Annotated in this window: 47 protein-coding genes and 1 riboswitch (2 of these 48 cut by a window edge); of the genes, 10 read left to right on the top strand and 37 right to left on the bottom strand. The window is 43.9% G+C overall.

Features of this window, described 5'->3' with window-relative positions; genetic code table 11:
- From C805_RS23605 to C805_RS23535, 15 genes are all read right to left on the bottom strand, one after another.
- On the bottom strand, positions 1-462 hold the 5' portion of the coding sequence (locus C805_RS23605) for a flavoprotein (protein ID WP_242832711.1). The gene continues 387 nt to the left of window position 1, outside the view; 462 of the gene's 849 nt are visible here — the first part of the coding sequence; its start codon is at positions 460-462; the stop codon falls past the left edge of the window.
- Positions 463-466: 4 nt separating this feature from the next.
- Positions 467-1,294: an ethanolamine utilization protein EutJ gene (gene eutJ / locus C805_RS23600; protein ID WP_016216567.1), complete on the bottom strand. Its 828-nt coding sequence runs from the start codon at positions 1,292-1,294 to the stop codon at positions 467-469.
- A 20-nt stretch (positions 1,295-1,314) separates the two neighbouring features.
- Entirely contained in the window at positions 1,315-1,965 is a 651-nt protein-coding gene (gene pduL, locus C805_RS23595; RefSeq protein WP_016216566.1) for a phosphate propanoyltransferase, read from the bottom strand.
- Between the two features lie 15 nt (positions 1,966-1,980).
- Positions 1,981-2,256, bottom strand: a complete 276-nt coding sequence (locus tag C805_RS23590) for a BMC domain-containing protein (protein ID WP_016216565.1) — start codon at positions 2,254-2,256, stop codon at positions 1,981-1,983.
- A 21-nt stretch (positions 2,257-2,277) separates the two neighbouring features.
- Positions 2,278-3,081, bottom strand: coding sequence for a BMC domain-containing protein (locus C805_RS27430; RefSeq protein WP_016216564.1), 804 nt, complete (start codon positions 3,079-3,081; stop codon positions 2,278-2,280).
- Between the two features lie 4 nt (positions 3,082-3,085).
- Positions 3,086-3,448, bottom strand: a complete 363-nt coding sequence (locus C805_RS23580) for a glycerol dehydratase reactivase beta/small subunit family protein (RefSeq protein ID WP_016216563.1) — start codon at positions 3,446-3,448, stop codon at positions 3,086-3,088.
- On the bottom strand, positions 3,445-5,271 hold the full coding sequence (locus C805_RS23575) for a diol dehydratase reactivase subunit alpha (RefSeq protein ID WP_016216562.1): 1,827 nt from the start codon (positions 5,269-5,271) through the stop codon (positions 3,445-3,447). Before C805_RS23575 ends, C805_RS23580 begins: the two co-directional genes overlap by 4 nt.
- A gap of 27 nt (positions 5,272-5,298) precedes the next feature.
- Positions 5,299-5,808 (bottom strand): diol dehydratase small subunit, encoded by a 510-nt coding sequence (locus C805_RS23570; protein ID WP_016216561.1) that lies wholly within the window; start codon positions 5,806-5,808, stop codon positions 5,299-5,301.
- Between the two features lie 14 nt (positions 5,809-5,822).
- On the bottom strand, positions 5,823-6,494 hold the full coding sequence (locus tag C805_RS23565; protein ID WP_016216560.1) for a propanediol/glycerol family dehydratase medium subunit: 672 nt from the start codon (positions 6,492-6,494) through the stop codon (positions 5,823-5,825).
- Between the two features lie 18 nt (positions 6,495-6,512).
- Positions 6,513-8,174, bottom strand: coding sequence for a propanediol/glycerol family dehydratase large subunit (locus C805_RS23560; RefSeq protein ID WP_016216559.1), 1,662 nt, complete (start codon positions 8,172-8,174; stop codon positions 6,513-6,515).
- Positions 8,175-8,194: 20 nt separating this feature from the next.
- A complete protein-coding gene (gene pduB / locus C805_RS23555) occupies positions 8,195-9,004 on the bottom strand; it encodes a propanediol utilization microcompartment protein PduB (protein WP_016216558.1) in 810 nt (269 codons plus the stop codon).
- A gap of 79 nt (positions 9,005-9,083) precedes the next feature.
- The gene (pduA, locus tag C805_RS23550) at positions 9,084-9,362 is read right to left on the bottom strand and encodes a propanediol utilization microcompartment protein PduA (protein ID WP_016216557.1); all 279 of its coding nucleotides are present in this window, start codon (positions 9,360-9,362) and stop codon (positions 9,084-9,086) included.
- A 595-nt stretch (positions 9,363-9,957) separates the two neighbouring features.
- The gene (locus C805_RS23545; RefSeq protein WP_016216556.1) at positions 9,958-11,097 is read right to left on the bottom strand and encodes a 1-propanol dehydrogenase PduQ; all 1,140 of its coding nucleotides are present in this window, start codon (positions 11,095-11,097) and stop codon (positions 9,958-9,960) included.
- Between the two features lie 146 nt (positions 11,098-11,243).
- Positions 11,244-12,302 (bottom strand): response regulator transcription factor, encoded by a 1,059-nt coding sequence (locus C805_RS23540; protein ID WP_016216555.1) that lies wholly within the window; start codon positions 12,300-12,302, stop codon positions 11,244-11,246.
- Between the two features lie 15 nt (positions 12,303-12,317).
- Positions 12,318-13,532 carry a PocR ligand-binding domain-containing protein gene (locus tag C805_RS23535; RefSeq protein ID WP_016216554.1) on the bottom strand — a complete coding sequence of 405 codons (1,215 nt, stop codon included), beginning with the start codon at positions 13,530-13,532 and terminating at the stop codon, positions 12,318-12,320.
- A 425-nt stretch (positions 13,533-13,957) separates the two neighbouring features.
- Positions 13,958-14,100: riboswitch (adenosylcobalamin (AdoCbl) riboswitch) on the top strand.
- A 75-nt stretch (positions 14,101-14,175) separates the two neighbouring features.
- Here C805_RS23535 and C805_RS23530 point away from each other — a divergent pair.
- The 3 genes from C805_RS23530 to C805_RS23520 all read left to right on the top strand — a co-directional run bounded on the left by C805_RS23530 (position 14,176) and on the right by C805_RS23520 (position 16,456).
- Positions 14,176-14,790, top strand: coding sequence for an ABC transporter substrate-binding protein (locus C805_RS23530; protein ID WP_016216553.1), 615 nt, complete (start codon positions 14,176-14,178; stop codon positions 14,788-14,790).
- 14 nt (positions 14,791-14,804) lie between these two features.
- Complete coding sequence (locus C805_RS23525; RefSeq protein WP_242832710.1) at positions 14,805-15,809, top strand: FecCD family ABC transporter permease; 1,005 nt, start codon at positions 14,805-14,807, stop codon at positions 15,807-15,809.
- Positions 15,810-15,934: 125 nt separating this feature from the next.
- Positions 15,935-16,456 carry an ABC transporter ATP-binding protein gene (locus tag C805_RS23520; RefSeq protein WP_016216550.1) on the top strand — a complete coding sequence of 174 codons (522 nt, stop codon included), beginning with the start codon at positions 15,935-15,937 and terminating at the stop codon, positions 16,454-16,456.
- Between the two features lie 169 nt (positions 16,457-16,625).
- On the opposite strand, the gene C805_RS23515 is transcribed toward C805_RS23520, so the two are convergent.
- The 11 genes from C805_RS23515 to C805_RS23470 all read right to left on the bottom strand — a co-directional run bounded on the left by C805_RS23515 (position 16,626) and on the right by C805_RS23470 (position 29,240).
- Positions 16,626-17,294, bottom strand: coding sequence for a hypothetical protein (locus C805_RS23515; protein WP_016216549.1), 669 nt, complete (start codon positions 17,292-17,294; stop codon positions 16,626-16,628).
- A complete protein-coding gene (locus tag C805_RS23510; protein ID WP_016216548.1) occupies positions 17,291-18,859 on the bottom strand; it encodes a COG1361 family protein in 1,569 nt (522 codons plus the stop codon). The genes C805_RS23515 and C805_RS23510 overlap by 4 nt, the downstream gene beginning before the upstream one ends.
- The gene (locus C805_RS23505; protein WP_016216547.1) at positions 18,856-19,494 is read right to left on the bottom strand and encodes an ABC transporter ATP-binding protein; all 639 of its coding nucleotides are present in this window, start codon (positions 19,492-19,494) and stop codon (positions 18,856-18,858) included. Before C805_RS23505 ends, C805_RS23510 begins: the two co-directional genes overlap by 4 nt.
- 77 nt (positions 19,495-19,571) lie before the next feature.
- Complete coding sequence (locus C805_RS23500; protein ID WP_016216546.1) at positions 19,572-20,288, bottom strand: hypothetical protein; 717 nt, start codon at positions 20,286-20,288, stop codon at positions 19,572-19,574.
- 3 nt (positions 20,289-20,291) lie between these two features.
- Positions 20,292-21,185, bottom strand: a complete 894-nt coding sequence (locus C805_RS23495; RefSeq protein WP_016216545.1) for a hypothetical protein — start codon at positions 21,183-21,185, stop codon at positions 20,292-20,294.
- Positions 21,186-21,215: 30 nt separating this feature from the next.
- The gene (locus C805_RS23490) at positions 21,216-22,814 is read right to left on the bottom strand and encodes a DUF6034 family protein (RefSeq protein ID WP_016216544.1); all 1,599 of its coding nucleotides are present in this window, start codon (positions 22,812-22,814) and stop codon (positions 21,216-21,218) included.
- Between the two features lie 35 nt (positions 22,815-22,849).
- The gene (locus C805_RS25565) at positions 22,850-24,340 is read right to left on the bottom strand and encodes a DUF6034 family protein (protein ID WP_016216543.1); all 1,491 of its coding nucleotides are present in this window, start codon (positions 24,338-24,340) and stop codon (positions 22,850-22,852) included.
- Between the two features lie 498 nt (positions 24,341-24,838).
- Positions 24,839-26,092, bottom strand: a complete 1,254-nt coding sequence (locus C805_RS25560) for a sensor histidine kinase (RefSeq protein WP_016216540.1) — start codon at positions 26,090-26,092, stop codon at positions 24,839-24,841.
- Positions 26,092-26,757 (bottom strand): response regulator transcription factor, encoded by a 666-nt coding sequence (locus C805_RS23480; RefSeq protein WP_016216539.1) that lies wholly within the window; start codon positions 26,755-26,757, stop codon positions 26,092-26,094. Before C805_RS23480 ends, C805_RS25560 begins: the two co-directional genes overlap by 1 nt.
- A 57-nt stretch (positions 26,758-26,814) precedes the next feature.
- A complete protein-coding gene (locus tag C805_RS23475) occupies positions 26,815-27,951 on the bottom strand; it encodes a toxic anion resistance protein (protein ID WP_016216538.1) in 1,137 nt (378 codons plus the stop codon).
- Between the two features lie 71 nt (positions 27,952-28,022).
- Entirely contained in the window at positions 28,023-29,240 is a 1,218-nt protein-coding gene (locus tag C805_RS23470; protein WP_016216537.1) for a 5-bromo-4-chloroindolyl phosphate hydrolysis family protein, read from the bottom strand.
- A 142-nt stretch (positions 29,241-29,382) separates the two neighbouring features.
- Between C805_RS23470 and C805_RS23465 the strand changes: the two genes are divergently transcribed.
- Positions 29,383-31,083, top strand: coding sequence for an ABC-ATPase domain-containing protein (locus C805_RS23465; protein WP_016216536.1), 1,701 nt, complete (start codon positions 29,383-29,385; stop codon positions 31,081-31,083).
- Positions 31,084-31,271: 188 nt separating this feature from the next.
- On the opposite strand, the gene C805_RS23460 is transcribed toward C805_RS23465, so the two are convergent.
- From C805_RS23460 to dnaA, 11 genes are all read right to left on the bottom strand, one after another.
- Entirely contained in the window at positions 31,272-33,293 is a 2,022-nt protein-coding gene (locus C805_RS23460; protein WP_016216535.1) for a methyl-accepting chemotaxis protein, read from the bottom strand.
- A gap of 78 nt (positions 33,294-33,371) precedes the next feature.
- Entirely contained in the window at positions 33,372-34,145 is a 774-nt protein-coding gene (gene srtB, locus C805_RS23455) for a class B sortase (RefSeq protein ID WP_016216534.1), read from the bottom strand.
- Positions 34,109-38,992, bottom strand: a complete 4,884-nt coding sequence (locus C805_RS23450; RefSeq protein WP_016216533.1) for an InlB B-repeat-containing protein — start codon at positions 38,990-38,992, stop codon at positions 34,109-34,111. Before C805_RS23450 ends, srtB begins: the two co-directional genes overlap by 37 nt.
- 174 nt (positions 38,993-39,166) lie before the next feature.
- Positions 39,167-44,227, bottom strand: a complete 5,061-nt coding sequence (locus C805_RS23445; protein WP_196811100.1) for an InlB B-repeat-containing protein — start codon at positions 44,225-44,227, stop codon at positions 39,167-39,169.
- A 233-nt stretch (positions 44,228-44,460) separates the two neighbouring features.
- Positions 44,461-45,015, bottom strand: a complete 555-nt coding sequence (locus C805_RS23440) for a Uma2 family endonuclease (RefSeq protein WP_016216531.1) — start codon at positions 45,013-45,015, stop codon at positions 44,461-44,463.
- A gap of 76 nt (positions 45,016-45,091) precedes the next feature.
- Positions 45,092-47,722, bottom strand: a complete 2,631-nt coding sequence (gyrA, locus tag C805_RS23435) for a DNA gyrase subunit A (protein ID WP_016216530.1) — start codon at positions 47,720-47,722, stop codon at positions 45,092-45,094.
- Positions 47,723-47,757: 35 nt separating this feature from the next.
- Complete coding sequence (gene gyrB / locus C805_RS23430; RefSeq protein WP_016216529.1) at positions 47,758-49,692, bottom strand: DNA topoisomerase (ATP-hydrolyzing) subunit B; 1,935 nt, start codon at positions 49,690-49,692, stop codon at positions 47,758-47,760.
- 26 nt (positions 49,693-49,718) lie between these two features.
- Complete coding sequence (gene recF / locus C805_RS23425) at positions 49,719-50,810, bottom strand: DNA replication/repair protein RecF (protein WP_016216528.1); 1,092 nt, start codon at positions 50,808-50,810, stop codon at positions 49,719-49,721.
- A complete protein-coding gene (locus C805_RS23420) occupies positions 50,807-51,016 on the bottom strand; it encodes an RNA-binding S4 domain-containing protein (RefSeq protein WP_016216527.1) in 210 nt (69 codons plus the stop codon). Before C805_RS23420 ends, recF begins: the two co-directional genes overlap by 4 nt.
- Before the next feature lie 13 nt (positions 51,017-51,029).
- Positions 51,030-52,142 (bottom strand): DNA polymerase III subunit beta, encoded by a 1,113-nt coding sequence (gene dnaN / locus C805_RS23415; protein WP_016216526.1) that lies wholly within the window; start codon positions 52,140-52,142, stop codon positions 51,030-51,032.
- A 304-nt stretch (positions 52,143-52,446) separates the two neighbouring features.
- Positions 52,447-53,796 carry a chromosomal replication initiator protein DnaA gene (dnaA, locus tag C805_RS23410; RefSeq protein WP_016216525.1) on the bottom strand — a complete coding sequence of 450 codons (1,350 nt, stop codon included), beginning with the start codon at positions 53,794-53,796 and terminating at the stop codon, positions 52,447-52,449.
- A 609-nt stretch (positions 53,797-54,405) separates the two neighbouring features.
- Between dnaA and rpmH the strand changes: the two genes are divergently transcribed.
- The 6 genes from rpmH to mnmE form a co-directional block, all read left to right on the top strand.
- Positions 54,406-54,540 carry a 50S ribosomal protein L34 gene (gene rpmH / locus C805_RS26105; protein WP_081640377.1) on the top strand — a complete coding sequence of 45 codons (135 nt, stop codon included), beginning with the start codon at positions 54,406-54,408 and terminating at the stop codon, positions 54,538-54,540.
- Between the two features lie 78 nt (positions 54,541-54,618).
- On the top strand, positions 54,619-54,972 hold the full coding sequence (gene rnpA / locus C805_RS23405) for a ribonuclease P protein component (protein WP_016216524.1): 354 nt from the start codon (positions 54,619-54,621) through the stop codon (positions 54,970-54,972).
- On the top strand, positions 54,969-55,178 hold the full coding sequence (yidD, locus tag C805_RS26100) for a membrane protein insertion efficiency factor YidD (protein ID WP_081640376.1): 210 nt from the start codon (positions 54,969-54,971) through the stop codon (positions 55,176-55,178). The genes rnpA and yidD overlap by 4 nt, the downstream gene beginning before the upstream one ends.
- Positions 55,179-55,196: 18 nt before the next feature.
- Entirely contained in the window at positions 55,197-56,459 is a 1,263-nt protein-coding gene (locus C805_RS23400) for a YidC/Oxa1 family membrane protein insertase (RefSeq protein WP_016216523.1), read from the top strand.
- A gap of 20 nt (positions 56,460-56,479) precedes the next feature.
- On the top strand, positions 56,480-57,115 hold the full coding sequence (gene jag, locus C805_RS23395; protein ID WP_016216522.1) for an RNA-binding cell elongation regulator Jag/EloR: 636 nt from the start codon (positions 56,480-56,482) through the stop codon (positions 57,113-57,115).
- Between the two features lie 91 nt (positions 57,116-57,206).
- On the top strand, positions 57,207-57,671 hold the start of the coding sequence (gene mnmE, locus C805_RS23390; RefSeq protein ID WP_016216521.1) for a tRNA uridine-5-carboxymethylaminomethyl(34) synthesis GTPase MnmE. 927 nt of this gene lie beyond the right edge of the window; the window shows 465 of its 1,392 coding nt (coding positions 1-465); it begins with the start codon at positions 57,207-57,209; the stop codon falls past the right edge of the window.

The raw sequence follows: 57,671 nt of genomic DNA, 5'->3' as shown, positions 1-57,671 counted from the left end.
ATCGGGACAGCAGCCGTCTGCAGCCACTATCACATTTTTCCCGCGCATCAGCCCATCCAGAATAATAGCGGCGGCCGGGGTATCCGCCATACATGCAGCCACATGGGCTGCGGTGTTCACCGTCATAGCAGGAACCAGGATCGTATCATATCGGGCAGTCAGAGCCTCCGGCGAATCTCCGGGTTTTTCCACCCAGAATTCCTCCGGTTCCAGAGCGGAGCAGATTGCCGAAGTATCCAGTATTTCGGCTGCACTTCTCGTCAGCAGTACACGGTAGGTAAAGCCTTCCTCCAGGCGCAGCTTCCGCAGACTCTCCAGACCAGGTTCCAGGCCCATATTTGATCCGGTATAGACTACCAGCGCCTGTTTCTGGCGTTCCACAAGTTTTTGTATCACCCGTTCTGCAAGCACCTGGGTTACAATTTCATGGACACGTTGTTCCTGCTCAGTCAACGTCCTCACCCCCTTATCTGGTACAGTTCATGGCAATACCAAGAGGTGTGACCAGCAGCGGCGCCGCCGGTTTCACCACAGGTGTGCCGAGATATTTTTCAAAAACTTCCTCAAACTGAGTAAAGCAGCATGCGCCGCCTGCTACATAGACCGTATCCACAGGATACTTTTCCAGACTCCGTTTGACGATTGCGGCCATTTTTTCCACTACCGGTTTTATTACGGGAAATACGTTTGCCTCCTGAGCTTTGTCACGTTTCATCAGCTCAGCTTCCTGAGTGCTGCATCCGTAAAATCCTGCCAGCACCAGAGTCATGTGAGTGCCTCCCGTAGGCTCATCTGTTGTATAAATGACTTTCCCATTCTCCAGGATGCTGATTCCCGTAGTTCCGCCTCCCACATCCACCACTGCACCGTCCGTAATACCCAGCACAGCTGCGGCTGCCGTAGGCTCATCTACAATTTCAGTCAGCCGAAATCCGGCTGACTCTACCACATTGCCAATGGCTTTTACATTACCTTCCAGAATTCCCGGCGGAATTGCACAGGAGCCTGCATCCAGTGTCTCACCCAGCAGCTCCTCCAGCTGACCTTTCAGTCTGGTCACAGCCTGGACAGCTCCCACATAATCCACTACAATACCGTCCCGAACTACAGTTGATGGGAAAGTGGCACCCGCCACCGGCCGGTTTTCCTCGTCCACAACTGCCAGTACAATATTCGCAGTGCCCAGGTCCACGCCGGTACGCAGAGTGCCCTTCCATTCTTTTTTCTCGCCGTTTTCTATCAGATTCTCAAATTCAAGCAGTGTCTCATTGCACTGCGTTATATCGCAACCCATATGCACTTCCTCCACTGCCTTTAATCCGGAAGAATATATGCCCGGTCACCGTTTTTCACTCCCAGGGCATTGGCCTCCTCCACGTCAATGTGCATTTCAGGGGCAAATTTGTCAGACACGCGAATCAATACATTATTCAGCACTGCGCCGCGCAGACCGCCTATTTCCGCCCGAACAATCTGTTTGTCGTGTACTCCCATACGTTCCGCAGTCGCAGGATCAAGATGGACATGACGAAGAGCGGCGATAACGCCTCTCTTCATCTCCACTTCTCCACATGGGCCGACTACTTTTACGCCCGGTGTCCCCTCAAGCTGTCCGGATTCCCGGACAGGAGGGTGTACACCAAGGGCAAAACCGTCGCCGATGGAAATTTCCACCTGAGATTCTCCGCGCAGAGGGCCAAGTACACGCATACGCTTCAATTCACCTTTTGAACCCTGGCTGGTCACTGTCTCTGCAGCAGCGTACTGACCCGGCTGTCCCAGTTCTTTTACCTGCGTCAGATCACTGCCTTCTCCAAACAGTGTATTCATATCCGTCCGGTTCAGATGAATATGGCGGTTAGAAACGCCGATGGGAACAGAGCGCTCCCATTTGCACAGTTCCTCCACCACAAGCCGCACTAAAAGGCGCAGGAATTCTTCCTGTGCGTATTGGCTTTTCTCCACGGCTTATCCCTCCTCTCAAAGATCCTTCGGAAGGATTCTTTCCACATCTGTATTCGGACGCGGAATAACGTGCTGTGATACAATCTCGCCTACTTTTTCAGCGGCAGCAGCACCTGCATCCACAGACGCTTTTACTGCGCCCACGTCGCCGCGAACCATAACGGTCACAAGACCTGAACCAATCTTTTCATAACCAATCAGCGTTACATTTGCTGACTTTGTCATGGCGTCGGCTGCTTCAATGGCTCCAACAAGACCTTTTGTTTCAATCATGCCAAGAGCTTCACCCATAACGATAACCTCCAATCTGTCTTATTCTGTCGTCTCCTGTTTGCTGCCTCGTTTTCCTCCCTTACGCCCTTTCTGGGCTGCCTTTCTGGTCGGTTTCGGAACTACAGGTTCCTGAGGTTCCGGGGAATCTTCTGTTTCAGAATTTTCTGCGTCCTGAGGTTTCTCCTCCGGTGCGTCTGTGCTCTCCGGCTCTGATTCCTCAGTATTTTCCGCAGGCGCTTCCTGCTCTGACTTTTCTTCCGGTGCGTCTGCACTCTCCGGCTCTGATTCCTCAGTATTTTCCGCAGGCGCTTCCTGCTCTGACTTTTCTTCCGGCATTTCTGTGCTTTCCGGCTTAAATTCCTCAATATTCTCCACAGGTGCATCCTGTACAGGAGTTTCTTCCGGCTCTTTTATTTCTTCTGCCTGATCCGGCACCGGGACTGACTGCTCTGTCTCCTGTTCCTCCGGCTCCTTCGGCAGTTCTTCTTTCACCTTCTTTGAGCCCTTTGGCGGTTTGGGAGGCTTCGGCATATCCGGCCCCTCTGGCCTCTGTGCACCCCCGACCGTATCCGGACTGTATACCAGCATATCAAGTCCGGCAGAGGGACGGGGAATCACACGCGTACTTATTACCTGATTTATTTTAGCGGCTGCCATCCGGGCTGCGTCTACTGCAGCTTTCACTGCACCCACATCACCCTGAACCTTAATGGTCGTCCAGCCTCCGCCTTTTGTCAGCTCATAACCAATCAGCTCCACATTAGCTGATTTCACTGCTGCATCTGCCGCTTCAATACCGGCAGCCAGCCCCTGTGTTTCTATGAGCCCCAAACTTTTCTTCATGCCCTCACCTCCCTTCCAAAGGCTTTAACGGTAACTTCTTTACCAACCGTGCTGCATTTGCTCCCAGGATGCGTACCTGTCCCGCAGATCGAACCGGAATCCTGAACAGCGGCTGGCCGAAATCAAATTTGGATACATGCAGAACTGCATCCTGTCCATCCATTCCGACACCCACGCCCAGACGGGAGGCCTGTGCACCTTCCCATGCCATTGAAAGAGCATCCCCTTCCATTTTCGTCCAGGTTTCACAGGGAATGCCTTCTTCCTCCATTCCATAGAGTAACTGCCAGAAAGCCTTTTCCGGAACATCCGGACTGCACAGCACATGAACGGTAGGTTTTGTCATTGCTATCTGGGAAGCATTCATACAGGCTCCCCCCTCTCCGTCAGGGAAAGTACCAGCCCCGTTGCCACCGCGTTACGGGGGCCTTCTGTCCCACGGATATTACCGCGGCCTGCCACAACCTTATACTGTGACAGGGCATCTGTAACCATTTGCGGCACTTCAAAATCCAATGCAGAACCACCCACCAGTACAACAAACTGAATGTCACGCACATTACCGGTAGGACTGACTCTTGCCAGTGCACGCAGAGCATTTGTTACAAATACCTTTTGTTTGGCCTGGCGGCGAATAAGCCGGATTTTCTCCATGGACCAGTCGCCTTCCAGCGGAATCATCTTACCTTCTTTCAGGATAATTGTCCTGGCAAAAATATCAGGGCTCAACGGTTCCGTAAAGAACTCAACTGTTCCGTTTTCATGCCGGATATGGAAAAAACTTTCCACTTTGGCCAGAGGGTATTTTTTTACATCCTCAGCGGTATCAAAACTGTCCAGTCCCATCTCCGACTGAATCAGAAGTGTTACCATGTTACCTGCGCCTGCCAGATGGATGGAGTGGATTTCTCCTTCTCGATTGATAATTGATGCATCGGTTGAACCTGCACCCATATCCAGAATTGCCAGAGGTTTGTTGGTACCCGGCGTTGTCAGAGCCCCGCGGATAGCCATATCGGCTTCCACGCCTCCAACCTTGACCGGAATGTTAATCTGCTCTGAAAATTCTCTGGCGATTGCCTCCATCTGGAGACGATCCGCCTTAACCATAGCGGCAATACCCACAGCGTTTTCCTGTGAAAACTCATTGGCCAGGCCGCCCTGGACTTTCTGAGGTGTAAATGTATCTACTGCCAGCAAATCCTGAATGTGGATATCCTTTGGATGCTGCTTTGTGAGGTTCGCCATAACCTGACGGACTTTTTCAAGCATGCCGCCTGCGTTCGTTCCCGGTTCTCCCCGGACATCTTCCAGGGCAGGAAGGGATTCCACAGCCTGCATGATTTTTTCGCCTCCTGCATCCACATCCACTTTTACCGTCCGATTCTGACCGTAGAATTCAATGAGGCCTGCCGGGATTTTCCGCTCTCTGACATCACCTGCAGGAGTTTTAATTACCACAGCAGAACGGTTTCCGATTAATGCACGGGCTATGGGAACCACCTGCTGCGTCTCTTCCGAAGACAATCCAAAAAGCGTTGCAATCCCATATGGATTGGAGAGTACCTCCACCACACCGCCCACACCGGAGACTTCCACTGCAGAGCGCATACCCAGGGGAACTTTATCCACCAGAGCCACTTCATCTACAATAGGTATCTTACGGTGCAGACGATTGTGAATCAGCACGCCGTCATCCCGCTGAACAATAGCTGCGGTTACCTGCCGTGTTCCCACAGAGCCTTCGTTAATCAGCCTTGCGGCATCCTCAAAGTCCACACTGGCAGGCACTACCACGATATAATCTTTCCCGCCTGGCGCAGAAGCAAGCTGAGTAAGCAGGATGGTCTCCCCCACACCGACGCCCATACCGCCGGGTGTGGAGGGATTATGTCCAATCATGGTAGATTCTGTAATAATGGTCTCTGTGATGGTTTCCATAGCTACGTCACCGATAACCGGAGCTGCTTCGTTCAGACATACCTCCGAGAGCTCTGTTATCTCAACGCCAGCCTTTTCCATGGCGCTGGTCAGGGAATGGACGACGCCATTGATGTTCTGCCGGGTTCCCTTGATACCTGTTGTGGGTACTGTGCCGCTGGCCAGAAACTCCGTCCGATTTCCGTCAATCCTTGCCAGAGCCGTTTCTGTTGTCGCATTACCAATATCAATGCCTGCAACAATTTTCATAGTGGAACCTCCCAACTTTGCAGAATCTCAGAATTTCTTTAATCTGCCGCGCTGTTCGTAAACATCAGCAGCCTCGCGAACGAGAGAAGCCGCTGTTTTTGCACCATATTTCTGGTCCAGCTCGTTGGCGATATCAATCAAATCCTGTTTACTTGAACGATAAGGACGTAATGCATTATAAATCTCCAGCAGACGGTCATCCGGTACAGCAATCAGTTCAGCCGCGCGACGCAGATTTCCTGCAAATGCTTCGCGGTTTACGGATTCTGCCACCTGTGCCTGCATTTCAAGAGTTTCCGGGGAAATACGCATATCATCTGCTGTAACTTCACCGGAAATTACCTTATCATAACTCAGGGAAGTGAAAGGTTTGCCAGTAGGCGTTTTGATTTTATCGGCCATATTTTCAGCCAGAGGGTAATTCTCAGATGTAATTTTGCCGCCGGCAGAGGCAGCAGGAGCTGATGGGGACCCACCGTTGTTCATGGCCTGCATAACCTGTTCTACAATCTGTTTCATTAAGAGTTCCTGATCCATGATTATGCCTCCTTTCACTGGAATGAAACTGCGACAGCCTGAGGTCGCTTATCGTTGTCAACATGTTCCGTTTCTTTAATATGCAGTAATGCTGCAATCGCCTGATAAGTAGGACGTGCCATCTGGTCATTGCGAACCGGTACCGGCGTAGGAGCCTCACCTTTCGCATATTTGGCAGCATTCTTACCAATCTGGCGGAATGTTTCCATTTCAATCAGAGGAGCCTGTGAAAACAGCTCCAGGTTGCTGAGGGGCGGAAGATCCTTCTGATGGATTACCGTAGTACCCTTGGACTGAATGCCGATACCGATGCCTGAACCTGAATATTCAGCTGCATCGTGAGCGATAAAGGAAACATCAGATGTGCGGTATACGCGAACCACACGCCATTTTAATCCTTCTTCCTCAATTCCGGCAATAATCTCACGAAGCACTTTGTCGTGAGGCTGATGAATAATGGTCTCGGTCTGATAAATACCAAAAGCCGGTGCCAGACCGATAACAACTTCATCGGGAGCCACGCCCTTTGGTGCGTCACCCTGCTCGGTCAGAGTCATCTTGCCGGCTGCGGGCAGACTTACAGGTGCAGATGCTGCAGGCGCTGCTGCTGCAGGTGCTGACGGGCTGGCCATTTCCTTAATTACTTCTTCAATGACGCTACGCAGTGTTTTTTCGTCAAAAGTCATATCTCTCACACCTCCTTCTTAAATGTCTTCCGGCCGAATAGCATTCGGAATATCGCTGATCTGTTTCCATCTCTCTTCGCTGATCTGGTAGCCAGTCATCGGTCCATGATAATCATTCGGCGCATTGACAGCAGACAATACATGGAAATTGTCTCCGAAAATTGAAGCTGTGTGGAGATAATCACCTGCAACCTTCTGACGAAGCATGTTGTAAATATTCTGTGCCACATCCGGGAATCCTGATTTGTCAAGAGCTTTCACAAAATCAACACCCGTTACATTACGTGCCATCATATCTTCAATAGCTTTCAGGTCTTCATTTACATTACGATCCGGCATGTCATTGGAACCATTTGCATAAGTTGCTGCTTCCACTTCCGCATCAGTAATTGGCGGCAGACCCAGTTCACGGAACAGACCCTGAAGTGCACGAGCCGCTTTATTGCGGGCTTTGATAACGTCCTCTTCACGTACAGGCTGTAAACCACCGTCAATCTTCATATCGCGCTGGATAATATTCCAGTCATCATAGTCTTCTGCATCCCAGTTGGAGCCTGCGAACATATTGTCGTAGTTCGGTGTTGCAGAATAACCAGAGCATATGTAATCGGTGCCGGAGAAGAACTGAGGTACGCTGCGGGCCACACGACGCAGATCTGAATGAGTAAAGGTCTGGTCATTGGAAGTGGTGGATTCAAGATCCAAAAGCATTGCAATCAGGTTCTCAGCAGCGATTGCACGGATACCGCCCGGTACGCCTGCCGGTACGCCCACGCATGATACGGAACCATTCTGTGTTCCCTGGACACCTGCGCCCTTGGTAACTGCCAGGCAGCGAGCTTCCAGATACAGCATGGATTTGCCTTCAGCATAACCCATCTGAACTTCGGAACCTGTTCCGGAGGTGAAACGCATTTTCAGGCCGCGGCTTGCATAGCAGCTTGCCAGGAATGCTTTAGAGTAAGGAGTATCGTCACCGTCCATGAATACCGGCTCGGTACCATATACGGAAATTGTTTCAGCATAAGTGGTGAAACCACGCATACCAAGCATTAACTCTGTAGCTTCTTCCAGCGCACACTGTGTCATAACTCCGGGACGTCCTACCTGAGCGCCTACCATAATTGCAATTGCATTAAACGGAGCATAACGTGCAATACCAACTGTTGTTTCCATTTCAGCAAAACCACGTACGCCGGCTTCTGCAGCGTCAGCAGCAATCTGAACAGGATTATCCTTAACGTTGGTAACATGACACTGGTTTGCAGGCATCAGGCGGGCACGCATCTTTGTCATACCCATCATGATTTCCACAATTGTCATTTTTCCTACAACCTCAGTAAGTTTTGCAGGAGTAATGGAAAGTGTAATATCCAGAATTTCCTTACGGGAAACATTAATATCTATAATTTTACGTGCAATTTCAAGTGAATCCAGGGCCATTGCCTTTTCTGCATTCTCCAGACGAATTGCATGGTCTGCAATAAAGGTATCCAACATATCAAAATCAGCGCGGCACTTACCGTCCAGCTCTGTTACGCGCCCGTTTTCAATCTTGATGCTCGGAGTCGGATCGAAGGGGCTGTTCATTGCAATCAGACCAACCTCAGGCCACTCCTTGACGTAACCGTCCTGATTTACCGGGCGGTTCGCCAACACTTCAAAACGTTTTGATTTCATAGCTTACAGCTCCTTCCTGATTAAAGAATGTAAGGGGTAGTGGTTGATTTCAGCTCCTCATCCGGCGCCAGGCTCTTCAGTAACTGAAGTCCTACGTCACGAGCTGCAATAATCGCCTGCTTCACCGCACCGGAATCACCGGAGAAGAAGTAGTTTACTTCGTTGGAGAAGCTGGTTCCGCCATTGCCAGGTGTTGCGATGGTGATAGCATCAATGGTTGCAGCCTTGGAAGCCGCATCTGCCAGAACCACACCGATACCTGCCGGAGCACCTACGGTAATACCAAAAGCCTTGCCAAGAGGTGCACCCCATACTTTATTTAATACATAAGAAGCGCGGGCACTGTACTGGAACTCCAGATGTCCTGCACTGTTACCGTAAACATCGCCCATTGTACGCGGAATCTCGCGCAGGCAGACTTCTACTGCACGACGGGCATCCGATACATCTTCAGCTCCGAAAATAATCAGGGAACCGTGTCCTGCACCGCCTTCTGTGTCACGGGGACACTCTACCAGAAGACATTCACTGTTTGTTGCTTTTACTGCCTCATCAGCTGCAAAAATCTGCGGACCTGCACCTACGCGGTCACTGATGATGCCGATAGCACGATATTTAGGATCAATTTTAAGTGCTTCATGAACCTGATGGTCAACGTTTGCGATAACCAGTCCGATTGTATGGCCCATTGTTGTGCCAACATACTCTGTCAGGTTGCATTCCGGTGAAGCAGCTGCAGGAGCTTCGCAGCATTTCTCCTCTGCAGGAGAAGCAACGGCGCCCAGCCTTTTCATAACTTCTTCTACGATGTTGTTGTTCAGTTCATCCATGTGTTTTCCCTCCAAATTAATTTTTTTGCTTTCACAGCGTTCTCATAAAGGTGGTGGGTTTCTCCGGAAATCCCGAAAATCATTCCATATTCGGAAGGATCTTCTCCACATCTGTATGCGGTCTTGGGATTACGTGACAGGAGACAACCGTTCCGACTTTTTCAGCAGCGATGGAGCCGGCGTCTACGGATGCTTTCACTGCACCTACATCCCCGCGGACCATAACGGTAACCAGACCGGACCCGATTTTCTCATAGCCAACCAGAGCCACATTTGCAGATTTAACCATTGCGTCAGCAGCCTCAATAGCGCCGACCAGACCTTTTGTCTCCACCATACCAAGGGCTTCTCTTTGCATTTTGATTCCTCCTTGTTTTGTAAGTTTTGCGCGTATCCGTCAATTTCCGTATTTCCATGAACTGTCTGTTATAATTCGCGTCCTGGATTCCTGTATTTTTCTGAAATAAATTGCGGCATACCCACATGATTGGTTAATTTGTTGCTATTTCCTATTATACTAAAATCCTGCTTGTACTTTCTTGTCCTAATCAGAGAATTTTTTGTCTGATGTTTTGTTTAATTTGCACAATTAATTTTTCCTTCATCACGAAACAGACGTCAGGCTGCCTTCTTATCTGCACAAAGGCATAATCTCCTGATTTATTTTTATAAAAATGCACATAATTATCTTTCACGCTAAAGCGCGAAAACGTCTTCCTGTAGAAGAAAAAAGAATGCGCTATACGCATTCTCCGCGCGCGAGCGGATTGCGCAGCAATAAACATCACCCCCGCGAGCTGCGCATCATTGTTTTGTTCTTCTATAGGAAATCCAGAGGAATTTCCTATAGAAGAACAAAGCGGGACTGCCTGCTGATTTCTCAGCCTGGCACTCCCGCTTCCAATTTCCTGAATGTCTGTAATTTAATCCGTTAAAATATTTTACTTCTTTGATTAACCTGTAATCTGGTCAATCAGAACTGCTGCTTCTTCTTCAGTTGCCCTGCGCGGATTGGTAGCGTAAGTGGCATCTGCCAGAGCAGCCCTTGCCAGCTCTCCGCGCATTTCTCTGACTTTGGACAGATCAGCGCCCCATGCCCTGAGCGTGGGAGGAATCTGCATCATCTGATTCAGACGCTCTATTTCACTGATCAGATTGGCAACGCCAAGCCGCACCGTGGCAGCCGGAAAATCCATAATCCTTGCAATACGCTGGTATTTTTTTGCTGCCAGAGAATACTCTCCGCCCACCACATGAGATAAATTTGCATTAAAGGCCAGAACTTTCGGCAAAAGCATGGCATTAATACGTCCATGGGCAATATGGAATTTCCCGCCGACTGCATGGGCAAGTCCATGGTTAATGCCCAGTCCGGCGGAATTAAAAGCCAGTCCCGCCATACACGCCGCATTCTGCATCTCTGTCCGGGCAAGTAAATCCTCCCCATCCTGATAAGCAAGAGGCAAAAACCGGAACACCAGAGATACGGCTTTTTCACACATGGCGTCAGAAAAATCATTTGCATTGGTTGAAACATAAGCCTCCAGGGCATGTGTCAGCACATCCATGCCTGCATCGGCTGTCACAGACGCAGGAGCGCTGGCGGTAAGAGACGGCTCAAGGATGGCCACAGGCGGACGCAGCGCCTGGCTGTCCAGAGGATACTTGAGACCTCTGGCATTATCTGTAATTACAGCGTAATCTGTAACTTCGGAACCGGTGCCGCTGGTGGTAGGCACAGCAAAGCATTCCATATGGTCCGCCTCAGCGCAGAGTGTCTGCTTTGCAATGGCCCGGATAGCCTTTGCCGCATCAATGGTGGAACCGCCGCCCACAGCAATCACGATTTCTGCCTGGCAGGCTGCAAGGGCTTTTACTCCCTCAGCCACCACTTCAATGGGCGGATCCGGTATTACGCCGTCAAAAATGCTGACTTCACACCCTGTCAGATAGGTCATTACTTTGTCTATGGTCCCTATCTGCACCATAAAGCGGTCCGTAACAATAAGAACACGCCGGCCTTTCACCCGGCGCAGACGCTCCAGAGCACCTTCTCCAAAAAATATCCTGGTACTGAAACTGAATTCCTGCATCATAACCTCCATTCTGCCGCTGACGCCTGCGGCGCAAATTCCAACGGAAAACTGTATGCCGCAATGTCCATCGGAGCAGGCGCTGCAGACATATACACCCGATTCAAAGCCCCCATTTTACAACCTGTTCTGCCGGAATTACCTGTTCAGACAGTCACTCCGCCGCAGTGAAATTCCCGGTACTCCGTAGGCGTCATTCCCACTTTCCGCTTAAAAGCCTTACTGAAATAATTGGCTTCACTGTAAGAAAGCTCATAGGCAATGCTGATGACAGGCATGTCCGTTTCCACAAGCATTTCCTCAGCAACAGCTATTTTACAGTCTGTAACGTAGGTAATGAAGTTGACCCCGGTAATTTTCTTAAAAACCCTGCTGAAATAATAAGAACTCATATTTGCATATTCTGCAGCCTGATCCAGGCTGATGCCGCCCCTGACGTTGCGGTCAATAAAGTTGATCACCCTCTGCTCACTGTCCACCTGATAACTGCTGTCTTCTTCAAAAACAGTAAAAATCACATCCAGCATCTTTTTCAGTACAAGGTAGGTATCATATTTCTGCACCTGCTGGTCAAATCGAAGCCTGAACTGTTCCATCATACATGCCAGTCTGGTCCGGGCAGCAGAACCCAGAGGATCTCCCAACTGTACAAGTCCTTCGGCAAACCGAAGCACCTGAAACCGAATCATACTTTTATTATGTATATCTTTGTGAAGAGAAGCAAGGTAATCTTTTGCAACATCTGTGCACTTTTTATAACAAAAGGCCCGCATCTGCTCAGCCAGAAGTTTCAGATACTGTTCCCGCCGCTGTTCCTCTCTGTCATTTAATCCGGGGGAAGCCTCCCGTTTCAGGGCTCGAACTGCTGCCAGCAGCCAGGCCGGACGGCAGGGTTTGAGCAAATAATCCTGCAGTCCCAGCCGCCATACATGAGGTGCAATATCAGCACGGACTCCTGCGGAAGTCACCAGAATCGGGGTATCCGGCGATACCTGCCTGGCCTTCGCCATCATGTCGCACCGGCGCAGATCAAATCTGGGTACATCTGCAATCAGCAAATCCACATTTTCTTCTCTCAGCATACGGATTGCCGTTTCTTCTTCCGCTATGGGAACAATTTCTGTGGACTCCAGCCCTTCAGCCAGAATATTTCGGGTAATTTCACGCTCCAGCCGGTTCTCATTCAACACTAAAATCTGGCCCATTCACTGCACACCTCCTTATCCGTCTTTCTTATGAGGCAGCCGGAAGCAAACCATCTGTCCCGGCTTTTCCTCCTTTCCAGGTCCTACGGAAAGGCCATACCGCTTTCCAAACATCCGTTTCAGACTCCTGTCTGAATCATGAAGGGAAAATCCCTCCTCCTGAAAAAATCCCCCGGACCGGTCATCCATCTCTTCCAGCGTCATTCCTTCATTATCGCTGACTACCTGAATTATCACGTCTCCCTGTTCTTCTTTCGCAAGAATTTCAATTTCATGGGTTTCCCCAGCCTCGCATCCCTGAACAGCCAGTCCCACAAGCGGTTCCAGAACCATGTAGGGACAGTTTGCATCCCAGTATTCCTTTGGAACTGAAATATGAAAGCGAAGAGCGTCCCCTACCCAGGCTTTCTGAACACGCAGCAGAGCGCCTATATAGTTCAGTTCTTCTCCCAGTGTGGAAATTTCATGTTCTGATTCCGTTACATAACGCATAATATCCGCAAAATCATATACCATGGCCTCTGTCCTGGCGGCCTTTTCCTGGAGAGCCATCTGTGAAATAATATTCATCACAAAGAAAAAATAACGCAGTTTCCCCTGATTTTTAATACTTGTAAGTTCACGTTTTCGAAAAGAAAACTCTGCACCGGGACAGGTTTTACACTGTTCCCCAGCGTTTATATCCTCAGATTCCGGCAGCCTGCCCGTCTGCCCGTTACTCTGCATCATAAACAGAATCAAATCATGCAGCACTGTCACTGCCGATTTAATCTTCTCATAGGAGACTGTCTGAGTTTCATTATACGCTTTATCCAGGTCCTTATCTTTCCTCCAGTCTGTCTCAACCGGCAGAATCCTGTCCAGTTCCCCTTTTTCATCCCGGTTTAACCGTATCTGGCCTCCCATCAGGGAACCCATATAAATACCGTCGCAGATCAGCGGCAGGGCAAAATCCACCAGTCCTGCATGACAGCGGTAGATATAAGGCTCTCCGGTAATAGCAGCCTGCAGACCTCCATGGGCATCACACTGTTTGCACATTTCAAAAAATCCCTGATGCTTCCGCCCAAGCTGACAGTAAGGGGTAAAACCACTGTAATGCGTAATGGGACATCCGCGATAGTCCACTGTCACAAAAGCCAGTCCCATGGCCCTGGAACAATTATCCTGCAGCATTTGCAGAAAACCGATATCAAGATAATCCGATATATTTTTTGATTCTTTCAACATACAATCCATCTCCCGATATGATTCTGTCTCTCAACACTCCAGACAACTTCTGTCCGTCTTTGTATAAATTGACGACAAAAAAATTCAAATCTGTCTTTTATTTTAATTATTATAACAAAAAAATCCCATCCATACAATTCTTTTTTGTGATTGAAAAATTTTTTACCCTGCCTGTAATATTATTTTTTCTTTCAGAAACTATGAACAAAAAGATTTAAATAGAAATATTATCTTTCTGCCATACTCTATAATACACTGTTTTTATGACTAATCCTGAAAAAAAGTATATCATCTGAAAAATTTTTCTGCCGCAAAAAAATACAGGCAAATTTTTACCGGCAATTTTTTACAGGTTGACATTAATGTGGAACTAATCTACTATAAAATTACATTGTGGAATTCAGAGATTTCCATAAATAAACATCAGTCAGATAAACTTACAGAGAAGTCGGGTGAAAATCCCGCGCGGTCCCGCCACCGTAATATGTACTGAAATATGCAAAATACATTAAGCCGGTTCGCTGTATCTGTCTGGTACAGATTCACGATCGATGGACTTGTACATACACCAACGTTGCGGCATTCTGTTTCCGCAACCTGTATGTTATATAAACGCTCTTTCGAAGTGAAAGGGCGTTTTTCCATGTACAGAAACTTTTCCAATGAAACCTTTTATGACCAGGAATCTCCTTTCCAGTCTCTGATTGATACGGGAACCTGTGTCATCCGCATTCCCAATCGTGACACCATAGCAGGAATCAAAAGCGACATCAAATTTCTGGCTACTGTTCTTGACGCACCTGAAGAAGGAGAAATCCTGCTGGAGGATTTTGACGCACAGCTTCAGGAACTGGCTGATATTGCATCCAAAATCCCACAGGAAGAACACAAACGGGTTTATTTTGAAATTGCTCCGGCTCCCAACATGTACAGCTGCGGCAGCGGTTCTTTCATCAATGAAATGATAGAATGGATTGGTGCTGAAAATGTCCTGGCCGACCAGTCAGGCTGGTTCACAGTAGAAGGAGAAACTATCGTATCTGCCAATCCGGACTTTATCTTCACAAATGCTGATTATATGGATGATCCCGTACAGAAAATTCTGGACAGAGACGGATGGGCAGATATTTCCGCCATCGCCAGTAAAAATGTATACAGCATTGACAGTAATTCTTCCTCCCATTCCAACCATACCATTGTAAAAGCCATGCGCCAGATGGCCGAAATTCTTTATCCGGATTATTACACAACAAAATGAAATATTCCACAAAAATGACTGTACTGTTTATTGCAGCATTGGCCGCACTTCTTTTTGGTATCGGCATTGGCAGTGTATATATGGCCCCTGGAGATATTCTGGCCATTATTTTAAATCACTTTTTTGGCACGTCACTGTCAGAAACTCTGCCTGCCAGCTATCCGGCCATGGTACTGAATATGCGCCTGCCACGGGTGATACTGGCGTTTTTCACCGGGGCTGCACTGGCAATAAGCGGTACTGTAACCCAGTCCATCCTGCAGAACCCGCTGACCTCTCCTTTTGGCCTTGGCATATCTTCAGGCGCCGGACTGGGTGCGGCCACGGTAATCGTATTCGGTCTGACCGTAACAGGACCAGGCACTTTTCTTCTTCCTGGCGTAAGTCTTGGATTTGCCCTGATTACCGTATTTCTGGTGGTATTGATCTCCTCCCGGCTGGACAGCAGTGTTTCAAACGTAACCATTATTCTGGTTGGTACTGTATTTTCTCTGTTCTGTAACGCTGTTATGAATCTTATGGCAACCAGTTCACCGGATTACGGTGAACGAATCCAGATCTGGCTGATGGGCAGTTTTTCCATGAAAGAATGGAACGCCGTATGGGTACTGGCTCTGGCCACTGTTTTTGGACTGATTTTCTTCCTGTTTCATTCCCGCGAGCTGGATGTGATGACTTTCGGTGAAGAATCAGCACAGGCAATGGGCGTCAATTTGCTGAAACTCAAACGTATCCTTCTGGCTGCCATAGCAGCTCTTAGTGGAACCGCAGTAGCTTTTGTGGGTATTATAGGCTTTGTAGACCTTATTGTACCTCATATTATACGCCGCTGGTTTGGCGCAGCTCATAAAAAAATACTGCCTGCCAGCGCTTTGTTTGGTGGTACTTTTCTGGTACTTTGTGATCTGGCGGCCCGGACACTGATTCCTGCCCGTGAAATTTCCATCGGCGCCATCACATCACTGTTGGGCGCACCTTTTTTTCTGTATATCTTTTTTGCAGGACGCAGGAATCGATAATTTGCCGATGAAATAGAAATGGAGGTTATTATGCTTCGAATTGAACATTTAAGCTGCGGCTATGGTGGACCGCCCATTGTAAAGGACGTCTCTTTCCATGTAAAAGAAGGAGAAAAACTGCCCTGATGAGTCAGTTTTCTCCGGCCACTTTCGACTACACTGTCTATGAAACCGTTATGCCGGGTCGTTATGCCCACCAGTCAAAAGGTCTGCTGTCAGGAGAAAGTGCGGCTGATCGTCAGATAGTAGAAGAAAGCCTGCGGCTTACAGGCACTCTGGACCTTCGAGAACATCTGGTCACCAGATTGTCCGGAGGACAGCTTCAGCGTGTATTTCTGGCTCGTACTTTCGCCCAGGAGCCACAGGTCATTCTGCTGGACGAACCCACCAATCATCTGGATTTGCGTTATCAGGTAGAATTGATTGAAAGTTTAAAAACCTGGTCTGTTGCCGGGGGTCATTGTATTGTAGGAGTATTTCATGACATGAATCTGGCCCTGTCCTTTGCAGACACCCTGCTTCTGCTGAACCATGGACAGGTGGAAAGTTACAGCAGCCTGGATAATTTTGATCTTTCTCTGCTGGATAAACTTTACAATATGAATGTAAGAAGCTATATGGTATCTTCTCTTCAGCGATGGGTGTGAAACAGTAAATCTGATTTGCAGCCACAGGGTACTTACCCCAGGCATAAGCCAGTTATCCGCGCAGACGCGGCTGCCTGGTTTATTGTTTCCGGAAAGACAGCATACCATCTCCCGTCCGGAAAACCGTATGCTGTCCTCATCCTTTTACAGTCTGTCTCTGATATTCAGATTAATTCTCCATTTTCTTCTCCACCAGAAATCCTCCCCCTTCCAGTTCATCCCTGGCTTTTTTCATATTCTGAAGCCCATAAACCTCCATATACCCTCCCGTCACCTGACAGGATTCCTTAAAAATTTCCTCCATCTGACCTCTATCCATGTAAATTTCGTTTCCCGGACTTTTCAGAATACCGGCAACATATCCCTTTCTTACATGACCTCCTTCATCCGTTATGGACAGAGAAAGACTCTGATACTCATCCGTCCAGCTTTTTATCTGTTTTTTATCAGGACTGTATCCGTGTTTGTCAGAAAACATCTGAAATGCAACTTCACCGAAAAACAGCGCCGCTGTATTTCCCAGAACAAGATTCCCCTCTGTTTCCTTAAAGTTCAGCGGATACTCTTCCAGACTGACTCCCACCAGGCTGGTTTCCAGGGTATATTCTTCCAGCCCCACTGTCACCATAGTGGAAGCAGATGGTTCAAACCTGCAGAGACCGGAAATATTCTGTAACTGTTCTGCAGTTTTCTCTGTCAGTTCCCGGTCAGACTGGATGTAAAAACCATAGATTTTCTGCTCTTTCTGATAATTTTTCCACAGATTTGAACAGAAAACCATCAGAAAAATAACTGCTGCACCGATAACAATATCTTTATACAGATTACGTCTTTTCATGATTTTTCCTTTCCTGACCAGGAATTTTTATGCATTTCGGAAACTCTCCAATAATGCTTCATCCGCAGATAAAGCCATATGATAATCAAAATCAGCACCAGAAAAATACCTGCCAGAATAGTTATCCACCACTGATTGGTTTTCGGAGCTTCCTTTTCCACTTTCAGTTTCACAACCTGCGGTTTTTTAATGGCGGTGTGAAGTTCCTGACTGGTTTCCACCGGTTCCCCCTGTTCATTTTCATAGGAAAACACCACTGTACCGGTGGTATCGCCATATTTTTTTCCACCTTCATCAATCACATTTCCCTCATTATCCATGGTCAGGTTGCCGGCAAATACGGAAATCTCTCCGTCTGCAGAAGAACCTGCCTCCATGGTTCCAAGAAACAGTTCCTTCTCCGGAAACAGCCCTTTGCCTTCCAGACGTATTCTGACATTATAAATGACCGCAAGACCCGTGTTCTGTATCTGAAAAGTCAGCAAATCCGTATCTGCCTCATAAATACTGTCCGGAAAAGAAAGATTCGTAAGCTCCGCCTGAGGAATCTGCACCACAGACAGAGTCACTGTCTCCGTGGAAGTACAGGCAGTCCCCTGTTTATCCTCATAGTCAAACTGAAACTGTACTGCTACGGACTCTGCCGCCGCTTTTTTTCCCACAGTCACATGCTGAGACAAATCCATGGAACCTCCGGCCCCCGCCCAGTCAAAATACCAGGAAGTCTTTTCAAAGATAATATCTCTGTTTTCACAGGTCATGGTCACCTTTACATTTTCCATGGCATAACTTCGGCTGCAGTTTCTGGCAGAAAGGGACCAGAGTGCCTGTGTTCCGGCTTCCAGAGAAGCCGTCTGCAGACTGTTATCTGTTATCATAACTCTGGGCTGATGGATAATCTGTTCTCCGCTGCCTGAACCTCCTGCTGGCTGGCCTGATTCTTCTCCTGCATCCGGCAAAACAGAATCCGGCACCTGATTTTCCATGGTAAAATCTGAATTTTCCTCCGGCGGATTTTCTTCGGAAACTTTTGGGATTCCGTCTGTAATTTCCACATAAATGTTAAATTCCTGCTGCAGCCGTTCCTCTGACGTCTCAGCCTGCACCCACAGGCGCAGGGGATACTGACCGTTTACCCGGTCTTCCTTTAACTGAATTCTGCACCGGTACAGATAAATTCCATCTTCTGACTTCTTTACTTTTTTCTGATAGTTTTTATAGTAAAAAGGGCTGTTTTCCTCACGCTCAAAAGAAATACCCACAACGATTCTGTCCTGCTCCGTTTCCTGTTTCATCATAAAAGGAACCACCAGCGTCATGGTATTTTTCTTAACAGAAGGTTCATATCCTTTGGAAAAAGGAGCGTTCATACCCTCGTACTTTTTATTGGCGTCAATGGTGATAAATCCGCCTTTTTTCTGACTGTCATCCGAAATTATCAGACCCTCCGCCCTGACCGTGACAGACACAGCCAGAACAAAACACAGAATGATACTTATCAGAAAAAAACCCTGTACCCGATTTTTCCCACACAATTTTCTGCATCTCTTTTTTCTGCATCTCATACTTCCTGTATCCTCCCTCCGTCCATCTCATAAACTCTGTCGCATAAAATTCGGATATCTTCGCTGTTGTGACTGGCCAGAATAATGGTTTTTCCATTCTTTTTCAAATCCAGAAGAAGATTTCGAATATCTTCCACTCCATGTTTATCCAGTCCGTTAAAAGGCTCATCCAGAATCAGAAATTCCGGATCTTCCATAATTGCCTGGGCTATTCCGAGACGCTGGCGCATCCCCAGAGAATATTTTGCCACAGATTTTTTTAATCCTGGATCCAGTCCCGCTTTTCTTATGGTCTGGCGGATTTCCTCTCGGGAAATTTTTCCTTTAAGCCCGGCCAGAATTTCCAGATTCCGCATACCTGTCAGATTTGTCAGAAATCCCGGTGTTTCTATAATTACGCCGATACTTTCCGGAAAATCAATCTCTGTTCCGATGATTTTCCCCCCAACCCGTATAAATCCTGCTGTTACCGGAAGAAATCCACAGATACATTTCATCAGAACCGTTTTTCCGGAACCATTATTACCGGAAATTCCGTAGACTTTTCCCTGTTCCATACTGATATTAATGTCATTTAAAATCACGTCGTCCCCGAATTTTTTCGTCACATGACTGATTTCAATATAAACGTCCATGTTATTTTCTCCATAAATTCCTGTTTCAGGCCAGTACCCCCGTTGCTGCCATATCTGCACATCTCCTGGCTGTGGAACTAAATTTCCCGCAGCCTCCGATATAAAATCAGGCTGTGTATCAGCATTACTGCCAGAGAAATCACCAGGAAAAATATCCAGATTCCCATCTGGTCTGTTCCCCAGTCTTCCTGGCATACAACCCATTCTCCCGGATACCAGGCATACAGTTTCGGCAGATACCTTTCTTTTAATATAATCATCATATAATAAATGACGAAGGGCAGCCCGTAAGCCATATAATAATTCCGAAAAACCACTGCAAAAATACCGGAAAATTCTGCCAGGATTCCTCCTGTAAAGCTGATGCGCAGAAGAATTTCCAGAACACTGCGGATTTCTTTCCAGGAAATACTTCCTTTCAGTTCCAGAGGATAGAGAAAGAAAAAGCAGAGCAGAAATCCTCCGGTCCCCGCCAGAAAAAAGGGCAGAAATCCTCCGGCGTAAATCCTCCAGGTTTTTGTTCTGATATACTCCATCCGGCTGGTTCTGGTAAGATACAGTTTTAAAAATCCACTGGAGGATTCCCGCACATAGGCAGCTCCCGGCGAAAGCACTGCTGCAACAGGTATCAGAAACAACATGGTCTGAGCTTCCAGTGCAGTCTGATAAAATTCAAGAAAACTTCCCGGATTTAACGGAATTTTTGCCTGATAGAAAGGAAATCCCAGCGCCATGGCCAGAAAACTTACCAGCACGGCAGCCTGAAATCCTCTGTCCCGTAATAATTCTTTCATACGTCAATCTCCTGTAAAAGAACTAAAATTGTATTTTTTCAGTGTATAAAAGGAAAGAAAGGACAAAAACAGCAGCAGTACAAGAAATATCATACAGGACTGGCCAATAGACGGAAGCACATCATACCCAAAATCATGCATTCCGTAAGTGGCATGGTTCAGGGGGCTGACCCACCCGGTAATCCTCCGTACCAGAAACATTTCGTATTCTTCTTTGCGGAGTATTTTCGCCAGAATATCGGGATTCAGAAGGAACCCGAACAGACTGTAAAACAGCCCGGCGCCGATGGCAGCCTTTCTTCCTGATTTCATCTGAAAAAGCAGCATCAGAAAACTTAAAGTTAAGGCATAGCAGATTAAGAGAACCATAATCTGAAAGCTGCAGGACACCGGAGTGGTACTTTCCATCACCTTTACTGTGGATGGAACGGATAAATCCCTCCCCATACCGGAATAGGCCAGAAGGGCCGCTGTCTTGCTCCAGATATTTCCAGGATAAGTTTTCTGCATACAGAGAATTCCGGTCACCAGAAGCACATATGTCATATACAGCACGGTTACCAGAAAAATATAAAAAAACTGTGCCAGCAGCCACCGGCTCTTTTTCATGCGAAGAAGCATATAAGGGGTAAAAGGACTTAATTTCGGCAAATCCAGAAACAGCAGAATCAGCAGCAGAGAACAGAGCAGAATGGAATCGGCGTCTCCAAAAGTCCAGATAAAAGGCTCCAGTGCCTGCATGGAGGAATCATAATAATCTGCCACCATCATGGCCCGGTCGCTCAGGAAAAAACAGAGAATAAAGGAAAACAGAAAGGTGATGATTACCCTCGGATTTTTAAAAAATCCAAGGAAATTCCATCTGACTGCCGCTGTTACCTGTCTTGCCCCTTCCATCTTCCTGTTCCCCTTTCTTCCTGTGATAAATCAGTATCCAAGCCCCCGGTCAATAATCGTTCCGTCCAGAGCGTTGATGGTCAGCATACTCTGTCTGGAATGTTCTCCCGTATTTATTTCCGTATGGTCTTCATACTCTGTCTGAGAACCTCCGAATACGTCCCACACCGGTACCATAATCCCTGTGGTACTTTCCACGGTGGGATCATAGATTCTGGTATAGCCCAGCTGAATTTTATTCACATGATATGTCATATTTTCTGCATACTGCAGAATGTCTGCATTGGATATTTCCATCATCTGCTCATATATCTGCATAACGCTGTCAAAATCCATCAGTTTTACATTTTCCGTCTCAATCCCTTCCACATGATAAGGATTGTAAATTTCCACTTTCTGAATACCGTCATCTCCCACAATCACTTCACATCGCTCATAGCTCCAGGGAACCAGCGTACTGTCCGCATCTTCCCAGGCTCCTCCATAAGAATCTGTAAAGGTTACAGGTATTCCATCCAGCACTCTGCCGAAATAAAAAACATATCCCGCATCCAGTAAAGTCTCTTCTGTAAGGTTATCGTATCCGCTTTTCAGAAGGGAATAGTCCCAGTCTGTGATTTCCCAGTCCCAGCCCAGTCTGTCTATTTTTTCTCTGGCTGTTTTTTCTGCATCTTCATAGGAAATATTCAACATGTTCTGAATGGTTTCTTCTGATATGGAAGGCTGTTTTCCCTCTTCTTTGGATATATATTCATTGTCCAGTTCAATCCTTCCATCCCACCAGTTCTTCGGCACCCGGAAATCTGCCATATCTTCTCTGGTTTTCTGAATCAGCACCCGCACATCTGCAGTATATCCGTCGCTTCCGGAAATGGTATAAGTGTAAACCCCGTTGTCAGTCTCCACTGCACCGCTGAACCTGTTATCATCCACCCGCTTTGTGGCTTCCTCTCCATATCCTTCCACCCATTCCAGTCCAAAAGAAGGCGTTACTTCGATTTTTTCTATTTCATCCGGCGCAGTTTTCATATTTTCCTCATCGTATTCAATTACACTGTCAATATCAAAAATTTTGCTTCCGTCTTCATAGGTTCCCAGATTATAAGGGTCCAGATTTCCTTCTGCCTTAAACTTTTTCAGCATTGTAATATCCTGCTGATACTGTTCTTTGGTCCACTGAAAATAACCATACTCCTGATAAATCTTATCCCCTTCAAAAAATGCCTGAGTTATTTTATCAATCAGTTCCTGATTCATTTCCTGTGCTGTTACTTTATAAGTGTTCATATGATCGCCTTCCGGTACCAGAATTTCCGCATCCGTATCAATCACCAGATTTCCGTTCTGGTAGGAAGCCTTATTCTTATAGCGTTCCGGCGTCTCCAGCACTCTTTTTACATTTTCTTTCTTTTCTTCCGGATTTCCCTGTTTCTCCTCTGTTTCCTGTTTTTCTTCCGGATGTTCTTCATTACTTTCATACTTTTTGATATTGTCTGACTTTTTCTGCCGTACAATGGTGTCCTCTGGTGTCTCCTGACAGCCTGCCAGCAGACCCATGCAGAGTATGGATATAAAAACTGTCCCCCATCTCTTTCTGAAACCTGTTTTCCTTTGTTTTACCTCTCCCATTTTTTCTCCTTCCCGTTTCTTTATGAAATATATGTTCAGTAACCAAGCTCCCTGTCAATCACAGTTCCGTCCAGAGCATTGATGGTCATAAAACTCCGTTTGGAATGCTCTCCGGAATCTTTTCTGGAATATTCGTCCATTTCAGAATCAAATCCGCCGAAAAAATCCCAGACCGGTACCAGAATTCCTGCTGTATTATCTACTGTGGGATTATAAATTCTGGCGTAACCCAATTTAATTTTTCTGATATGGTAAGTCCTCTGTTTTTCAAAGGACGTCACATCCGCATTGGATACTTCCATCATCTGTTCATATATTTTTATAATGCTGTCGAAATCCATCAGTTTTACATTTTCTGTCTGTATTCCTTCCACTTCATAGGGGTTATATATTTCCACTTTCTGAATCCCGTCATCTCCCACAATTATCTCACATCGTTCATAACTCCAGGGAATCAGCGTACTGTCCATATCTTCTAACGCTCCGCCATAAGAATCTGTAAAAGTAACAGGAATTTCATCCACTACTCTGGTAAAATAAAAGATATATCCGCTGTCCATTATATTATCTTCAGACGTCATTTCTTCTCCATATTTAAACACTGCATAATCCCAGTCTGTCAGCTCCCAGTCCCAGTCAAGCTGACTTATTTTATCTTTTGCAGCTTTTTCTGCATCTTCATAGGAAATATTCAGAAATTTTTTTATGGTATCTTCCGATAAAGGTTCATATCCATCTCCCTCAGAATCCATCAGATATCTTGTCTCCTGCCATATGGAAAACATTCTTTCATCCGGTAAATCCTCCCTCTTTTTTTCAATATCAAACTTTAAATCTCTGGTATTGGTTCCACTTATGATATCATAACTGTAAATTCCATGATCTGTTTCCACCATACCCCGGAACTCTGTCTCATCCACTACTTTCTGTGCTTCTTCTCCTTTGCCATCTACCCATTCCAGTCCAAAACATGGCTTAACTTCTTCTTTTATCACCTCATCTGGAGCTTCTGCCATAAATTCTTCCTCTCTGGCAATCACCTCATCAATGTTAAAATGTAATTCCCCGTTTTCATCTTTTCCGTATTCGTATGGATCTGTATTTCCTTCTGCCTTATACTGTTTCAGTCTTGTAATATCTGCCTGATACCAGTCTTTTGTCAGCACATTATAAGTATAGGAATGGTAAATCTTATCTCCTTTAAAAAAAATATCAGTCACTTTGTCAATCATTTCCTGATCTGCTTCCTGGGCAGAAACATTATAAGTATTTATAGAAGCCACTTCCGGCAGAATTACTTCTGCATCTGTGTCTATAACAAGGGCCCCGTTTTCATAGGAAGACAGATTTTTGTATGTTTCCGGCGCCTTAACCATATCATGAATGGAACCTTCAGAACTTTCATATTCTTTGATGTTATCTGAACCCTTCTGCTTTACAATAGAATTTTCCGGTGTTTCCTGACAGCCTGCCAGAATGCTGATACAAAGCAGAGCTGCAGGAACTGTTATATATTTTCTCTTCATAAGCTCCTCCTGTCATGTTGATAAATTAATGATAACAGCTTATGTTCCGGGAATATTCACTCATTTGTAAAGGATTTGTAAAGATTGCCTCAGAAGCCGATTGTACCACTGAATGCTTACAGTATTTCTTATCAGATAGAATAATAAATAAATCCGGCAGTTTTCTTTTTCTACCGGATTTTTCCGTTTTTCCTGTTTTCCACAGATCCATATGAACTCCCTGGCTATTTCACTGTCTGTTTTGCTTTCCCACGTTCTATTCCCTGTTTCATTCCACGCTCAATACCCTGTTCTATTCCTTCTTCCAGAATACTCATTCCAAGACCATCCATATGAGACACCTCCTTCAACAACTCCTTATTCTGAGAAAAATCTATATATTTTTGTATTGTGACCAGAAAATCTTTTTTCTGTGGATAAAAAATTGCACTTAAAAATTCCATCAAATCATCTTCTGTGGGACATTGAGGACTTCCCAGTCGAATAAAATTGTTTCATTCACGGATTCAGTATTACAGCAATCCTGGTCCCCTCCCCCACCTTACTCTCGATTTCCATATTTCCATGGTGTACTGCTGCAATCTGCTCACAGAGAGCGAGCCCAAGCCCCATATTTCCGCTTTTTCTGGAACGGGATTTATCCACACGATAGAAAGCCTTACGGACTTTATCCACTTCCTCTGCAGGAATTCCACATCCTTCGTCCCGAACCCACAGAGATTTGTCATCTGCACCCAGATAAATACGACTCCCCGGCTTTGAAGCCATGATACTGTTATTAATCAGATTTATCAGGAAACTGGTCATCAGATCTGAATCCAGTTTTTTGATTTTCCCCTGATAATTTCCTTCCCGCACAAGAATTATTCCTGTTTCCTGAAGCCTGTGCTTCATGCTTTCCTCCACTCCGTCAAACAGATCCTCTACTGAAATATCCTGCTGAGAAATCTTACATTCCGGTTCATATAATCTTGTCAGTTCCATCATTTTTTCTGAAAGACGGGACAGCCTCCCGCTTTCCTGATATATATAGTTAAGGGATTTTTTCTCCTGCTCCGGAGACAGATTTACATTCAGAAGAGTTTCTGAATAACCCCTGATGGCAGTCAGGGGGGTTTTTAATTCATGGGACATGCTTCCAATCAACTGTCGCTGAACCTCATTAACTGCCTGAAGAGGCTTTGTAATTTTCTTAATAAGAAATACAAGAAGCAGCGCCATTCCAAAAGATGCTGTAAAAGAAATCACCAGTTCCTGAATCACCAGATTTCGGCTTTTTTCATAGAGATAGGTTATGTCAATCCCGTAGAAAAAAGTATATGTCTCCTGGCTGTTGAGACGATATCCTCCATTAAATTTCTCATATATAACAAGAATATGCCTGCCATTCATCCGTTCCTGCCTGAAATTATAAGAATACCCGTCTTTTTGCGCATTTGCCTGTTCCACATTGAACTCATAGGGACTGCTGTTATACAACTCCTGCTCTCCTTTGTATAATGCGGAATGCTCCGGCATATTTTCCCGAAAATGATAAACCATAACATAATCCGGTATCCCATTATTATACTTTGATATGAAAAGTTTTTTATTCAACTCCATAACAGCATTTTCAAAAATCCTGATTTCTTTCTCTTTCAGAAGGTCAATTTTTTCCTGCCGGCTGGTAAAAATCACATAAAATGAAAAAGCCTGCGCCAACACAAAAAGCATGGTTGACGCAGTCAGAGCAATCTTCTTTATCATATCCATCAGGGCACCTCCATCCGGTAACCGACTCTTGGCACTGTAATAATCACATCAGAAAAATCCAGTTTTTTCCGGATATTTCCCACATGGACATCTACGGTCCTGCTCTCTCCCTCAAAATCCACACCCCAGAGAATATTCAGAATCTGATCTCTTGTAATTACCCGGTTCCGATATTTCCAGAATACCAGCAGACAGTCAAATTCCATGGGCTGCAGGGAAATTTCCACCCCGTTTTTGTGTACAGTCCTTTTCTTCTCGTTAATAACAACATCCCGAATACATATTTCCTCCACAGTTTCATCTTTTGAGCAGCGTTTCAGAATATTATCTATACGAACCAGAAGTTCCAGCATTTCAAAGGGCTTAACAATATAATCTTCCGCCCCGCTTCTCAATCCTTTTACCTTACTGGGCAAATCACCTCTGGCAGTCAGATATATAACCGGAATATTATGCTCTTTCAGTTCCTCCAGCAACGCAAATCCATCTTTTCCCGGAAGCATAATATCCAGCAGTGCCAGTGCATAATCATCCTGTTCCTTCAGATGACGGCTGAATTCCTCTCCGTCAAAAAAGGGCACAGGCTGATATCCTGTGATTTCCAGATTCATACATATTAAATCGTTAATGGCTGTTTCATCTTCAATTACCAGTATTTTTTTCATATTATCACCATTTTTATTATAACGAAAAAAGGAAAAGAAACCACAGGGTTTTCTTATTTATCCCTGAATCTCCAGAAGTTTTTTCTTCAGTTCTCCTTCCAGACGATACATTTCCTGTTCTGCCTCCCGGCGTTTTTCCTTCCCTTCTTTCTGAATACGCATTACCTCATCCAGCGTGGAAATCAGAGATTCATTTGTTATACGCAGTGTTTCCATATCCACAATGCCCCGTTCGGATTCTCTTGCTGTCTCCACAGTGGCAACCTTCAGACGCTCTGCATTCTTTTTCAGCAGTTCATTCGTCAGATCCGTTACTTCCCGCTGGGCCTGAGCGGCCTGAGTGGAATGCTCCACGCCCATGGCCAGAACCATCTGGCTTTTCCACAGAGGAATGGTATTTACAATGGTGGACTGAATTTTTTCCACCATAATGGTATCATTATTCTGTACCAGACGAATCTGAGGCGCCGTCTGAATGGAAATCATTCTGGTCAGCTCCAGGTCATGGATTTTCTTCTCAAACCGGGTGCACAGAGCTTCCAGATCCTTTGCCTCCTGCACGTCTTCCGGCAGTCCGGAGCGATTTGCCTTATTAATCAGAGCAGAAAGTTCCTCTTTTCGAACCTGTTCCAGCTTCTTCTTTCCTGCCAGAATGTACATGGAAAGTTCCTTAAAATATACTTTATTCTGCTCATACATCTTGTCCAGAACAGCGGCGTCTTTCATAAGCTGTACCTGATGGCTTTCCAGAATTTTACAGATTTTACTGACATTTACTTCAGCTTTATCATATTTTGCTTTCAGGGCAGTTAATTTGCTGGAAGATTTTTTGAAAATTCCCAGAAATCCTCTTTCTTCCTCCGCATCAAATCCTTTCAGCTCCGTTACCACGCCGGTAAGCAGAACACCGATTTCCCCAAGATCTTTGGTCTGTACATTTTCCAGAGCTTTCTCTGAGAAATCTGCCATTTTCTTCTGAGTTCCCGCTCCATACTGCAGCACAATATCGGAGTTATGCAAATCTATCTGACTGGTAAACTGATCTACCATATGACGCTCTTCTTCTGTCAGTATGCTGTCATCCCAGGTCGGTTCTTTCGTCTGTTCTTCCTTTACTGCTGCAACTTCTTCTTTCTCCGGAAACGGCTCCAGCGTCAATACGGGTGCATTTGCAAATTCCAATCCTTCACTCATGATTATCCTCCGTTTCTGTTTTTCCTGATATCCGTCTGTTTCACTGTTTTTAATAAAATTAATTCCAGATTTTACTTTTTGAAATCATCTTTTGTCAGACCTTCCTGAGCCAGCATGGTATGCAGTACGGAAATATCAGAAGATACATCCCAGGCCACATCCTCAAACAGGCTGTCCAGCAATTTTTCAAAAGCAATGTTTAAAGTATCCAGCGTCTGTTCTATCTCTGTTTTGGAATTCCTGATGTTTTCTCCCTGTACCGGCTGATTCTCCAGCTGCTGATAAGCATCCAGCAGCTTCACGGTAGTTGGCAGATAATATTCCATAAGTTTCTGAATATCCTCCAGTGAACCAGGATCCTCTTTCACCCGTTCAAAAATCTTCTGTATCAGCATTTCCATATGAGAAATTTTACGGGATATTTCCACTCCTGCAATTTTCCTGTTGCATTCCTGTATTTTCCGGATATACTCTTTTCCCTCAGAAATCACTTTCTGTACCTCCGGATGAAGAGAATCATTTTCTCCATGGCACGTCTGCCTCTCCAGCTCTTTCTGCTGAATCCGCTGTTTCTGAATATTTTCATATTCCTGATAAGTATCATGGCTGACAATCAGACAGGCATTGTCATGATCCAGATGTCCCTGCCGAAACCATCCCCTGTCAATCATTTTCTTAATATCCTTCAGAATAAAATGAGGAGATTTTCCACGTTTATCCGCCAGTTCTCTGATATTACAGTAAGTTCTTCCATGCAAATCCGCTATATATTCCCTGTAACGTTTTAAGGCAGACAGAATACTGGTTCCTTTCCATGCCATAATTCCGCTTACCAAAAGAAACGGAACCAGAACAGAAAGCGCTATCTTAATTCCAATATTAAAATTTCCCAGAAACATGCCAGTGAGAATCAGTATAATCACAGCTGTTCCGATTCCGATACTGACCGTATAACCGCAAACTGTCAGCACCAGGCCTCCGGCTTTTAAGGATGTATTCTTTTTAAAAAGTTCCGGTCTGGCAGAAACTTCCATCTTCTCCGATTCCCCGGATTTATTTTTCTGATCCTTTTCTTCCCCGGTTTTACAGCGCCGTTTTTCCGGAAAAGACTGGGAAACTGCCTGGTTTACTGCCTCTCCCGCTGTCTTCAGTCCATTCTGGATGCTGCTGACCGCTTCGTTTACAGTATTTGTAATGGTCCGGTTCAACTGACGAAAATCCTGGGAATTTACTGCTTCTTCTACAATATTACGAATATCTTTTCCAAATTTTTCCCATTCATTATCCATAGATTCCTCCAAAAGTAAATCTGACTTATGTACCTATCTTATTATGTACCATCATCTTTCCAAAATCAACACTTTAATTGGTATTGTATTATTTTTTACAGGATGGTAGAATAAATTACCACACAGGAAAGTGAGAAAACATATGAAAACATATCATGATTTAAGAGAACTGTTAAACCGCATTGATCACAGAGGTTATCCGGCTTATAAAGATACAGCAGGAAGCTATCAGTTCGAAACTTATGTGCTGTCCATAGACCATGTACAGGGAGACCCCTTTGCCGCCCCTTCCAGAGTAAGTATTCATGTTTCCGGAAAAAATGCCGGATTTCCATCAGATTTATTTCAGGAAAAACATAAACGGATTGCTCTGCAGGACTATCTGATTCGGAAATTTTCAAAAGAAGTGGAAACCTTTACCTTTAAGGCAAAAGGATCCGGCAAAAGCGGACTGATGTCTGTCAGCCGCTGCGGACAGGAAATTCTGGAACGGACCGGCTGTGAAATCCAGCCTGATGGAGGGGTTATTATCCGTATGGAAATCGGGTTTCCTGCCAACGGCAGAACCATAAACAGCCGGGAATTAATTAAAATCCTGTTTGAATTTCTTCCAGGATGTGTGAAAAAATCAATGTTCTATGAATCTCTCGATAAAAAATCAGTTCAGAAAAACGCGGAACTGGCAGAAGACCAGAAGTTTATCCGGACACAGCTTTCCCGTCTTGGACTGACCGCTTTTGTGGCCAACGGCTCTGTTCTGCCCAGAGAATCCGGAGTGTCTGACCGTCCCATGAAGAAGGCCGTTCCCTTCCAGTCACCCAAATCCCTGGAAGTTACACTGGAACTGCCCAATCTTGGAGCTGTTACAGGTATGGGCATCCGTCAGGGCATTACCCTGGTGGCAGGAGGCGGTTACCACGGCAAATCCACACTGCTGAAAGCACTGGAACTTGGCGTTTACAATCACATTGCCGGAGACGGAAGGGAATATGTGATTACAGATGATACCGCTGTAAAAATCAGGGCGGAAGACGGAAGAAGTATCAAACACACAGATATTTCCATGTTTATCAACAATCTTCCCAATAAAAAAGACACTGTCCGCTTCTGTACTGAAAATGCCAGCGGAAGTACCTCTCAGGCAGCAAATGTGGTGGAAGCCATGGAAGCCGGAGCACAGACTCTGCTGATTGACGAAGACACCAGTGCCACTAATTTTATGATAAGGGACGAACTCATGCAGAGGGTAGTAAACCGGGATTCTGAACCCATCACCCCTTTTATTGACCGGGTACAGGAACTTTATGAAAAATACGGAATTTCCACTGTACTGGTTGCCGGCAGTTCCGGTTCCTATTTTCACAAAGCTGACTGTATCATCCAGATGAACCACTATCTCCCGAAAGACATTACGGAATCGGCCAGAAAAGAAGCAGAAGCATTTCCCATTCCCAGTGAAAAGGCACCTGCCAGTCAGAAGCCCTCTTTTGACAGAGTGGTAAAAACAGACCAGAGTTTTCGTAAAAATGACAGAATTAAAATGAAAACGCAGGGCAAAGACTCCATTCTTATCAATCGGGATACCATTGATTTAAGATATGTGGAACAGCTTACAGACACAGAACAGCTTGTTACGCTGGGACATCTGACAACATACGGACAACTCCATCTGTTTGACGGAAAGAAAAGCCTTTCTGAGACAGTGGAAGAACTCTTAAGACTTCTGGATAAAAAAGGCCTTGCCGCTGTCTGTAAAGGAAATTATGTTCCCGGCGGGCTGGCCATGGTACGAAAACAGGAAATTTTTGCCTGTCTGAACCGTTATCGTTCACTGAAAATATAGTATTTTAGAACAAAGAATCCTGCAAAGCAGGATTCTCCGCGCATATTATTTTTCTCTTATAGGAAAGATACTTTCACGCATTAGCGTGACAAGGTCTTTTCTATAAGAGAAAAAATCACAGCAGAGTTACTTTATCAACACGTTACTGTGTTTGAACAGGTACTCTGCTGTGGACTGCATTCCAGATATCAGACTTTAAACCGTTTCATTTCACCGGCCAGTTTTTCTGCATTTACCGCCACACTCTGGGCAGACTGAGCCACACTTCCGCTGTTGTCCGTTACACTGACAGCTTCAAGGGCAAGGTTTTCTGAAGTCGCAAGAATTTCTTCTGCACAGGCAGACTGCTGTTCTGTAATCGCAGCCACAGAAGCTGCCACTTCATCTACTGTTTCCACATTTTCAATAATCTGCTGAACCATCTCATTGGCAGTTCCCACTGTTTCATAAATTTTCTGGAAAGTTCCTGAAGCATTCATAATCAGATCACTGCTCTCATTGATATTTCCCGTACTGATTTTTGTTTTTTCCACAGCATCTTCCACCAGATTGTTGATTTCAGAAGTAATATTTGAAATCTGGCTGACAGACTCCGCGCTGGTTTCTGCAAGATTACGGATTTCTTCTGCCACTACAGCAAATCCCTTTCCTGCTTCTCCCGCTCTGGCCGCTTCAATTGCAGCATTCAAAGACAGAAGATTTGTCTGAGAGGCAATATCTCCGATAATATCCACAAATTTTCGGATTTCTTCTGTGGAACCGCCTACTTTTCCTACGGATTCTTCCAGCTGTCTCACAGAATCCTGAATCACTTCCATTGCACGTTTTACCTGTCCCATATCGTCTCTTCCCTTTTTCGATATACGGACGGTTTCTTCCATCTTAGTTCTGGCATTTGCGCCGTTTTCTCCGGTTTTTGATACTACCACTGCCAGAGAAGTCGCATTTTCTGCCACTTCTGTTACTGATTTTGCCAGTTCTTCCACGGTATTTTTCAATTCCTGCATAGAATCAGACTGTGTGGCGGCTGAATCGTAAAGAGTCTCGGAAGCTGCGCTGCTCATTTCCGCCTGTTCATTTAACTGACTGGAAATACTGAAAATTTCTCCGATGGTTTTACGCATGGCTTCAATGAAATTCTGCATTCCATTTCCCATTTTTGAAATTTCATCCTGCCCTCTCGATTCAATTTCCACAGTAAAATCTCCGTCTGTAATTTTACCGATATTTTCAGTCAGGTTTCGGATAGGCAGAATTATCACATGGACAATACGAATTACAACCAGAGTAATAACCAGAACTGCCAGAACAAGAATGAAAATCATTCTCTCCTGAAGGCTGTATAAATCCCCTAAAATATCTTTTTCTCTGATGGCAGAAATCAATACCCAGTCCGTTCCGTCCACAGGCTCTGTTACCACGAAATAATTATCCTTCTCCACTTTAATCAGTTCTGCATCGGGATGATTGTTGTCTATCTTTTCCGCAACCTTTTTCAGAAAAGCATTGTCCTGCTCTGTGATAATACTTCCAATCAGATCTTTATTCTGATGGGCCAGAATTTCTTTTGTGTTTTTTTCCACCAGAAAAGAAGAACCTTTCCCCATTACTTTAATTTCTGAAATTTTCTCGGAAACACTGTTCAGGAATACATCTGCCGCCGCAACTGTTTTCACTCCTTCTGCTTCTTCTAACATTGTGGTGGCACTGACAATATATTCTCCGCTTTCTGCGTCAGGGTACGGCTTTCCATATGTAAATTCTTCGTGATTCAGTCCTTCCTGATACCAGTCTCTCTCTGTTACCACAAAATCATCCCCCGGTTCCCAGCCTGACATATCCAGGTAATTTCCCTGGTCATCACCGATATAAACACCCGTGGGAAAATTCTCATTCATTCCCACAAGAGACTGAAGGTAGGATTTTTTCGTTTCTTCATCCATATTCATGGTATTCAGATCATGCTGAATCATTTTCAGCGTGGAAAGAATCTCAGCAGACCAGGTCTCTATTTCCCCTGTCTCTGTTCTGGATTCCGCTGTAATCTGTTCTTTGGCTCTGCTGGTAATTATTTTTTTGGAAAAGGTGTAAGAAAATATGATAATTAAAATAATTGCAAGGGTCACACATGGAATAATTGCAAGCAGCAGTTTTCCTTTTACTCCTCTGAGAGCTTTTACTCTTTCACCGTTTCTGTTTTTTTCCTCCATCTTCTGCACCTTCCTTACTTTTTCTTTTCCTATTATACCATAAAATTAACCACAAACAAATGCAAAATTATCACAGTTTTATCTGATTTTAACAATTTTTTTAGCAACCACCACAAATCTTTCATCTTCTTCAGAACCAAAACAGGTGGACAGTGTAAGAAAAGTATCGCCGAATTCCGCTGTTACTTTCGTATCATAGAGCGAGCGTTTCTTTATATTTTCATAGAAATCCAGAAATTCCTGTTCTGTTTCTGCCTGATAAAATTCATAATACTTAAATTCACTTTCTTCCTGAATCCGGGTGGAAAATACGGAAAGAATTTCGTAAGTGTTTCCTTCATACAGAGTATCAAAGGAAATTCTTTCATGTTTCCGGTAAAAATCTTCATTTTCATATTCATTCAGTTTTCCAAACATGGAACCATCCCGCATATTATGACCGTAAATAATAAAATTTGTTCCCGGCGTATTAAGGTCCGCAATACTTCTCACATACAGACAGCCATATTTATCTTTTTCCTTCTGAAAATTGTGATTGAGATAATATTCATCATCTTCACACTGCATAACTGGATAGTCAATATCTGTCCCTTCTATGGCAAGCCATCCGGCCAGATCCTGATTCCTGCTGTAAAGTTCTGTAAATCTGCTCTGTATTTTTCCTGAAACATTCTGCTGTTCTTCTGATTCTTTCTGTTTGCCAGTTTCCAGTAAATTTCTTAACTCTTCCTGCTTTTTTTCATGGCTGAAAGACAGATAGTATGCCTGTCCCACCGGGATCAGGCATACTATCATAATCAGAAGAAGCAGCATTCTCAGAAACCGGAATTTCTTCCTGCTTTTTCCACGCATACTTCTCTCCATTCTACCGTTACACTCTTTCCGATACTGTGGTAATATGCCAGGAACAGGAAGATTACTGCCACTCCCAGGAGCCTTCGTATTTTTCCTCCCTGTTTTGCCCATTCCACAAGCCGGTAAACAATCTCTTCTTTCTCCTGCTCTGTGATTCCGTTCTCTCCCTCAAAGTACAGCAGCAGATAACCGAATCCTGCTATCATGGCAAGGGTGGCACAGATCTGTATCTGTGTGCTGTCCCCTGTTTTCGGTTCTCCTCCCAGGGGATTTCCCGGTTTTCCTGTACCTCCTGTTCCGGAGCTGCCTGGCACCTCTGCAGGGATATTCTTTTCCCCGTTTATTTTAAGGGAAATCTCTGCCCTGCTCTTATTTCCCGCATGATCCTCCGCTTCCACCCGAAGGGTATGTTTCCCTTCTCCGGAAATCTTTACGGTAAACTCACAGGATTCCACCAGTTCTTCTGAAAATTCCTCTTCCGGCAGGGTGATTTTTTTCCCTTTGTCTGCCTGATAGCTGACACTGGAAATTCCTCCTGCAACCGTACCGTCTTCGCTGTCTTTTACTTCTACTTTTACTTCCAGAGGTTTTCCTCCCGTAGTTTCCTTCGTACCGGAAAAACTGATTTTCGGAGCATTATCTTCCAGTATAACGCCTCCGTCTTCGGCTGTCAGCATTTTCTGTGATGATATGTTTCCTGCATTATCCGTACAGGTCAGATATACTTTTCCTTTGAATTCTTCTTCTATCACAATTCTGGCTTCGTAACTGCCGCGTTCCGCCTCTCCCTGTACCGCCCGGATAACAGAAGCAGAACTTCCGTATGGGGTCATCTGTCCGGCAAGTTCACCGGTCTCTGTGATCTGCGCTGTATCATCCTTTTCCGTTCCATCTTCTGCTATCAGCAGATATTCTGCTCTGGCAAGGCCGCTTCCTTCTTCCCTTACCGGAACTGTAATCACAAGGCTTTTTTTCTGAATCAGCCATTCCATCAGATTTTTGTGTGATTTACTGAAAGAGGCTTCTCCCATAACCGGAGCTGTCTCGTCTGCCCATTTTGCATAGAGAGTGGTTTTCAGCATCCCCGTATTGTTTTCCACCGGACTTTCGAAATCCCACAGTCCAACCTCCAGTCCCTTGTCATACATATACCAGCCCTTGAAGTTATATCCTGATTTAACAGGGTCCGCCACCTGTTCCAGTTTCCCTCCGTAACGTACTTTCTGTGTATCAGGTGTGGTTCCATATCCTCCGTTCAGATTAAATTCCACTTCATAGATATTTCTGTCATAGTAAAGTTTCAGCACAAGGCTTCCGTCCTGCTCCACTTTCCCCTTTGGTTTTCCGGAAGGATGGTTCAGATTCAGTGTATATCCGGTATATTTTTTCTGTCTGGCCTCCACTTCTGTTCCCACTCTGTCCGCCAGATGTTTTGTGTCATTATCTATTCTGGTATAATCTTCTCCTGTAAGGTTCTGGCAGTAATATTCTACCTGATAATCCACTACTTCAGGATCTTCTTCCCAGATGGCATAGAGCGTCATATTCTCTTCCGGACTGACCACGTCTCCCTTTTCATAACCTGTTCCTTTTCCATCTGCCTGAGTATTCCATCCCACAAAACGACAGCCTGCACGGGTGGATTCAGCTTCAATGATAAATTCCGCATCCTGATAACTGATGGTTCCATGAACATTGGCATACCGGGATTTCATCTCCGGCTCCGGTACATCAGCGCTCCCGTTTCCATCATAGGTCAGGGTAATGTCTTTCTTATAAACACCATAAAGGGATATATGTTCTGCTATTTTAATATCCGTATCTTCTCCCGTGGTTCCCTTATATTCGGAATCCGAATAGCTCCATCCCAGAGACGTCCATCCGGTCATTTCCTGCAGTTTTGGCGTATGGATGGTTCCCTCCTGCCCGGAACCATTCACTTCCACTGTCCTGCTTTCTTTTCCTCCCCCGCTTCCGGAATAGAAATCCGCAATCAGGGTCTTCGTGCCGCTGTCTTCTTTTTCATAACAGACATATAAGGTTACATTTTTATCTGTTGTCAGAGATTCCTTTTCCTGATAAAAGGCCCCTTTCCCGTCCTCCTGGGTATTCCATCCCAGGAACTTATATCCCTTCCGGACAGGGCCGGCTTTCACGGTAAAAACCGCGCCTTTTACTTTTATTTCGTTATGTACGCTGGCATAGCAGGTTTTCTGTTCCGGCCCCGGCACCTTCTCCTCCCCGTCCGTTTCACAGGTCAGGGTGACTTCCTTCTGATATACCCCGTAAAATTCCGTCAGGGTATCTGTCAGGGTAATGGTATCCCCTGGGGCAATGCTGTTTTTCTCAAAATCATCCTGTTTCCGGTTCCAGCCCAGCATCGTCCACCCATCCCCCAGCGCTTCCGGCTCCGGGGCTTCCAGTGTTCCGTCCGGAGCCTCCTGATCCGTATATTTTCCTGCCTTTCCGGAATAAAAACGGGCGGTGAAGGTATCCTTTGATTCTTCTTCAAAAATAGCATACAGTGTGATATTTTCTTCCCCCACGGTGATTTCATCCCCTGGGGCATAAGCGGTTCCTTTCCCGTCCTCCTGGGTATTCCACTCTTTGAAGGTCTGTCCTGCAATGCTCAGGCCTGTGGGTTCTTTTACGGTAATTTTTTCACCGGTCTTATAATCCGTGCTGTCGGTTACGGGCGTACCCTGGGCCCCATTGCTGTTGTAAAAGATGTTGTAAGTACCTGGGTTTATAAGGGTGATATATACATAATTTGATGCTTTATCCACTGCAGTATCACATTTCTTTTTTGTATTCCTGTCATAAACATGAATATTTTCCAGATCTTCTTCTGTAATCTTCCATCTTCCTTCTCCCTGAACAACTTTATCCTGTCGTTCTGCATTCACAAAAATTTTAACAGGATTCGTCCATTTTTCCGGACTGTGTATCATAGAATCTGTATAATCCAGATATATACTGTCCACACAGGAAACGGGAGAATCATCAATCCCCTGAAATTCTGTATTATTTCCATATAAATCAAATCTTCCATCCGTATCTATATAAGAATAAATGGCACCCCCGGCTTCTTCCGAATCATTATTATGAAAAACTGCTCCATATATTTGCAGATATTTTTCGGAATAAATACAACCACCCTGTTGTGCTGTATTCCCACTGAATGTTCCCGCTTCAAGAGTCGTACTATCAGGGGAATAGATACAGCCGCCCTTCTCCGCTGTATTTTCACTGAATGTGATATTTGATGAATCTCCCCCTTCTATTGTTAAATCTCCATAAATACAGCCGCCCCGCTGAGTTGCTGTATTTTTACTGAAATCTGCTCTTACTGATTTCTCGTTACCCATTCTTAAACTTCCAGCAGAATAAATACAGCCCCCATTCTCTGCCGTATTTTCACTGAATGTTCCCCCATTTATATTAATACTTTGTTTCGCATAAATACAGCCGCCCTGTTGTGCTCTGTTTTTACTGAATGCTCCTCCGTAAATATCAACAGACGGCCAGTCAGGATTACCAGGTACATAAATGCAGCCGCCGGTTTTTGCTGTATTTTCACTAAAAGTACCTCCGGTTATGATCAGTTTATTATATCTACCATAGGAACAGATAAAACCTCCATTTTCTTCTGTTGTATTTCTGCTGAACATTCCCTCATTGATTGTTAAATGTCCTCCATTATAAATACAACCTCCGTCCTGAGGCGATGAATTATTCTCATAACTTCCTCCGACAAGAGTCAGAGTTCCCATGTTATAAATTGCTCCTCCTTTTCCATTTGAACTTAATAATACGCAATTTTTAACAGTTGTATCTGTAAATGTTCCCTGCCCATTTGCTACTATTGCTACATTACTCAGCCCATTACTTCCGCTGTATTTCATATCCTGAAGGGTACATCCTGTCAGTTCCAGATTTCCGCCATACATACATATAAAAGGTATTTTTGCAGAAATTTCATTTCCATCTAAAATGATTCCACCATTTACTGCAAGTTTATGGCCAGATGATGTGGGAACCTCAAATCCGGCATTCTCCGTTCCTCTTATAATGGTTCCTGTTCCTTCTATTGTTACATCCCCATTTATTATTATTCTTCCCCTTATGGTCAGCGTTGCGTTATTCTCTAAAGTAACTGTACCGCCTTCCAGATTTCCTTCTTTCCATACTGTATCCTGTGTAATTACCCCGCATGCCGGCTCTTCTCCCTCTTCTCCCGCATCTTCCCCCTCTGCAATCGCTGCAATTCTGTTTTTCGGTATTCTATCTGTCTGCAAATCCATATCTTCCGCAAAATCCCGGTCTGATTTGCTTCCTTCCATCAGGATTTCTTCCGGTTCCTCCAGGGTCTGAACTGTTTCTTTTTCCGGAAGCATATCACTGGTTCCTGCCACTGTTACATTTATTTCTGGAAGAACTGCCCCTTCTGCCAGTACGAAAGATTCCGGTAGCACAGGTGTGAAAACATAAGTGCCTTCCGTATCTTTATCGTATGCCGGAGCACTTTGCCATGTAATATGTTCTAACATCACCGGTTCTGATTCTGTAAATACACAGACTGCCCACAGGGTATCCGGAAGGCTCAGGCTTTCCTGGGCTGTTCCCTTATCTGCTGTCTGATTCTGCACTTCCTCCGGCAATTCTGAAAAAGACATGATTTCCTGTACCATTTCTTCCGCCTGAACTTCAGAACCGTAAAATTCCACCGGCAGAGAAACCAGCAGAAGACACACAGACAACAGGCATGACAGCAGTTTCTGCCGGATCGGGTGCCGTTTGGGCTTCAGTGGTTTTTCCTGGAAATTTTCCTTTGTCTTTTTCATCTCATAACACACTCCTTTTCCTTTAATAAAAATGATTAACTTAATTATAACTAAAAAACAGGATATTTTCCAGAAATAAATACTATTTATTTGACAGAAGTGGAAAACAAATAAAATTTCAAAATAAAGAAAAGAATCCCCGGCTATATTACAATACAGCCGGGGATGTATGTTCTAACTTTCCTTCATATAAACTTCTCTCCATTCTACCGTTACACTCTTTCCCATACTGTGGTAATATGCCAGGAACAGGAAGATTACTGCCACTCCCAGGAGCCTTCGTATTTTTCCTCCCTGTTTTGCCCATTCCACAATTCGATAAACAATCTCTTCTTTCTCCTGCTCTGTGATTCCGTTCTCTCCTTCAAAGTACAGCAGCAGATAACCGAATCCCGCTATCATGGCCAGTGTGGCACAGATCTGTATCTGTGTGCTGTCCCCTGTTTTCGGTTCTCCTCCCAGGGGATTTCCCGGTTTTCCTGTACCTCCTGTTCTGGAGCTGTTCGGTACCTCTGCAGGGGTATTCTTTTCTCCGTTTATTTTAAGGGAAATCTCTGCCCTGCTCTTATTTCCCGCATGATCTTCTGCTTCCACCTGAAGGGTATGTTTCCCTTCTCCGGAAATCTTTACGGTAAACTCACAGGATTCCACCAGTTCTTCTGAAAATTCCTCTTCCGGCAGGGTGATTTTTTTCCCTTTGTCTGCCTGATAGCTGACACTGGAAATTCCTCCTGCAACCGTACCGTCTTCGCTGTCTTTTACTTCTACTTTTACTTCCAGAGGTTTTCCTCCCGTAGTTTCCTTCGTACCGGAAAAACTGATTTTCGGAGCATTATCTTCCAGTATAACGCCTCCGTCTTCGGCTGTCAGCATTTTCTGTGATGATATGTTTCCTGCATTATCCGTACAGGTCAGATATACTTTTCCTTTGAATTCTTCTTCTATCACAATTCTGGCTTCGTAACTGCCGCGTTCCGCCTCTCCCTGTACCGCCCGGATAACAGAAGCAGAACTTCCGTATGGGGTCATCTGTCCGGCAAGTTCACCGGTCTCTGTGATCTGCGCTGTATCATCCTTTTCCGTTCCATCTTCTGCTATCAGCAGATATTCTGCTCTGGCAAGGCCGCTTCCTTCTTCCCTTACCGGAACTGTAATCACAAGGCTTTTTTTCTGAATCAGCCATTCCATCAGATTTTTGTGTGATTTACTGAAAGAGGCTTCTCCCATAACCGGAGCTGTCTCGTCTGCCCATTTTGCATAGAGAGTGGTTTTCAGCATCCCCGTATTGTTTTCCACCGGACTTTCGAAATCCCACAGTCCAACCTCCAGTCCCTTGTCATACATATACCAGCCCTTGAAGTTATATCCTGATTTAACAGGGTCCGCCACCTGTTCCAGTTTCCCTCCGTAACGTACTTTCTGTGTATCAGGTGTGGTTCCATATCCTCCGTTCAGATTAAATTCCACTTCATAGATATTTCTGTCATAGTAAAGTTTCAGCACAAGGCTTCCGTCCTGCTCCACTTTCCCCTTTGGTTTTCCGGAAGGATGGTTCAGATTCAGTGTATATCCGGTATATTTTTTCTGTCTGGCCTCCACTTCTGTTCCCACTCTGTCCGCCAGATGTTTTGTGTCATTATCTATTCTGGTATAATCTTCTCCTGTAAGGTTCTGACAGTAATATTCTACCTGATAATCTGCTACATCCGGCGTTTCCGAAATATCTTTCCAGACTGCATAAAGATTTGTATTCTGTTGCAGATTACGACTGGTTCCCGGCTGAAACATTTCTCCTGTTCCATCTGCCTGAGTATTCCATCCCATAAAGAGATATCCCTGACGGGCAGATAAATCAGCAATGACAAATTCCGGCATCTGATATGTAATATCCTCATGAACATTTGCATATGCAAACTTATCCTCTGAATTGGGTGCAGTACCTCCGCCGTTGGTATCATAGGACAATCTTACATGTTTTTTGTAAATGCCGTAATATGAACTGTGTTCCTGTTTCAGCGTCAGTTCGGAATCAGGCATGATATCACCGGTAAATGATGAAACATCTGCTGTCCAGCCCACAGACGTCCAGCCGGGCATATCCTGCAAAACAGGTGTTTTTATGTCAGCAGATAAATCCGTATCCTCCACTGTTTTCGGAATGGTTACTTTCTGACCTGCACTGCCGGAATAAAAATCTGCAAGAAACTGCTTTTTTCCATTTTCCACAAAAACAGGATATAAAACCGTATCTTCTTCAAAAGTTTCCAGACTGCCCGCTTCGTAACCTTTTCCTGATCTGTCCGGTTTTGTGTTCCATTCCACAAAGGTATATCCATCTTTTTTCATGGCCGGTTCAACCGTAAACTGAGGATCTTTATAAGTAATTTCACTGTGCACACTGGCAAAACGTTTCCCCCTCTCCGATTTCAGTATATTGTTTCCTTCCTCATCTTTATAAGAAACAGTAATACTTTTCTCATAGATACCGTAATATTTCGTTTCCGGTTTTGTCAGAGTACACTCACTGTTTTCTGAAACAGTTCCTTCATATGACCCTTTATCTTCACTCCAGCCCAAAGGTGTCCATCCCGTAAAAGTCTGCAAAAAGGGCGCGGTAATTGTTCCCCTTTCTGCTTCCACATCTACTTCTGCCTCCGTGCGGACAGGTTCTTTCAGATCAGGACCGCCGGAATAGAAATCAGCAATCAGGGTTTTCTTATCTTTTTCCTGAAAAACAGCATATACTGTAGTATTTTCCCTGAGTTTCAGAGTTTCTCCCGGCTGATATGATTTACCGTTGCCGTCTTTCCGGGTATTCCATCCGTTAAATTTAAAACCTTCTCTGGAAGGGGCTTTCGCAAGAATAAATTCTGCTTCTTTCCAGGAAATTTCATAATTTACATTGGCATAACAGAGATCTGCAGCCGATGAAGGCGTACTGTCCCCACCATTGGCATCATAGGAAAGAGTCACATTCTTTTCATAAACTCCATAATATTCTTTTTTACTTTCAGTCAGCCTGAGTCCTGTGCCTGCTTCGATATCTGCTTCAAATTCTGAATTACTTTCACTCCATCCCAAAGGTGTCCATCCTGCCATGGATTTCAAAAACGGTGTGATAATATTTCCGCCTTTATCATATCCCCCTGCTTCCACCTCAACTGTTTTTTTCTGGCCTGCGCCGCCGGAATAAAAATCTGCAGACAGGGTTTTATTTTCTGTTTCTTCATACACAGCATACAGATGAATATTATCCTGAATATCTGTGATTACGTCACCACCGTTATAATGAGGTTCTGATCCATCCTCATGGGCAGACCAGTAAAGAAATTTATCTTTATCCGGAATTGGATAATCATCAGGTGATTTCACGGTAACAGCAGCCCCAGGATCATATTCATTATCATCCGTTATCTTCCCGTCCACGCCGTAATAAAAGACCATAAATTTATCATCCGGTCGGTCCTTCGTAAGATAAATCTGATTTTTTTCTTCATTCAGCCTGCTGTACCAGGTTCCTCCGTCTGTATCCACAAACAATATTTTCTTCAGATCCCTTTTTGTAAGCCGATAATCATCTTTCCCCTGTGCAATTACATAACCCTCTGCTGCTTTCAGATAGACAGTTGCGGGATATGTCAGTTCTGAACTGATAAATACTTTCTGAGAAGGATACAGATAAATTCCATCCGTTCCGGAACCTTCCGTACCATCTCCCGTAAATTTTACATTACCGGATAATGTCAGGCTGCTGCTGAATGGAGCGTAAGACCAGAGTCCCACAGAACCGCTGCCTTTATATTCATCTTTGCTGCATGTGTTTCCGGAAAAGGTTCCTCCGTAAATATTTGTGTGGGAATTTACTCCGCTGTTCTGGATACACCCGCCTTTTCCTGCAGCGCTGTTTCCGGAAAAAGTTCCTCCATAAATATTTACCGTGGATTCATCATTATAAATAAACCCTCCCCCTGTAGGATGAGGCGGCACATCTTCTTCAGACGTTGTATAATTATTGCGGAAAGTACCGCTGTAGATATTCAAAGTACATTTATCCAGAGCAATGGCGCCATTGAATGTTCCGGAACAGCCTTCAATCACTGTGTCCCTTATATTGATAACCTTACTACTGTTTTCAGCTCCATACATGGTGGAAATTGCAGCTCCGAAACCATCTGAAGAACAGTTTTTAATGGTACTGTTACTGATATTCAGTTTTCCTTCCCACATATAGATTATACCACCGTGATTACTGTTGCTCACAGAACAGTCTGTGATTGTGGTTCCGCTGATTTCCACACTGGCCTTATCAATATAAATGACTCCGTCCCTGCCTTCTGCAGTACAGCCTTCTATTGTAGTCCCATTTAATTCTGCATAACTGTTTTCATTTAAACTGATTACTGCGTTTACAGAACAGTTTTTTATTACTGTATTTTCAGAAATTAATGTTCCTCCATAAACACACAGAAAACCTTTTGTGAAATTCTGAACCATACATCCATCCAGTATAACAGTACCTGACGTGACTAAAATCAAACCTGATGAAACATTTTCCGTTCTCTGTTCCATGGTAATATTTCGTATTGTTAAACTGCATCCTTCGTTTAACAGATTAAAATTTCCCAGCCCGGAGGTACCTCCGGTAACGATGGAACCGCCGCCTTCTATGGTCAGATTTCCAGAAACCATCACTTCATCCGTCAGAGTAAGAGTCTTCCCCTCATTTATGGTAATGGTACCTTCACTTAAAGTACCTCCGGTCCATATGGTATCCTCACTGATTGTTATGTTTGAAGAAGGTATTGAAGCATCACGGAATAATTCCGTATTTTCTTCCGGAATCACCCTGATATTTTCCCGGTTTAACGCATCCTCTCTTAATTCATCCTTTTTTATATCATCCTTTCTTATCTCATCTTTGCTTCTTCCAGCATCAGATATTTCACTGTCCGATATTTTTCCGGCCAGATTTTCCGCTGTATTTTCATCTACTGCACTTTTATCCTCTTTCTGCTCTACCGGTAAATCAGCAGACTGTATCATATCAGGCTTTCGTACTGTTTCCTGAATTACTGAAAATTCTTCTTCTGCCTGCACTTCCGGGCTGTAACCTTCCACAGGCATGGATACCATCAGCAGGCAGACACAGAGCAGAACCGACAACAGCTTCTGCCGAACCGGATGTCTTTTAGATAGCAGTAATTTTTCCGAAAAAGATTCTTTTGTCCATTTCATTTCAACATACACCCCGCTTATGTTAATATTCTGAAGCATTAAGACAGACTATTTGATTTTTCTACGTTCTGGTTTTTCTGTGGCTGATGGGATTATCACCTTCATGGAAATAGAAATTCAGCCCTTTTGTTGAAAACAAACTTTAAATAGGCCGGATTATGTAACTTATATCTGATAATTCTATGCTTTGATTTTGTCAGGTTCTGTCAGATTAATTCTAAAATAATTTGTAACTAATCCAGCCCTTCAAAAATTTCTCCAAGGGTCATTTTTATCTGAGGAAATGCTTTCAGACAAATCTCTGTTTCTCCATTATAATCTTCATCTTCTTTATCATTCTGGAGCATGTAATTCTGCTCCAGAATATATTTTCCTGATTCCAGATAATAGATTTCCACGGAACCCTGCGGAGATACGATCCAATACTCCTCTACTCCTGCTTTTTCGTAAATGTCTTTTTTCTCTGTCCTGTCTCTTTTTGCTGTTGCATTACTTAAAGTTTCAGCAATAAATCGGGGAGTTCCGCCGTATGCACTGCCTTTTAAATGTTTTCGGTCGCAGACAATCATAATGTCCGGGCATACATAATCGTCGTTTTCTTCCGGATGATATTTAAAATCCAGATTTTCCATGGATGCAAAACACATGCTGTTTTTCAGACCATTTCCTATGATTCTGTATATATTGCCATTCACAATACAATGCCTGTATCCGGGCGATGGCAACATATCATAAATAATGCCGTTTATTTTTTCATCTTTCCTGCGTTCGGATTCTGCCAGACCCATGCTATCTTTCCTTTCCTGTTATATAATCACAGGCAATTGAATGTATATAATCATTCAGCCCGACACAATATGTTTTCTATTCTTCCATATCTTCATCCTGGTCAGCTTCTGCCCGCTCCAGCAGTTCCTGCAGCAATGCTTCGTCCCTCTTTGCACTTTCTGCCGGAGAAATCATTTTCCGGGCAGCTTCCTCTGCCCTGGCAGCACTGAGCTGTTCTTCTTCCTCAGTCAGAAGTTCTTCCTCCTCCGTATTTTCCATCAGAGACTGATCCTCCCGGACTTTTGCAATACTTGCAACTGTAATGTCCTCTGACAGATTCATCAGCTTCACACCGGAAGTTACACGCCCCAGAACAGAAATTCCTTCTACCTTCATACGGATAATAATTCCCTCTGTGGTAATCATCATAATCTCATTTTCCTGGTTGACTGCCTTTACGCCTACGATGTTACCGGTTTTTTCCGTAATTTTATAGCATTTTACCCCTTTGCCGCCGCGGTTCTGAGGAGTAAATTCTTCCATTCTGGTGAGTTTCCCAAGACCTTTTTCAGAGGCGATCAGCAGATATTCTCCCTGGGTATTCATCTGCATTCCCACCACTTCATCCCGGTCGGACAGATTCATGCCGATAACACCCATGGAAGTCCTTCCGGTACTTCTTACATCTGTCTCATGGAATCGGATACACTGGCCAAACCTTGTGACAAGTATCATATCCTTTGTATTATCCGTCATTTTTACTTCAATCAGTTCATCCTCTTCCCGCAGATTGATGGCAGCAAGACCTTTTTTGCGGACGTTTGCATAATCTGTAACAGGCGTTTTCTTCACAATTCCATTCTTTGTGGCCATAAACAGAAAATGGTCATTTTTATATTCCCGAATGGGAATCACCGCCGTAATCTTTTCCCCCGGCTGAAGCAAAAGCAGATTGATAATTGCCGTTCCTCTGGCCGTTCTCCCTGCCTCCGGTATCTCATATGCCTTCATACGGTATACTTTCCCTGTATTGGTAAAAAACATCAGATAATGATGGGTGGTAGTCATCAGCAGTTCTTCTATGTAATCATCCTCAATGGTCTCCATCCCCTTAATGCCTTTGCCGCCGCGGTTCTGACTGCGGAAATTATCTACGCTCATACGCTTGATATATCCCAGTTTCGTCATGGTAATCACCGTATTTGACACCGGAATCAGATCTTCCATGGAAATATCATATTCGTCAAACCCAATAGAAGTCCTTCTGTCGTCTCCAAATTTGTCAGAAACAGCCATTATTTCTTTCCGGATTACCCCCAGAAGTTTTTTCTCATCTGCCAGAATTGCTTTTAACTCCTGAATCAAATCCATTAACTGATTATATTCCCCTTCCAGTTTTCCCCGTTCCAGACCGGTCAGAGCCCGCAGACGCATATCCACGATTGCCTGAGCCTGGGCGTCTGAAAATGCAAATCTTTCGATCAGACGAGCTTTTGCAAGCTGCACGTTTTCACTGCTGCGGATAATACTGATTACTTCGTCAATATGATCCAGAGCAGTCAGAAGACCCTGTAAAATATGAGCCCGTTCTTCTGCTTTGTTCAGCTCATATTTTGTCCTTCTGGTCACTACCTCTTCCTGATGCTTCAGGTAGTAGCCCAGCATATCGCTTAAATTCAGAACCTTCGGCTGATTATCTACCAGTGCAAGCATAATCACCCCAAAAGTATCCTGAAGCTGGGTATGCTTGTAAAGCTGATTTAAAACCACATTGGGGTTCACATCTCTGCGCAGTTCGATACAAATCCGCATACCTTCCCGGTTGGATTCATCCCGCAAATCTGTAATGCCGTCCACTTTTTTATCACGGACCAGATCTGCAATTTTCTCAATCAGTCTGGCCTTATTTACCATATAGGGCAGCTCCGTCACCACAATGCGGTTCTTGCCGTTGGCCATGGATTCAATATCAGAAATGGCACGGACTTTAATTTTGCCCCGCCCGGTCCGGTAAGCCTGGTCAATTCCTGATGTTCCAAGTATCATACCGCCGGTAGGAAAATCCGGCCCTTTCACAATTTTCAGAATTTCTTCTATTTCTGTTTCCCGGTCTTCCTCAATCCGGTTATCTATGATTTTAACCACTGCCCCGATTACTTCCCGCAGATTGTGGGGCGGAATATTTGTTGCCATACCCACTGCAATTCCTGTGGTTCCATTCACTAAAAGGTTTGGATAACGGGAAGGAAGTACCAGAGGCTCTTTTTCTGTCTCATCAAAGTTGGGGCCGAAATCAACGGTATCTTTATTGATGTCAGCCAGCATTTCCATGGAAATTTTACTTAAGCGTGCTTCCGTATAACGCATGGCAGCCGCCCCGTCCCCGTCCACAGAACCAAAATTTCCATGTCCGTCCACCAGCATATAGCGGGTAGACCATTCCTGGGCCATATTTACCAGTGCGCCGTAGATGGAGCTGTCTCCATGGGGATGATATTTACCCATGGTATCACCTACGATACGGGCGCATTTCCGGTGTGGTTTGTCAGGACCGTTATTCAGTTCAATCATAGAATAAAGAATCCGCCGCTGCACCGGTTTCAGGCCGTCCCTTACATCCGGAAGTGCACGGGATGCAATAACGCTCATGGCATAATCTATATAAGATTTCTCCATGGTTTTTTTCAGGTCAATCTCATCAATCCGGTCGAATATTTTATCATCCATCTGTTTCCCTCCATTATGCATCCATGACACACCCTTTATACATCCAGGTTCTGCACATATTTGGCGTTGGCTTCAATAAATTCACGCCTCGGCTCCACTTTATCGCCCATCAATGTGGTAAAGGTCAGATCTATTTCCGAAGCAGTTTCATCGTTAATCATTACTCTTTCCAGAATTCTGGTCTCCGGGTCCATGGTGGTTTCCCAGAGCTGGTCCGCATCCATCTCTCCAAGACCTTTGTAACGCTGGATTTTATTATTTCCATCTCTTCCGATTTCCTGTAAAATCTGATCCAGTTCCACATCATCGTAGGCATACCAGATTTTTTTATTTTTTTCAATCTTAAACAACGGCGGCTTTGCCAGATATACATAACCCTGACGGATCAATTCCGGCATAAAACGATACATAAACGTAAGCATCAATGTGCTGATATGGGCGCCGTCCACGTCCGCATCCGTCATAATAATAATTTTGTGATATCTGAGTTTTTCAATATCAAAATCATCGTGAATGCCTGTTCCAAAGGCCGTAATCATGGCCTTGATTTCCGCATTGCCGTAGATTTTATCCAGCCTTGCCTTTTCCACATTCAAAATCTTGCCCCGCAGAGGAAGAATAGCCTGAGTGGCACGGCTTCTGGCGGTTTTGGCGGAACCTCCCGCAGAATCTCCCTCCACAATAAAGATTTCACAGTTTCTGGGATCTTTGTCGGAACAGTCCGCCAGTTTTCCCGGAAGAGACGTATTCTCCAGCGCCGTTTTCCTTCTGGTCAGATCCCTGGCTTTCCGGGCAGCTTCTCTGGCCCTCTGGGCCAGCAGAGATTTCTCGCAGATAACCTTTGCCACCATGGGATTCTGTTCCAGAAAATAGGTGAGCTGTTCGCTGACCACGCCGTCAACTGCTCCCCGTGCTTCACTGTTTCCCAGCTTCTGTTTCGTCTGTCCCTCAAACTGAGGTTCCTGTATTTTTACACTGATAATGGCCGTAAGGCCTTCCCGAATATCGTCTCCGGAAAGGGCCGTTTCATTTTCTTTTAAAATTTTATTGGCTTTTGCATAAGAATTAAAGGTCTTCGTCAATGCATTCCGAAAACCTGCCAGGTGAGTGCCCCCTTCCGGTGTGGTAATATTATTTACAAAACTGTAAGTAGCGTCATTATAGGAATCGTTATGCTGCATGGCAACTTCCACATAAACTCCGTCCCGTTCCCCCTCACAGTAAATCACATTTTCATAAAGAGCTTCTTTGCTGTGATTTAAGTAAGTGACAAATTCTTTAATTCCGCCCTCGTAGTAGAATTCTTTTTCCTGTTCCTGACCTTCCCGTTCGTCAGTCAGGCGTATTCTGATACCCTTTGTGAGAAACGCCATTTCCCGCAGACGCTGTTTTAAAGTGTCATAATCAAATACCGTATCTTCAAAAATACTTCCGTCAGGAGAAAAAGTAACCTGTGTGCCTGTTTTTTCCGGGCTGCAGGTTCCGGTCACTTTCAGAGGATACATGCTCTTTCCCTTTTCATACCGCTGTTTATATATTTTTCCCTCTGAAAAAATCTCCACTTCCAGCCAGTTAGAAAGGGCATTTACCACGGAAGCTCCCACTCCATGCAGACCGCCGGATACCTTATATCCTCCGCCGCCGAATTTTCCTCCGGCATGCAGCACCGTAAATACAACCTCCACAGCAGGAAGCCCGGCCTTATGGTTGATTCCCACAGGAATTCCGCGGCCGTTGTCCGTCACTCGCACACAGTTATCTTTCAGAATCCTTACATCTATGGTATCACAATACCCTGCCAGCGCTTCATCCACCGAATTGTCTACAATCTCATAGACAAGGTGGTGAAGCCCCCGCAGGGATGTGCTGCCAATATACATACCGGGTCTTTTGCGAACTGCTTCCAGTCCTTCCAGAATCTGAATCTGATCTGCTCCATATTCTGCATTGGTATTTGTACTTGTACTCATCTGATTCCTCCAATTTCATCCAATTTCTAAAAACTGTTCTCAGCTTTTACAGTCCCATTTACCACTTTAAAAATCTTATTGATTTCAAATCTGTTTTTCACAAACTCATCAAGCCCCGTACATGTAATAATTGTCTGAATATCATGAATACTGTTTAAAAGAAAATTCTGCCGGCTGCTGTCCAGCTCCGACAGCACATCATCCAGAATCAGAACAGGTGTTTCACCAACCGAGGTTTTAACCAGCTCTATTTCTGAGAGTTTTAAAGAAAGTGCACAACTCCGCTGCTGTCCCTGAGAACCAAATCTGCGGATGTCAGTATCCCGGATCAGAAAACACATATCATCTCTGTGAGGTCCCACAGAAGTCATACCGAATTTCAAATCCCTTTCTCTGTTTTTCAGCAATTCCTCCTCTAACTGTTTTTCTTCCACATCCGGCTCATAGCTCAGAAAAAGTTCTTCCTTTTCACCGGAAATTTTCTTATGTATATCATAAACAATCTCATTTAACCGGTTCACAAAAGTTTTTCGTGAAGCGATGATTTTTTTCCCGTAATCAATTAACTGTAAATCCCAGACCGGAAGGGTATCCTTAAGCTCCGGCCGGAAACTGATATCTTTTAAAAGTTTATTTCTCTGATTTAATATTTTATTATAATTTGTAAGATGATACAGATAAATTCTGTCAAGCTGACACAACTCAAAATCCAGAAATTTCCTGCGCTCCGAAGGGCCATTCTTAATAATATTCAAATCCTCCGGAGAAAAAAACACGATATTCAGAATACCGAACAGTTCCGCAGCCTTTTTAATGGGGATTTTATTGATGGCAATCCCCTTGGAACGGCTCTTTTTGATATGCATGTCTATCTGATATTCTTTTTCCTTCCGTTCCACAACTGTGCGGATATGAGCTTCTTCCTCACCAAACTGTATGAGTTCCCGGTCTTTGCTTCCTTTATGAGACCTGGTGGTTCCGCTCACATAGACGGATTCTAAAATATTGGTTTTTCCCTGTGCGTTATCGCCGTACAGTATATTGGTTCCTCTGTCAAATTCCATATATAAATCGCTGTAATTGCGAAAATGGCTTAAAGCAACAGATTTTAAAATCATTTTACGATTTTGATTGTCTCCCCTTCAAAGGAAACAACATCTCCATCCACCAGTTTTTTCCCCCGCTGAACTTCCACTTCTCCATTCACCGTTACAAGGCCGTCCTGTACAACCAGCTTGGCAATCACACCAGAATCCACCAGATTTGCAGCTTTCAGCGCCTGCCCTAATTTTATATAATCACCCTTTAACTTTATTACTTCCATGTGCAGTTCCTTTCTAACTGGCTGCCGCATTGAAATTTACCGGCAGAATCAGATAAATAAAAGTTTCGTTGTCATCTTTGATAAAGCAGGGGGCCTTTGGATTTACCATATACAGGGTAACCTCTTCTTCATCAATGACACGCAGCGCATCAATAAAAAATCTGGGATTAAATCCAATCAGAATATCCTTTCCGCTTTTCTGAATATCTATATCTTCATTCATGGAACCGATAAAGGAATTGATTTTCAGCTCCATATTTTCATCGGTTACATTCATAATGATTGGTTTCTTATCGCCTTCTTTGACCAGAAGGGTAGCTCTGTCAATGCAGTCCAGAAGCTCCCGTTTATTAATTTTAATTTTTGTTTCATAATCGGAGGACAGCATCTGGTCTATCTTAAAATATTCTCCTTCAATCAGACGGGACACCACTGTGGTTTTATCAAATTCAAAAACAATATGATTTTCCGTAAAGAAAATACTGACGAACTCGCTGGCGTCTCCCGGCACAATTTTACTTACTTCCTGAAGTGTCTTGCCCGGCACAATTACCTTGCAGTCAGGATATGCCTCCTTCAGTTCTATTTTACGGATGGAAATACGGTGTCCGTCCAGTGACACCACCTTTAACTGATTTTCCTTCATCTCAAACAGTTCTCCGGTCATCAGCTTATTGTTGTCACTGTCTGAAATGGAAAATATGGTCTGTCTGATTACTTCTTTCAGAGTAAACTGAGAAAGCATGACAGGCTGATTTCTTTCTATGTAAGGAAGATAGGAAAAATCTTCTCCTGATTTTCCGATAATATTAAACTTGGCTTTTTCACAGGTAATTACCGTCTTAAAGGAGGAGTCTGTCTCAATGGTTACGTCATTATCAGGAAGTTTCCTCACAATTTCCAGAAAAATTCTGGCATCCAGTGCAATAACGCCTCGTTCTGCAATTTCTCCTTCTATTCTGGTTTCTATTCCCAGTTCCATATCATTTGCCGTTAATTTTATTTCATTGGTAGAAGCGTCAATTAAAATGCATTCCAGAATCGCCATAGTGGTTCTGGAAGGAACAGCTTTTGATACAATATTGACTCCATGTAAGAGATTTGTTCTGGAACATATAATTTTCATATTGTGTGTAACTCCTTCCTGAGCTTAAAGATAAATTTATGATAAGAGATTCGTCTTAATCGTCATAGGGGCTGTTCATAAGTGTATAATTATGCAAAGGCTGAATTTCAGGTGCTTTGAGCCGTTTTTCTTGCCGGATAAGCCTGTGAATTTCACCTTGAAGGTGTATGGACAGGCTGTGTATAAATTTCAGGGAAAAAATGAATCCCATAAAGTAAAATGGACGGCCGTGGATGAATGTACGGCTTATCCGCTTCCATTCACAGGCTTTTGGACAACTTATCCACAAATGTGAATGGAAGCATTAATTAGGGTTAATCTTCTTTTTGATGGTTTCAATGGTCTGATGGAAGTTTTCATCATTCTGATATTCTTCCGTAATTTTTTTAATGCCGTGAATAATGGTGGAGTGATCCCTTCCTCCCAGAAGAGTGCCGATGGTTTCAAGCTGGGCAGCCGTCATGTTTTTACATAAGTACATGGCAATCTGCCTGGGTTTCGCAATTTCATTGCTGCGGTTCTTGGAAATCATCTGGTCTGTGGAGATATTGAAATGTTCTGCTACAATTTCAATAACAAGCTGAGGCGTAATTTCCCTTGGCTTGTCCGGTGAAATAATATTCTGCAGCTCCCGGATGGCAACTTCCATGGTAATATCCGTGTGTTCCAGATTGGAAAAAGCCAGCAGTTTGTTCAGGGCTCCTTCCAGCTCCCGGATATTGGATTTGATATTTATGGCAATATAATCAAGAATTTCATCTTCAAGATGAAATCCGTCCAGTTCTTCTTTTCTTCTGAGAATGGCCATTCTGGTCTCATAGTCAGGATAGCCGATATCGGCCAGCAGCCCCCATTCAAAACGGGAACGAATGCGTTCTTCCAGTGTTTCCATTTCCTTGGGCGGTTTGTCCGAAGAAAGGATAATCTGTTTTCCTGCAGAATGGAGCACATTAAAGGTATGGAAAAATTCTTCCTGGGTACTTTCTTTTCCGATGATGAACTGTACGTCGTCAATCATCAGAACGTCTACGGTACGGTACTTGTCTCTGAGTTTTGTCATGGCGGAAGCATTTCCGTTTCGGATAGAGTCGATTACTTCGTTGGTAAATTCCTCTGAGGTAACGTAAATAACCTTTTTCTCCGGCTTCTGCTGCAGGATAAAATGGCCGATGGACTGCATTAAATGGGTCTTGCCCAGTCCCGGACCTCCATAAATATAGAGAGGATTGTAAACTTCTCCCGGAGATTCTGATACAGCAAGGCTTGCAGCATGAGCAAATTTATTATTTTTACCAACTACGAAGGTTTCAAAAGTATAGTTGGGATTCAGATTGCTTTTTTCCGTATCTGGAACAAAGTCAGGATTTTTACTTTTAAAAGACCTGATATTTTTCGTCTGTTCCTGCAGAATGAATTCAATTTCATAGTCAATGCCTGTAATTTCCGCAATGGCTACCTTGATGGGGAGTGTGTATTTCTTTGTAATATAATTCAATCCCATCTGTTCTGACGGAACAAGAATATACAGTTTTGAGCCTTCAATACTGTATACGCTTAAAGGTTTTAGCCAGGTGTTGAAAGAAATATCTGTAAGATCATGTTCTTCTTTTACCGTCCTGAGAATTTCTTCCCACTTTTCTAAAATAAGTTCCATATTGTTCTCCAAACTTCCTTTTTCTAAGTTCATAGTCTTCCATATTCTATAATAACGCAAATGGCCCGAATAATCAATTAAATTTTTTAAAGGTACAGGGGATAAGGAAAGAAAAAACAGACCTTTATATCCGGTATGAGGGTTAAGAGCCTGAAAAAATTCACCTGAGGTTATACACAAATATCTCTGTAAACATATCTACATTCAAAAAATCCCTGTTTTTCAGGAAGTTTTGGAATAGAAATGAAAATATACACAGATTTTCAAAAAGTTTTCCACAAGTTATCCACAAAATATGGATAACTTTTTCAAAAGTGGAAAATGTGGATAACTTGTGGAAAACTTTGATTTACAAAGGAGGATAACTTTTTTCTTCCTTATTATAATACTCCATGTGAATAACGTGGAAAGAAAAATAAACTTTTTCCGGAATATGAACATGGAAACTTGTGCCGGGGAAAAACTTTGTTACCACATATTGTATACAGTATGATTCTTTTGTTTTACTTTTTGTGCAAGATATGAAAAAATTGCAAAACGGCTTGACTTAAGGGGATTTTTTGATATAATGAATCATAATGTTTTTCGTATAGAGGAGGTGGATGACCCGTGAAAATGACATATCAGCCAAAAAAGAGATCAAGATCCAAAGTTCATGGATTCAGAGCAAGAATGAGTAGCAAGGGTGGAAGAAGAGTTTTAGCTGCAAGAAGATTAAAAGGAAGAAAAAGATTATCAGCTTAGGCCACATCATTGTGGTCTTTCTTCTTACTGCTGTTTAGATTTGTACATTCATCGTATGAACCGGAGAATCAGTATATTATGAGATTTTCAGAATCGTTGAAGAAGAACAGTTCTTTCCGGGAAGTATATAAGAACGGAAAATCCTGTGTAAATCGTTATTTTGTCATGTATGTTCTGAAGAATAATACGGAGAGAAACAGACTGGGAATTTCAGTCAGTAAAAAAGTAGGAAACAGCGTTGTAAGACATCATATTACAAGATTGGTACGGGAAGCATATCGCTTACAGGAAGAAAAATTCAGCTCAGGTTTGGACATTGTAGTCATAGCAAGAGGGGCGTCCAGGAAGGTAACTTATCAGGAAACGGAAAAAGCGTTGCTGCATCTTGGAGGTCTTCATCATATTTTGAGAAAAGAAGATGAGATATTTTGAAGAGAATATTAATTGCCTTAATTAATTTGTATAGAAAATATTTGTCACCCCTGAAAACAACAAAATGCCCTTATTATCCTACCTGTTCCACTTATGGACTGGAAGCAATTCAGAAATATGGTGCGTGTAAAGGGTCCCTGTTGGCCGGATGGAGAATATTGAGATGTAATCCATTTTCCAAAGGCGGATATGACCCGGTTCCATAATTTAGGAGGTTTGTTAGATTGACGGAAATTATACTGACTCAGTATCCCGGCAAAATACTGGGTCCTATTGCAAAATTGATTGGCTATATTATGGATGGCCTGTATACATTTTTAAACAGTGCGTTCGGCATCCAGAATATTGCACTGTGTATTATTTTGTTTACTCTGATACTTTATATTCTGATGCTTCCGCTCACATACAAGCAGCAGAAATTTTCCAGGCTTTCTCAGGAAATGCAGCCTGAGATCAATGCTATCCGGGAAAAATACAAAAATAAAAAAGATCAGGTGTCCATGCAGAAAATGAATGAGGAAACTCAGATGGTATACCAGAAATACGGTGTATCAACCATGGGAAGCTGCGTACAGCTTCTGATTAACTTCCCCATTATGCTGGCCATGTATCAGGTAGTCCGGAATATTCCTGCATATGTAAGCAGTGTAAAGGCTGTATATACTCCACTGGTAGATAAAATCATGGGAGTGGACGGATATCAGGATATTATGACTTCTTTCGTAAAAGAAGCAGGCGTAAAAACCGTAGGCCTGAATTATGAAAATGCCGCTACCACTGCAAATTCCATTATTGATGTGCTCTATGCACTCCCAGGGCAGGGATGGGAAATTTTAAAAGACAGTTTTACGGGACTTACCGATATTATCAGTTCTGTGGAGGCTTCTGTTACACATTTTAATAATTTTTTAGGTATCAATATTGCCAATTCCCCTGTGAACCTGATTGGTACGGGATGGGAAAATAAAGATTTTATCCTGATTATCGGTGCAATCCTGATCCCCCTTGCTTCTTATGGTTCTCAGGTTTTGAATATAAAGCTGATGCCCAATGCCAGTGCTGCAGGCGGAGAAAATGACGCCATGGCAAGACAGATGAAAACCATGAATACAGTATTACCTCTGTTTTCTCTTTTTATGGTATTTTCTGTTCCGGTGGGTGTTGGTATTTACTGGATTGCCGGTTCCGTAATCCGCTTCATTCAGCAGTTCTTTTTGAATAAATACATGAAGAATCTTGATCTGGAAGTGATTATAGAGAAGAATAAAGAGAAAGTGAAAAAGAGAAAAGAAAAGCAGGGGATTTACGAAAATCAGATTGCAAACGCCGCCAGAATTAATACCAGAAAAATTGCAGAGCCTGTCAGTACAGAGGAAAAGGAAGAAAAAATCCGCAGAACAGAAGAGTATGCAAAAACAGCCAGAAAAGGCAGTCTGCTGGAAAAGGCCAATATGGTAAAAGAATTTAACGAACGCAATAACAAGTGATGGAAACAGGGGGAATTTGAATGGATTTTATTGAAGTATCAGCAAAAACCGTAGATGACGCCATTACAGAGGGCCTTGTGAAACTCGGTACAACCAGTGATAAGGTTGAATATGAAGTAGTTGAAAAAGGAAGTTCAGGTTTCCTTGGAATTGGCAGTAAGCCTGCTGTGATTAAAATCCGTAAGAAGTCTGACACAGAGGATTATGTATATGATTTTCTCCATAGCGTATTTCTTGCTATGAATCTGGAAGTGGAAATTATCATTACAAAGAGTGAAGACGGCAAAAATGTGGACGTGGAGCTGAAAGGGGATGAGATGGGCGTTTTAATCGGAAAACGTGGACAAACCCTGGATTCTTTACAGTATCTTACAAATCTTGCCGTTGGAAAACAGGTCAGCGAGTATGTGAAAGTAAAAATAGATACGGAAGATTATCGGAAGCGAAGAAGAGATACTCTGGAAAATCTGGCGAGAAATATTGCCTATAAGGTAAAAAGAACCAAACGTTCCGTCTCCCTGGAACCCATGAATCCCTTTGAACGGCGTGTAATTCATTCCGCATTGCAGAATGACCGTTATGTAAATACTCACAGTGAAGGGGAAGAACCTTACAGACATGTGGTAGTTACTTTGAAAAGAAATAATAATCAGTAGCATAGAAAAGGCTTTCTCAAAATGTGTTTTCAGATTGAGAAAGCCTTTGTCTTACAGGAAAACAGATTATTTTTTGAAATGAGGTGAAATTATGAAAGGAGATACCATTGCAGCTATTGCAACAGCCATGACAAATGCAGGTATTGGTATTGTGCGGATCAGCGGTGAAGAATCTTTTCAGATTGCAGACAGAATTTATCGTTCCGTAAATGGCAGAAAGAAGTTGTCACAGGCAGACAGCCATACGGTTCACTATGGTTATATTTATGATGATGAAAAACTGGTGGATGAAGTGATGGTATTAATCTTCAAAGCTCCTGCTTCCTATACCATGGAAGATACGGTGGAAATTACCTGCCATGGGGGAACCCTTGTGATGAAGCGGATTCTGGAAACAGTGATAAAGTATGGTGCAAGACCTGCAGAACCAGGGGAGTTTACAAAAAGGGCTTTTTTAAACGGCAGGATTGATTTGTCTCAGGCAGAATCTGTCATTGACCTGATTAATGCACGGAATGATTTTGCGCTGGAATCCTCCATTTCTCAGCTTCGGGGT

Source organism: Eubacterium sp. 14-2 (assembly GCF_000403845.2).
Taxonomy (GTDB): domain Bacteria; phylum Bacillota; class Clostridia; order Lachnospirales; family Lachnospiraceae; genus Petralouisia.
Note: the sequence above shows the minus strand (reverse complement) of the source record. Positions and strands in the feature narration are given on the sequence as shown.

Excerpts from the sequence above, each read along its gene's own strand:
- C805_RS23560 (WP_016216559.1), bottom strand. The coding sequence starts at position 8,174 with ATGAAATCAAAACGTTTTGAAGTGTTGGCGAACCGCCCGGTAAATCAG.
- recF (WP_016216528.1), bottom strand. The coding sequence starts at position 50,810 with ATGATTTTAAAATCTGTTGCTTTAAGCCATTTTCGCAATTACAGCGAT.
- C805_RS23500 (WP_016216546.1), bottom strand. The coding sequence starts at position 20,288 with ATGAAAGAATTATTACGGGACAGAGGATTTCAGGCTGCCGTGCTGGTA.
- C805_RS23540 (WP_016216555.1), bottom strand. The coding sequence starts at position 12,302 with ATGGGCCAGATTTTAGTGTTGAATGAGAACCGGCTGGAGCGTGAAATT.
- eutJ (WP_016216567.1), bottom strand. The coding sequence starts at position 1,294 with ATGGGTTGCGATATAACGCAGTGCAATGAGACACTGCTTGAATTTGAG.
- C805_RS23480 (WP_016216539.1), bottom strand. The coding sequence starts at position 26,757 with ATGAAAAAAATACTGGTAATTGAAGATGAAACAGCCATTAACGATTTA.
- C805_RS23465 (WP_016216536.1), top strand. The coding sequence starts at position 29,383 with ATGAAAACATATCATGATTTAAGAGAACTGTTAAACCGCATTGATCAC.
- C805_RS23495 (WP_016216545.1), bottom strand. The coding sequence starts at position 21,185 with ATGGAAGGGGCAAGACAGGTAACAGCGGCAGTCAGATGGAATTTCCTT.
- C805_RS23450 (WP_016216533.1), bottom strand. The coding sequence starts at position 38,992 with ATGAAAAAGACAAAGGAAAATTTCCAGGAAAAACCACTGAAGCCCAAA.
- C805_RS23515 (WP_016216549.1), bottom strand. The coding sequence starts at position 17,294 with ATGAAAAGACGTAATCTGTATAAAGATATTGTTATCGGTGCAGCAGTT.
- C805_RS23470 (WP_016216537.1), bottom strand. The coding sequence starts at position 29,240 with ATGGATAATGAATGGGAAAAATTTGGAAAAGATATTCGTAATATTGTA.
- C805_RS23520 (WP_016216550.1), top strand. The coding sequence starts at position 15,935 with ATGAGTCAGTTTTCTCCGGCCACTTTCGACTACACTGTCTATGAAACC.
- C805_RS23565 (WP_016216560.1), bottom strand. The coding sequence starts at position 6,494 with ATGACTTTTGACGAAAAAACACTGCGTAGCGTCATTGAAGAAGTAATT.
- rnpA (WP_016216524.1), top strand. The coding sequence starts at position 54,619 with ATGAGATTTTCAGAATCGTTGAAGAAGAACAGTTCTTTCCGGGAAGTA.
- dnaA (WP_016216525.1), bottom strand. The coding sequence starts at position 53,796 with ATGGAACTTATTTTAGAAAAGTGGGAAGAAATTCTCAGGACGGTAAAA.
- C805_RS25565 (WP_016216543.1), bottom strand. The coding sequence starts at position 24,340 with ATGAAGAGAAAATATATAACAGTTCCTGCAGCTCTGCTTTGTATCAGC.
- C805_RS23490 (WP_016216544.1), bottom strand. The coding sequence starts at position 22,814 with ATGGGAGAGGTAAAACAAAGGAAAACAGGTTTCAGAAAGAGATGGGGG.
- C805_RS25560 (WP_016216540.1), bottom strand. The coding sequence starts at position 26,092 with ATGGATATGATAAAGAAGATTGCTCTGACTGCGTCAACCATGCTTTTT.
- C805_RS23535 (WP_016216554.1), bottom strand. The coding sequence starts at position 13,532 with ATGTTGAAAGAATCAAAAAATATATCGGATTATCTTGATATCGGTTTT.
- jag (WP_016216522.1), top strand. The coding sequence starts at position 56,480 with ATGGATTTTATTGAAGTATCAGCAAAAACCGTAGATGACGCCATTACA.
- C805_RS23445 (WP_196811100.1), bottom strand. The coding sequence starts at position 44,227 with ATGAAATGGACAAAAGAATCTTTTTCGGAAAAATTACTGCTATCTAAA.
- srtB (WP_016216534.1), bottom strand. The coding sequence starts at position 34,145 with ATGCGTGGAAAAAGCAGGAAGAAATTCCGGTTTCTGAGAATGCTGCTT.
- pduA (WP_016216557.1), bottom strand. The coding sequence starts at position 9,362 with ATGCAAAGAGAAGCCCTTGGTATGGTGGAGACAAAAGGTCTGGTCGGC.
- C805_RS23510 (WP_016216548.1), bottom strand. The coding sequence starts at position 18,859 with ATGAGATGCAGAAAAAAGAGATGCAGAAAATTGTGTGGGAAAAATCGG.
- C805_RS23505 (WP_016216547.1), bottom strand. The coding sequence starts at position 19,494 with ATGGACGTTTATATTGAAATCAGTCATGTGACGAAAAAATTCGGGGAC.
- gyrB (WP_016216529.1), bottom strand. The coding sequence starts at position 49,692 with ATGAGTACAAGTACAAATACCAATGCAGAATATGGAGCAGATCAGATT.
- pduB (WP_016216558.1), bottom strand. The coding sequence starts at position 9,004 with ATGGATGAACTGAACAACAACATCGTAGAAGAAGTTATGAAAAGGCTG.
- C805_RS23575 (WP_016216562.1), bottom strand. The coding sequence starts at position 5,271 with ATGAAAATTGTTGCAGGCATTGATATTGGTAATGCGACAACAGAAACG.
- C805_RS23545 (WP_016216556.1), bottom strand. The coding sequence starts at position 11,097 with ATGCAGGAATTCAGTTTCAGTACCAGGATATTTTTTGGAGAAGGTGCT.
- C805_RS23580 (WP_016216563.1), bottom strand. The coding sequence starts at position 3,448 with ATGAATGCTTCCCAGATAGCAATGACAAAACCTACCGTTCATGTGCTG.
- gyrA (WP_016216530.1), bottom strand. The coding sequence starts at position 47,722 with ATGGATGATAAAATATTCGACCGGATTGATGAGATTGACCTGAAAAAA.
- C805_RS23530 (WP_016216553.1), top strand. The coding sequence starts at position 14,176 with ATGTACAGAAACTTTTCCAATGAAACCTTTTATGACCAGGAATCTCCT.
- C805_RS23420 (WP_016216527.1), bottom strand. The coding sequence starts at position 51,016 with ATGGAAGTAATAAAGTTAAAGGGTGATTATATAAAATTAGGGCAGGCG.
- C805_RS23440 (WP_016216531.1), bottom strand. The coding sequence starts at position 45,015 with ATGGGTCTGGCAGAATCCGAACGCAGGAAAGATGAAAAAATAAACGGC.
- C805_RS23475 (WP_016216538.1), bottom strand. The coding sequence starts at position 27,951 with ATGAGTGAAGGATTGGAATTTGCAAATGCACCCGTATTGACGCTGGAG.
- dnaN (WP_016216526.1), bottom strand. The coding sequence starts at position 52,142 with ATGAAAATTATATGTTCCAGAACAAATCTCTTACATGGAGTCAATATT.
- C805_RS23570 (WP_016216561.1), bottom strand. The coding sequence starts at position 5,808 with ATGGATCAGGAACTCTTAATGAAACAGATTGTAGAACAGGTTATGCAG.
- C805_RS23525 (WP_242832710.1), top strand. The coding sequence starts at position 14,805 with ATGACTGTACTGTTTATTGCAGCATTGGCCGCACTTCTTTTTGGTATC.
- C805_RS23460 (WP_016216535.1), bottom strand. The coding sequence starts at position 33,293 with ATGGAGGAAAAAAACAGAAACGGTGAAAGAGTAAAAGCTCTCAGAGGA.
- C805_RS27430 (WP_016216564.1), bottom strand. The coding sequence starts at position 3,081 with ATGAAGAAAAGTTTGGGGCTCATAGAAACACAGGGGCTGGCTGCCGGT.
- C805_RS23590 (WP_016216565.1), bottom strand. The coding sequence starts at position 2,256 with ATGGGTGAAGCTCTTGGCATGATTGAAACAAAAGGTCTTGTTGGAGCC.